Here is a 40,776-nt window from a genome sequence, read left to right as displayed (position 1 = left end):
TGGCCGCAAAAGCGGCCCGTAGCCCCTCGATCAAGCCTTCAATCGGCTTGGTTCATGGGGAAAGGGGCCTTAACGCTCCATTCTTCCGCACCCTGTTAGAGCCGAGCGCGTTTCTGGTTAAACGCGCTCGGCTCTAAGTCGTTGTTGAGCGAGCGGATTCACGCTCCAAAACGACTCCGCTTTTCCGCGACCCGCTCTAGCGGGTCCAATCTTCCAACCGAAGGCCGGGGATATCGCTGAAATCCGCAAGGTTGTTGGTGACCAGAATTGAGCCGGTGCTGATGGCATGGGCGGCGATCATCCGGTCATAGTCCCGGCCCTTGACCCAGCCGCAGATGGCGATGATCTGGCCGTACGCCTCCGCCGCCGCGGCATCGAACGGCAGGATCGGGATGTGGGGGAGAAGGATGTTCAAACGAGCCTGCCGCAGGCCGGTGTAAACCGGATCCTTGTAAAGACCACGCTGAAGTTCCGCCAAGCTCAACGCGGATAGCAGGACGGCACCACTGTGCTCGGCCAGCTTATCCAGCACCGCCTCCGTCCCGTCCCTGGCGTGGATGGCGATGTTGGTGTCGATCAGGAAGGCCACGGCCCCACTCCCGCTTTGGCTACTCCCGCTCCGGCATATCCGGGGCCTCCCGTGCCTCCACCGTGGGCGGCTTGGGCATGGCGCGCACTGCCGCCACCGCGTCCTTCAGGTTCCGACGGGCAGGAAAGATGGTGATGACATCGCCCACCCGGGTGATATGCAGGTCGATGCCCGTGTCGGAATAGGCCAGTTCCGCCGGGATGCGGACCGCCTGGCTATTGCCGGACTTGAAGATGCGGGTGATGGCCATGGGACATTTCTCCGCTGAGGAAAGCTGGGCCGGGAAGCTGGGCTTGAAGAGGGATCCTGACTCGGGGGCTGCTGCCTGTCAATCCGCGTATATACATGCCCCCGGGCGGAAAAAGGACGGGGTTGCATGGCTGTGATTCGGTTACCGTCTCTCCGATCCCATCTCGCCTGGATGATCCCATGGCCGCGTACAGCTATCGTGATGATCCGTCGGTGCCGGCGTTTCCGGATGACAAGCCCATCATTGTTTTCGATGGCCATTGCGTCCTCTGCTCCGGTTTCGCCCAGTTCGTGATGCGCCACGACCCGGCTGGCCGCTTCCGCTTGATGGCGGCGCAGACGCCCCTGGGGGCGGCTCTCTATCGGCATTACGGGCTCGACCCCGTGGACTACCAGACCAACCTGGTGCTGGAGGAGGGCGTGGCGCGCGTGAAGTCCGACAGTTCCATCCGCGTGTTCGAGTGCCTGGGCTTTCCCTGGTCGCTGCTGACCCTCGGCCGCCTGCTGCCCCGGTCCTTGCGCGACGCGCTCTACAGCCTTGTCGCGCGCAACCGCTTGCGCTGGTTCGGCACGCGGCAGGTCTGTTACCTTCCCACCCCGGAACAGCGGGACCGGTTCATCCTGTGAGGGGGCCGGGCCGGGGGGATGGGGCATGCGCGTCCTGGTCATCGGGGCCTATGGCCTGATCGGCACCTACGTCGTGGCGCGGCTGCTGGCCGAGGGGCACGCCGTCACCGGCACCGGGCGCGATATCACCGGCCCAGCGCGACAAACGCCTCAGGTGCGCTGGGTCCGCGTCGATGTGGCCACGGCGACGGTGGAGGGCTGGCTGCCCTTGTTGGCGGACGTCCAGGCGGTGGTGAATTGCGCCGGCGCGCTACAGGATGGGCCGCGTGACGATCTGGCGGCGGTGCATCGTGACGGGGTCGCCCGCCTGGTGGCGGCATGCGTACGGCAGGGCGTACGGCGCCTGGTCCATATCTCCGCCGCCGGTGTCGCCGCCCATCGCGCCCTGGGCGTCCAGGGTGACCGCTTCAACGATACCAAGCTGGCGACCGAGGATCTGCTGCGCGCCAGCAATCTCGACTGGATCATCCTGCGCCCCGGCCTGGTGCTGGCCCCCGCCGCCTATGGCGGCAGCGCCCTGTTGCGCGGCTTGGCCGCCTTGCCCGTCGTGACGCCCGTCGTCCATGCCGACGCCACGGTGCAGGTGGTAGCCGCGACGGATGTGACGCGGGCGGTGGCGCTGGCGGTGCAGCCCGACACCCCGGCGCGACGCGCCATCGACCTGGTGCATCCCCAGGCCGTCACCATGGCCGATCTGGTGGGCACCCTGCGGCGCTGGCTCGGCCTGCCGGCGGCACGCTTGGGACGCCTGCCCCCTGGTGTGGCGCGGCTGGCGGCCAGAGGCGCCGACGCCCTGGCCTGGGCCGGCTGGCGCAGCCCCCTGCGCACCGCCACCCTGGACCAGCTCCGCGCCGGCATCGCCGGCGACGGCCACGCCATGGAGCGGGAATTGGCGATCAGGCCCCTGTCGTTGGCCGACGTGCTGACAGCTTATCCGGCCGGCGTGCAGGAGCGCTGGTTTGCCAAAAGCTATTTCCTGAAGCCAGCGATGCTGGCAATGCTGGCAATCTTCTGGATTGCGTCCGGCCTTATCGGCCTCTGCCGCGTGCCGGAGGCCACCGCTGTCCTCTCTGTGGCGGGTATGCCCCAGACGCCGGCCACCCTGGCGGTGCTGCTGGGATCGGCCGTCGACATCGCCTTGGGCGTGGGCGTCGTCTTTCGGCGGCGGGCCAAGGCCGCCCTTTTGGGCATGGTCGCGGTGTCGGGCGCGTACATGGCGGGCGGTACGCTGTGGCGGCCGGACTTGTGGCTGGACCCCATGGGCCCCTTCCTCAAGACCCTGCCGGCGGCGATGCTGGCGCTGGCGGCCCTGGCCCTGCTGGATGAGCGCTGATGGACCTCTATGACTTGGTGAAGGTCGCCCACATCATCGGCGCCACCGTGCTGTTCGGCACCGGGGCCGGCATCGCCTTCTTCATGCTGATGGCCCATCGCACGCGCGACGCGGCCCTGATCGCCCACACCGCCCAGATCGTGGTGGTGGCCGATACCCTCTTCACGGCATCCGCCGTGGTGGCGCAGCCGCTGACCGGCGGCACGCTGGCCCACCTGGCCGGATATCCCCTGTTCAGCGGTTGGATCGGGCTCAGCCTCATCCTGTACGCCGTCACCGGCGCCTTCTGGCTACCGGTGGTGTGGATGCAGATCCGCATGCGGGACCTGGCGCGGGTGGCGGTGCGCACGGGCCAGGCGCTGCCGCCCGCCTATTTCCGCCTGTTCCGGGTCTGGTTCGCCTTCGGCTTCCCCGCCTTCGCCGCGGTGCTGGGCATTCTCTGGCTGATGGTCACCAAGCCCACCCTTTAATCCTGCCCCCGAAGGACCGTCCCCATGATCGCCCAACTGATCCGCCTGGAAGTCGCCCCCGACCTGCGGGAGCAGGCGCTGGCCCTGCAGCAGGTCAACGTCGAACAGACGCGGCTGGAGCCCGGCTGCCGCCGCTTCGACTTCGCGGCGGCCAAGGATGAGCCCGGCGTCTACTATGTGTGGGAGGTGTTCGAGGACCAGGCGGCCCTGGACGCCCACTACGCCGGCGCCTACTTCCAGGCCTGGCGTACCTGGATGCTGGCCCAGCCTGAAGGCAAGGTCGTGCGCACCCGTTTCCCCATCGACCCGCTCTGGCTATAAGCCGCCCGACTTCACTCCCCCGCCCAGCCGCAGCGCTTCAGCGCCGCGCGCAAGTGGGCGGGCACGGGGGCTTCGGCGCCCACGGGATCGCGGCTGGGATAGAGCGGCAGGACGATGCCGCGGGAATGCAGGTGCAGGGCGCCGGGGGGGCCGCCATAGGCCGGGTCGCCCAGCAGGGGGCAGCCGACATGGGCCATGTGGACGCGGATCTGGTGGGTGCGGCCGGTGCGGGGATACAGCTCGACCCAGGTGAGGGGGCCGTCCGGCGTCTCCGCCCGCCCGCGCACCTTGTAGTCGGTGACGCTGGCCTGGCTGTCGGGCGTGCCGTCGGGCACCACCTCCATCTTCCAGCCATTCTTGTTGGTGCGCTTGAACAGGCTGGCCTCGATATGGCCCTCCTCCGCCGGCGGTGATCCCGCCACCACCGCCCAATAGGTCTTGGACACCCGTCCCTCCTGGAACAGCTTGCCCAGCTTGCGCAGCGCCTTGGGGTGGCGGCCCAGCACCAGGCAGCCGCTGGTGTCGCGGTCCAGGCGGTGGGCCAGGGTGGGGGCTCGGGGCAAGCCGAAGCGCAGGGCGTCGAAATGGCGTTCCAGGTTGTCGCCGCCGCCGGGGCCGGCATGCACGGGCAGGCCGGCCGGCTTGTCGATGATCAACATCAGCGCGTCGCGGTACAGCACCCGCGCCTGGATTTCCTCTGGCTTCATGACAATGGGGTCCCTGGAGCGGAACGCGATCAGGTGGTGCCGCGCTCGACCCAGGCCTTACCCTGTCAGGTCCCGCTAATCAAGGTCAGGGGTCGCGCGATGGTGCTGCCGCCACCTGCTGCGTCATGGCGCGGCCTGCCCCCAGCGAGGGCACCGTGGCCCCCAACAGGCTGGGCCCCAAGACCGGGGTCAGGCCCAGGGCGGGCACCAGGGCCGGAGCGGGCGCCGGCTGGCGGTTAAGCCCATGGTGCAGGGCGATGTCCAGCACCCAGGTGAGATAGGTGTCGATCATACCGCTGACATGGAAGGCGGGGCAGCCGGTGAACAGCCGGTCGTGGCCGGTGCTGACCGGGGCGATGCCGTCCAGCCGCAGGTCCAGGCGGCGGTCCGCCCCCTCCCCCACCAGGCGAAAGGGCGAGCCCTCCTGGGTGGTCGGGTTCACGGCCGAGTCGCCATGGGGATGTAGGTGGGCGGCCTCCAGAAAGGCCACGATCATGCCCAGGCTGCCGGAGGCCAGGGTGGCGATCTCCTTGCGCGACCGCCACAGCATGGCCCGCCACTCCGCCGGCGGCAGGTCCACGCCCAGGTAGTAGGCGGCCTCCACCAGGCTCCAGCACACATGCAGGGCGGTGTTGCTGCCGGTCTTGGCGATGCTCAGCACCGAATGGTCGGCGCGGCGATACAGGGCGGAGGCGGAGAAGAAGCGGCCCGCGGCCCGCGCCATGCGGCCGAAGGGACAGGCGATGGGCGCCTGCGGGGCCCCGCGCGCCTCAAGGTCCGCCATCCACAGGTCCAGTTCCTTGTTCAGGCCCAGGCAGCCAGCGGTGCGCAGCAGGCCGAAACGGTGGTGGGCGCTCATCCACTCGGGCAACGCCGCGAAGGGGCCGGCGCCCGTGTCCTTCATGCGTTCCATGGCGCGGACCAGGCGGTGGCGGAAATCGCGGAATAGGAACACCAGGTGCAGGTTGCCCTTCAGCCGGTCGACGTTGTCGCTGGTCAGCGCCAGATCGGCATGGGCGCGGGCGAGATAGGCGTCCAGCGCGTGCGCGTCGCCCGTCAGGTCCATCATCTCCAGCACCGGCGTCACGGCCAGGCGCTGGATACCGGCGGCGGCGTGCGCCTCTTGATAGGCCCGGGCGAAGGAGCCGCTGGGCGCCTCCGTCTCCAGGCCGGCGGACTCGGTCGAACTCAGGCCGGAAACAACGCCACCATCCATGATGCAGGCACCCCGCAGATGAAACCGGGGATGCCCAAGCACAGGACGGGCCATGCAATGATCTAAGCGGAATCAATGCATTACTGCATAAGCGGCGGCGTTGAAGGACAGGGTGGCGCGGGAAAATCCTGCCGGGTTCCTGCAAAAAGCCGGCAGGAATTGCCGAAAGCGTGACAGCATCGCTGTCAATGCCATCACGCATTTTGCAATACCCAAACTACGGTTCAGGGCGGGGTGGTTCCCGCCGCGGGTTCCAGGGTCAGGCGCCAGCGGGTGGCGCCGGGCAGCAGCGGGGTGGCGCGGCCCTGAACCCAGTCCTCATGCCCCTTGTTGTAATAGGGCGACAGCGGGTGGCCGCTTTGCCCCGTGGGCATGTGGAACAGGCCGGTGTCCTCATGCCCCGGCGACACCACCAGCCGTTCAGAGGCGCCGAAGTTGGGCGCCGTCACGCGCGGCTGGAACAGATCGCCGGCCACCGGCTCCGACGGCGGGTCGAGATAGGGCGCCAGCACCGGGGCCACGGCCGACAGGGGGTGATGGATGGCCAGGCGGTTGCGGTCGCCCCAGGTGAAACGCGCGATGTCGCCGCCGTTCTGGGCCAGACGCTCACGCACATCCTTCAGGGCGGCGTCGATCAGTGCGTCCCAGCTCTTGTATCCGGGCGGTACCAGGCCGGGCGACTTGGCCGTCAGCAGGCGGCGGGCCGGCCCCTCGGCCTGATGGCTGACCAGGTCGCTGGCGTGGTCCCCGGCGGGTCCCGCCAGCGGGGCGGTGTACGCCTGGTACAGCCTGTCAACCACGGCGGTGCGGAAGCTGCGCACCAGGCGATACCCGACGGAGGGGATGGCGGCCCGGCCGCCCCAGCTTTCCACCGGCGCCACCAGGTTGGCCAGCGCCTGATCGCTGGCCCGTTCACCCAGGGCCTGCAGCATCAGCCGCTGCCAGAAATCCAGCATGGGCGCCCGGTCGTCCAGCTGAATGTCCAGCATATCCTTTTCGGCGAAATGGTCGCGGGCGGCCAAGTCGTCGCGAATCTGTCCGGCCCTGCCGCCCAGGGCATAGCCGCCGAAGCCCAGCTTGGCCAACGCGTCGCCGCCCACCACGCGGGTGTTGGCCGTCCACAGCCGGCCGTTGGCGGGGTTGGAGATCACCGGCACCTCCGCCGGCGACAGATAGCCGTTCCAGCCCGCCTTGCCATCGGCCCAGCTGACGGGCAGCGTGCCGTCATGGCCGAAGCGGCGCGGCACCAGGCCGACGATGGTCCAGGCCAGGTTGCCCTTGGTATCGACCACCATCATGTTCTCATTCGGGATGGGCAGCCGGTGGGCGATGGCCACCGCCTCATCCACCGAGCCCGCCCGTTCCAGGGCGGCGCCGGCGGACATCACCTCCGCCCCCACGTCGTGCGCCACCCAGCGATAGGCCAGCTTGCGCCCCTGGGCGTCGGTGCCGACCACCGGGCCCCAGTCGCTGTCCTCCACTGTGATGCTGGGGCAGGTCGGGGCGGGGCACAGCACCTCCCGGTGCTTTTCCAGGGTCTTGGGCCCATCCGGCGTCTTGTAGCGGTCGGCGTCGCCGTCCACCGGTTCCAGGACGACGACGTCGCCGGTGTCGACATAGGCGTCGGTGTACCCCCAGGCGATGCGCTTGTTGCTGCCCACCACCAGCAGCGGATTGCCCGGCAGGGTGACGCCGATCAGATCCAGGGTGGGGGCGTCGGCCCCGGCGGGCTTCACCACCAGGCGGGCGCGGTACCAGGTGTTGGGTGCCCGCAGGCTCAGGTGCATGTCATTGGCCACCATGGCGGCCCCGGTGCCGGTCAGCGCGCCGCTGACCGCCCAGTTGTTGCTGCCGGGGATCATCGCCTCCCCCTCGCCCTGCTCGGGGGCCGCCGCCCCCACCTTCACGGCGGGGGTGTAGCTTTCGGGCATGGGCGGCTCGGGCAGCGTGCTGCCGTCCAGGGGGGCGTCCAGCTCCGTGCTCTGGGGATAAAGGAAATTGGCCATGGCAGGGCCCATCTGGTCGATGGCCAGCGCCAGACGGCGCTCCTCCCATCCGTCAGAGGACTGCAGGTCGAAATACATGGCGTCCACGACCAGCAGCGTGTCCTCCAGGCTCCACGGCTTGGGCTGCTGGCGCAGCAGCGTGTATTCGAAGGGCGCGCGCTTCAGCCCGTTCAGCCCGGCGTTCACGCCGGCGGTGTAGGCGGTCAGCATCGCCCGCTCCTCCGGGCCGGCCCGCTCGACGGCGGCGTGGGCCCGGGCGCGGAAGCGGTGCAGGCGATGGGGGGTGTCCACCTTGGCCACCGCCGGCCCCACCAGTTCAGACAGCTCACCGGCGGCGCTGCGCCGCATCAGGTCCATCTGGAAATACCGCTCCTGGGCATGCAGGAAACCCAGGGCGTACATCAGGCTGGTGCGGTCGGGGCCCGTCAGGGTGGGAACGCCGTTCTCGTCCCGCTCCACCGTCACCGGGGCGGACAGGCCGGGGATGGCGGCCGTGCCCTCCAGCTGGGGCAGGCTGGCGTTCAGGCTCCAGGCCGACCAGGTGCCCAGGCCGGCGATACCCACCACCGCCACGCCGGCGATCCCGCCCAACCATGCCAGAACCCGGCGCCCGCTGCGGCGGTCGGTCTTCGCTTCCATTCCTGTCCCCATGCGTCAGGCTTGTTTTGGGCCGAGGCTCCTTCGAGCGGAGGTCCCGTGGGCCCGGCCGCCTTGGCGGCGGCGCATTCTCATCCATTGTGTCTGTTGAAGGCAACAAATCCCAAGTATGCCAACGCTGTGCCCCGCGAGCGGGGATTGTTGGTGATTGGGCTTGGTTCCGTCGCCGCGCCATGGGTATGGTCGTACGCCATCAATAACGGTTGGCCATCAATAACGGTTGGCCATCAATAACGGTTGGGAGAGGCCGGCCATGGCCTGGACACGTGACGCGATGCTGGCGCTGGACGCCCGGGACCCGGTGGCGGCGTCCCGCGACGCCTTCGACCTGCCCCCCGGCGTCATCTACCTGGACGGCAATTCCCTGGGTGCCCTGCCCCGCGCCACCCGCGCCCGCCTGGCCCAGGTGGTGGACCGGGAATGGGGCGTGGACCTCATCCGCAGTTGGAACAGCGCCGACTGGATCACCCTGCCCACCCGGGTGGGCGACCTGATCGCCCCGCTGATCGGGGCGGACGCGGGCGAGGTCATCGCCGCCGACTCCACCTCCGCCAACCTGTTCAAGCTGGCGGCGGGGGCCGTGACGATGCAGCGCCGCCAGAACGCGGGCCAGGGCCGCCGCGTCATCCTGTCGGAACCGGGTAATTTCCCCACCGACCTTTATGTCATGCAGGGCCTGGCCGACCTGCTGGGCGATGTCGAGCTGCGCACCGTGCCGGCGGAGGGGTTGGCCGACGCGCTGACCCCGGACGTGGCCCTGCTGCTGCTGACCCATGTGCATTACAAGACGGGGCGGGTGCACGACATGGCCGCCCTGACGGCCAAGGCCCACGCCGTGGGGGCGCTGGCCCTGTGGGACCTGTCGCACAGCGCCGGGGCGCTGGCAGTGGACCTCAACGGCTGCGGGGCCGACCTGGCCGTGGGCTGCGGATACAAATACCTGAACGGCGGCCCTGGCGCCCCGGCCTTCCTGTTCGTCGCCCGCCGGCACCAGGACGCCCTGCACCCGCCCCTGTCCGGCTGGATGGGCCATGCGGCACCCTTCGCCTTCGGTGATGACTACCAGCCGGCGCCCGGCATCCTGCGCCACCTCTGCGGCACGCCCCCGGTCATCGGCCTGTCGGCGCTGGAGGAAGGGGTGAAGGTCATGGCCGGCGCCGACCGCGACGCCCTGTTCGCCAAGTCCCGCCGCCTGGGCGATCTGTTCCTGGAGCTGGTGGACCAGCGCCTGGGGGCGCATGGCTTCCAGGTTCTCTGCCCCCGCGACAGTGCCCGGCGGGGCAGCCAGGTCAGCCTGGGGCACGACCAGGGCTACGCCATCGTCCAGGCGCTGATCGAGCGCGGCGTCATTGGCGACTTCCGCGCGCCCGAGGTCCTGCGCTTCGGCTTCGCGCCCCTTTACATCCGCTACGTGGATATCTGGGACGCCGTGGATCATCTCGCGGACATCATGGAGACCGGCCTGTGGCGGGAGGCGCGGTTCCATGAGCGGGCGGCGGTGACGTGACCAAGCCCTAAAGCGAGGTCCGCACGCTGAACAGCTCCGGGAAGAACTTCAGGTCCAGCGCCTTCACCAGATAGCTGACCCCGCCGGTGCCGCCGGTGCCGGGCTTGAAGCCGATGATGCGTTCCACCGTCTTCATGTGGCTGAAGCGCCACTGCTGGAAGCGGTATTCCAAATCCACCAGCTTTTCCGCCAGGTCGTACAGCTCCCAATGCTCGTGGGGGTCGCGGTAGACGGCCAGCCAGGCGGCCTCCACCGCCGGATGCGCCTGGTGCGGCTGGGTCCAGTCGCGCTCCAGCAGGCCGGCGGGGATGGCGAAGCCCCGGCGGTGCAGCAGGCGCAGGGTTTCGTCATACAGGCTGGGCTGGGCGTAGGCGGCCATCAGCTCGGCATAGATGGCGGGGTCGCCCTGGTGCACGGTGATCATGCCGGCGTTCTTGTTGCCCAGCAGGAATTCCAGCTGCCGGTACTGGAAGGACTGGAAGCCACTGCTCTGCCCCAGATGCGGGCGGATCAGGCTGTAGTCCGCCGGCGTCATGGTGGCCAGAACGTCCCAGGACTGGATCAGTTGCGCCTGGATGCGGCTGACGCGCGCGATCATCTTCAGCGCCGGGCCCAGATCGTCCGCCTGGATTTGGCGCAGGGCCGCGCGCAGCTCATGCAGGCTCAGCTTCATCCACAGTTCCGACGCCTGGTGGATGACGATGAACAGCAGCTCGTCATGCTGGTCCGAGCGGGGATGCTGGGCGGACAGCAGTTGGTCCAGGCCCAGATAGGCGCCATAGCTGAGGTCGGGCCGCTGGTGGATGCCCTCGCCCGACAGGTCGACGGCACCGGTGTTCTTTTCCTGCGTCATGGCGGCGTCTTCTTAGGTCTTCTTAGAGGGGCTCGCCGCGCACCAGGCGCGGCAGTTCGCCCACGACGCCCATGGCATGGCGCATGAACAGCTTTTTCAGCGGCAGCAGGGGCGGGGCGTTCACCGCCGCCAGGCCCAGGCCGCGCGCCAGCTTCAGCGGGGCGATGTCGTTGGAGAACAGGCGGGTCAGGCCGTCGGTCACGCCCAGCAGGCTGACGTTGTCGAACCGGCGCCAGCGCTGGTAGCGCTCCAGCGTCGCGGTGCCGCCCACGTCCAGGCCCAGGCGCCAGGCGTCGACGATGACCTCCGCCAGGGCCGCCAGGTCGCGCAGGCCCATGTTCAGCCCCTGCCCGGCGATGGGGTGCATGGCGTGGATGGTCTCGCTGATCAGCGCCAGCCGGCGGTCGACATAGCGCTCGGCGTGCTGCCACGATAGAGGGAAGCTGTAGCGGCCGCCAATGGGGCGCACGGCGCCCAGCCAATCGCCGATGCGGGCCTGAAGCTCGGCGGTGAAGGCCGCGTCGTCCAGGCCCATGTAATGGGGCACGGCCGCACTCTTGTCCGACCAGACGATGGAGGTGCGGTTGCCGGTCAGCGGCAGCATGGCGAAGGGCCCGCTGGGCAGGAACAGCTCCACCGCCACGCCGCGGTGGGGGAACTCATGTTCCACCGTCACCACGATGGCCGTCTGGTCATAGCTGCCGCCCACCAGGCCGATGCCGGCGTCCTTGCGGCACAGGCTGCCCCGGCCATCGGCGCCCACCACTAGGCGGGCGCGGACGCGGCGGCCGTCGGCCAGGGTGATGGTTGCCATGGCCGGGCCCCGGTCCAGCGACGCGACCTCCACCGGGGCCAGATGGGTGACGGACGGCAACTCCGCCAGGCGGGCGAACTGGGCGCGGCGCAGCACCACGTTCTCGACGATGTAGCCGAAGGGCTGGTCGCCCACCTCGCGGTGGTCATAATGCAGGAAGGTCGGCCGGTTCTGGTCGGTGACACGGATTTCCAGGATGGGGCCGGCGTCGCCGTTCAGGTGGCCCCAGACCCCCGCCCCCTCCAGGATCTTCATGCTGCCATGGGAAATGGCGGTGGTGCGCCCGTCGAAGGTCGCCTCCAGCTGATGGGCGGGGCTGTCGCGGTCGATGCAGATGGTGCGCACCCCGGCCGTGCCCAGGGCTGCCGCCAGCGACAGGCCGGCCAGGCCGCCGCCCACGATGGCGACGTCCGCGACCATATCGGTTTCGGCGGTGGGGAGGGGGGGTTCGGTGGACATCGGCGGCGCCTTGGCAACGGGGCAAAGGGGGATGGGGCTCAGCCCCTATAGATCGCGGTGGCGCGGTCACTTGTCCAGTACCGTGCATATGATCGTTCCCCGGGCCTGATGCGCCTAAAATTTATGCAATTGCCTGCGCTTTGCCGGCCCGCCTCCGGGCGCGGCATAATTTATCGGCATCCGCTGCGCGCAAACGGGGCGGTTCCGCCCCCGCATCGCGCCTGCGCAGCCCATGCCGGGCCCCTTTCTCCGCCCGCTCTTTCGGATAAGCGACGACAATTCTGTGAACGCGGCACGCTTCTTGAAGACCGGACGGCCCAACAGGCCCCGCCAACCGGCGCGCCCCGGCGGTGGGTGGCGCCCCGGCGCATGGGGCTTCCCCCAAAAGGGACCCTTCGGGGTTCCGGGCCTTTGAGGACTGCCGATGAAGCTCGTGGTGGCGGTGTTGAAGCCGTTCAAGCTGGATGAAGTGCGTGAGGCCTTGGCGGTCATGGGACATTTGGGCGTGACGGTCAGCGAGGTGCGGGGCTGTGGCCGCCAGCAAGGCCGTACGGAGATTTATCGCGGGGCGGAATACGCCATGAACTTCCTGCCCAAGGTGAAGATCGAGGTGGCGGTGCCCGACGACCAGATGGAAAGCGTGGTCGAAACCATACAGACGACGGCCAACACCGGCCGCATCGGTGACGGCAAGATCTTCGTCATGACCATCGCGGAGGCGGTGCGCATCCGCACGGGGGAACGGGGACAGCCGGCGCTCTGACCTTATGGCATAGGCGGAGGTGAGCTTTTCATCGGGTTTCTAAGCATTTAGGGGCAAATCCACGGATTCTAAGGCGGTTTTGCGGGTCAGGGCAGGGCGGCCCGGACGCCGTGGGCCTTGTGGGGGCCACCGCCGACCGCTAATATCGGGGCCGTCTTTCCCGATATGCCGGATATGATTTTTCCCATGCAGCTGACGGCCGATACCCGGGTTCCCGTCATGACGAGTCCCATCGTGGGCCCGTCCTTGAACGGCCGTTTGAGCGGACTTTCGGATTATCCGTTCACCCGCCTGGCGGCGCTGCTGGCCGACGTGACGCCGCGCAGCAATATCGCCCCCCTGATGCTGTCCATCGGGGAACCGCAGCATGAGCCGCCGGCCCTGTTGGCCCAGGCGCTGGCCAGCGCGCCCCTGGCGGATTGGGGCAAGTATCCGCCCACCATCGGCACCGCCCCCTTCCGCGCCGCCATCCATGGCTGGCTCTGCCGCCGCTATGGCCTGCCCGCCGGCTTCGTGGACGTGGACAAGGGCATCCTGCCCGCCACCGGCACGCGGGAGGCCCTGTTCCAGGTGGCGCTGCTTGCCACGCCGCAGCTCAAGGATGGCCGCCAGCCGGCCGTGCTGATCCCCAATCCCTTCTACGCCGTGTACGAGGGGGCCGCCGCCCTGGCGGGGGCGGAACCGGTGTTCATGCCGGCCACCCGGCAGACCGGTTTCCTGCCCGACCTGGACGCGCTGGCGCCCGACCTGCTGGCCCGCACCGCCCTCATGTACCTGTGCACGCCCTCCAACCCGCAAGGGGCGGTGGCGGACCTGGCGTACCTGAAAAAGGCCATCACCCTGGCCCGCGCCTACGGCTTCGTCCTGGCGCTGGACGAATGCTACGCCGAAATCTGGGACAAGGCCCCGCCGCCGGGCGGGTTCGAGGCCGCGCTGGCCTTGGAGCACGAGGGGGCGGGGCAGGGGCACGCGGGCCAGGGAACTGCCAACCTCCTGGTCTTCAACTCCCTGTCCAAGCGGTCCAGCGCCGCCGGCTTGCGCTCCGGCTTCATCGCGGGCGATCCGGCGCTGATCCAGGCTTTCACACGCCTGCGCAGCTATGCCCTGGCCGGCAACGCCCTGCCCGCCCAGGCCGCCGCCGCCGCGCTGTGGAACGACGACGCCCATGTGGAGGAGAACCGGCGCCTCTACCGGCAGAAGATCGACGCGGCGGAAGCGGCGCTGGCTGGCCGCTATGGCTTTTACCGCCCGGCCGGCGGCTTCTTCCTGTGGCTGGACGTGGGCGACGGTGAAGCCGCCACCCGCAGGCTGTGGGGGGAGGCGGGATTGCGCGTCCTGCCCGGCGCCTATTTCACCCGGTCGGAACCGGACGGCAGCAACGCCGGCCACTCCTATATCCGCGTGGCCCTGGTGCATGACACCGAAACCGTGGCCCGCGCCTGTGAGACCATTGCCCGCGTGCTGGGATGACCCGCACCGGGCACACCCGGTTTTCGGCCTGACATAAAGTTGCCTGATACCGTGTTTACTCCCTGGAACCGGCCCACCGCCCTCACCGGCCCCCCAACCGGCCAAGGCACCGATTCCGATATTTACCCACGCCCGTAAGTTTTCAGGAACGAGCGACGGCCCATGACGACCCGCCTTGCCTCTCCCCCCGGTTCCCGGGGCAACCGCGACCCCCTGTCCCCCGGTCCCGCGCCCACGGGCCCGGGCAAGCGCCGCCGCGGCAGCCTGCTGCCCGAGGGCGCGTCGCAGTTCCTGATGCGCCGCGCGACCGAGATGGGCGGCCTGTGCGTCGTGCTGCTGGCGTTGGCGCTGGCCGCCATCCTGTTCAGCTACGACCCCAACGACCCGTCCTGGAACACGGCCGGGCCGCACACCGCCGTGCACAACCTGGCCGGCGCCTTCGGATCCTACACCGCCGACGTGCTGGTGCAGTGCTTCGGCCTGGCGGCCTACCTGCTGGCGGTCATCGTCGCCGGCTGGGGCGTGCGCATCCTGCGCCACGACCCGCCCAGCTTCTGGGCCGGCCGCATCGCCGCCGGGCTGTTCGCCATCACCTTGGCCGGTGTTTCCCTGGGCGGCATCTCCGCGCCTTTCGGCGGCGGCGCCGGCGGCAACGCCGGCCGCGTCATCGTCACCCTGATCGACCATTTCATCCTCAGCCATGTGGGGTGGAGCAGTCCGGTGCTGCTGGGCCTGGTCATGGCGCTGGCCACCGTCGCGCTGATCGTCGTGGCCTTGGGCGTGCCCTTCTACCAGGCCTTCGCCGCGGTGGGCGCCGCCTACGGCTTCCTGCGCCGGTTGGGCCAATGGCGGCCCGCCGTCGGCCCCAAGCCCGCCTCCGTCCGCCGCGCGCCGGAGCCGGCCCGATCGGCTTCCCGGCCGGCCCCCGGACCGGCGTACGAGCCGGAGGATGAGGCGTATGAGGACTATGCGGAGGAAACGGCCACGCCCGCCAGCGGTCTCGCCGGCCGTCTGCGCGCCGCCGCCGGCTCCGCCCTTGGCGGTAGCATTGGGGGCTTGAGCGGCCTGGCCGATGGCCTCAAGGGCGGTCTGGCCGGCACGTTGAAGGGCTTGGCGACACCGAAACGGGCGGCCCCCCCTTCGCGGCGTGAGCCGGGCTTCGGCGACGGCCTGCGGCGCGAACCCAGCCTGTCCATCCCGACGCTCGATCGTCCCGGCCCCGGCATGGACCGCCCCGCCGGCGATCGTGAGCCGCCCCGCGACGGCGAACTGGATGTGGATGGCGAGGCGGCACCCCGCCGCCCCCTGGCCACCGTGGTGCCGCCCAAGGCCAAGCCGGTGGAAATCGCGCGCAAGGCGCCGGCGCCGGTGCAGCCCAGCCTGGACCTGGAACCCGATGGGCCCAGCGAATACGAGCTGCCGCCGGTCGACCTGCTGCAACTGCCCGACCTGTCGGTGCGCAGCCCCGGCGTGAATGAGGACGGCCTGCGCCAGAACGCCCAGCTGCTGGAAGGCGTGCTGGACGATTTCGGCGTGAAGGGGGAGATCGGCAAGGTCCACCCCGGCCCTGTCGTCACCCTCTATGAACTGGAACCGGCGCCGGGCACCAAGTCGTCCCGCGTCATCGGCCTGGCCGACGACATCGCCCGGTCCATGAGCGCCGTATCCGTCCGCGTGGCCGTCGTTCCCGGCCGCAATGTCATCGGCGTGGAGCTGCCCAACGCCAAGCGGGAAACCGTCTACCTGCGCGAATTGCTGGAGGCGGAAACCTACGACCGCAGCCAGCACAAGCTGGCCCTGGTGCTGGGCAAGGACATCGGCGGCCAGCCGGTCATCGCCGATCTGGCCCGCATGCCCCACCTGCTGGTGGCCGGCACCACCGGCTCGGGCAAGTCGGTGGCCATCAACACCATGATCCTGTCGCTGCTCTACCGGCTGCCGCCGGAAAAGTGCCGCTTCATCATGGTCGATCCCAAGATGCTGGAACTGTCCATCTATGAGGGCATTCCCCACCTGCTGGCGCCGGTGGTGACCGACCCCAAGAAGGCGGTGGTGGCCCTGAAGTGGACGGTGCGGGAGATGGAGGACCGCTACCGCGCCATGTCCAAGCTGGGCGTGCGCAACATCGACGGCTACAACATGCGCCTGCGCGAGGCGCGCCAGAACGGCGAGACGCTGACCCGCCGCATCCAGACGGGCTTCGACCCCGACACCGGCAAGCCGGTGTTCGAGGACCAGCCCATCGACCTGACGGAACTGCCCTACATCGTCGTCATCGTCGACGAGATGGCGGACCTGATGCTGGTGGCCGGCAAGGACATCGAGGCCGCCATCCAGCGCCTGGCCCAGATGGCCCGCGCCGCCGGCATCCACATCATCATGGCGACGCAGCGCCCCTCGGTGGACGTCATCACCGGCACCATCAAGGCCAACTTCCCCACCCGCATCAGCTTCCAGGTCACCTCCAAGATCGACAGCCGCACCATCCTGGGCGAACAGGGCGCCGAACAGCTGCTGGGCCAGGGCGACATGCTCTACATGGCCGGCGGCGGCCGCATCACCCGCGTCCACGGTCCCTTCGTCCGCGACCAGGAGGTGGAGGACGTGGTGAAGTTCCTGAAGGCCCAGGGTGAGCCCAACTACGTCGACGCGGTGACGGAGGAAGACGACGCCAGCCCCTTCGATGAGGATGGCGGATCGGGCGGTGGTGCCGGGGGCGGCAACGCCAGCTCCGGCGACGACCTTTACGACCAAGCCGTGGCGGTGGTCTGCCGCGAGGGCAAGGCCAGCACCAGCTTCATCCAGCGCCACCTGCGCATCGGCTACAACAGCGCCGCCCGCCTGATCGAGCGCATGGAGCAGGAGGGCGTGGTCAGCCGCGCCAACCATGTCGGCAAGCGCGAGGTCCTGGCGCGGAACATTGACGACCATGAGCGCGTGAATTAGAGCGAAGCGCGATAAGCGGGCGTACGTCAGACGTACGCCCCCTCCCCTTTCGCGGTCGATTTTCCAACAGATTGTATCGCCACCCAAATTCCGCCTTAAAGCGCGGTCTATCCTGAAGGCATCATGATCCGCCGCACCGCCCTCGCCGCCCTGCCCCTCGCCTTTCTGGTCGCGCTCGCCCCCGTGGCGTGGTCCGGTACGGCCGCCGCCAAGCCGTCCACACAGTTCACCGACCAGGACAAGGCCAAGCTGACGCAGGTGGAAACCTACCTGAACGGCATCCAGACGCTGAAATCACAGTTTCAGCAGATCAACCCGGACGGCAGCCTGGTGCGTGGCACCTTTCAGCTGAAGCGTCCGGGCAAGATGCGGATCGACTACGACCCGCCCAACAAGAACTTCATCGTGGCCGACGGCCACTTTGTCTATTTCTGGGATGCGGAGGCGAAGGAACAGTCCAACGCGCCCATCGGCAGCACCATGGCCGACTTCATCCTGCGGCCCGACCTGCACCTGTCCGGCGACGTCACGGTCACGTCCATGGACGACAGCGCCGGGGTGCTGGAGGTGACGCTGGTCCAAACCAAGGACCCCGGCCTGGGCCGCCTGACCTTGATGTTCCAGGAACAACCCTTCACCCTGAAGCGGTGGCGGGTGCTGGACGCTCAAGGCGCGACCACAGAGGTGGCGCTGCTGGATCCCCAGGCGGGTGTCAGCCTGGACGACAGCCAGTTCTATTTCCGGGATCCCAGCCGCCGCAAGGAACGCGACTGACGCCGCAGCGGCCGGCCCATCGGCCCAGGCCAAAACGTCCCCAGGCCAAAACGTCAAGGAGGGTTCAGCGATGACCAGCCTTCCCCGCACCCCGATGCCCATCGTCGGCGTTTCCGCCGACTACCGCACCCTGGGGCGCCATCCCTTCCACGTCGTGGGCGACAAGTATGTGCGCGCCGTGTCGGACGGCGCCAACGCCCTGGCGGTGCTGCTGCCGGCCCTGGGCGACCGGTATGACGCGGCGGAAGTGGTGTCCCGCCTGGACGGCCTGCTGTTCACCGGCAGTCCCAGCAACGTGCATCCTGATCGTTATGACGGGCCCCTGTCCGAACCCGGCACGCTGCATGACCTGAACCGCGACGCCACCACCCTGCCCCTGTACCGCGCGGCGTTGGCGGCCGACCTGCCGCTGTTCGCCATCTGCCGGGGTCTGCAGGAACTGAACGTGGCGCTGGGCGGCACCCTGCACCAGAAGGTGCAGGACGTGCCGGGCCTCATGGACCACCGCGATGACGAGACCCAGCCGCTGGAGGTCCAGTACGGCGCCGCCCACGCCGTCGACCTGACCGCCGGCGGCCTGATGGCCCGCATCACGGGGCGGGAGCGCCTGACCGTCAACAGCCTGCACCAGCAGGGCATAGACCGCCTGGCTCCCGGCCTGACGGTGGAGGCGGTGGCGCCCGACGGCCTGATCGAGGCCGTGCGGGTGGAGAAGGCCACCTTCGCCCTGGGCGTGCAGTGGCACCCCGAATGGCGCTTCTGGGAAGACCCGGCCGCCGTCGCGCTGTTCAAGGCCTTCGGCGACGCGGTGCGGGCGCGCGCGGCCACGCGCGCGCCTTGACGCCGTCCGCCCGGCAAATCAGGCCAGCGCCGCCTCGATGGCGGTGACCAGGGCCGGGTCCTGCGGTTCCACGTCCGGGGCGAAGCGGGCGATGACTTGGCCGTCGCGGCTGACCAGGAACTTCTCGAAGTTCCAGGCCACGTCGCTGTCGTTCTTGGGCGCCAGGCCATGCTGCGCAAGCTTGGCCAGCAACTGCCCGCCCTCTTTCGGCTGGGCCTTGGGCTGCGCGGCGATCAGGGCCTGGTACAGCGGGTGCCGCTCCTCCCCATTCGCATGGACCTTGGAAAACACTGGGAAACGGACGCCGTAGTTGCGCTCGCAGAAGGTCTGGATTTCCTCGGCGCTGCCCGGCTCCTGCCCCGCGAAGTCGTTGCAGGGGAAGGCCAGGACCTGGAAGCCCTTGTCCTCGAACCGGTCATACAGCGCGCTGAGGCCGGTATATTGCGGCGTCAGTCCGCACTTGGACGCCACATTGACCACCAGCAGCGCCTGACCCTGATATTCCGCCAGGCTGGCGGGCGTGCCGTTCAGGCGGGTCAGCGGGATGTCATAGAGGCTCATGGCGCCAGGCTCCGGTGCTGGAAAAGGGACGGGCAGGGTAAAATCAAAATATATTGCGCACAATATGATTTGGGGTCGCAGTCCCGGATGGGATTTGACCTTGGCCGCCTGGTGGCCGTATGCAGCGAACACCCCCATCATCGAACCTGCCGGAAAGCCTCATGCGCATCGTCACCTGGAACATCAACTCGGTGCGGCTGCGCCTGGACATGGTCTTGCGCCTGGTTGACGACTATGGCCCCGATGTCTTGTGCCTGCAGGAAACCAAGGTGGTGGATGACGCCTTTCCGCTGAAGGAACTGGCGGCGCGGGGCTATGTCCATGCCCATGTCCGGGGGATGAAAAGCTATAACGGCGTCGCCATCCTCTCGCGCCTGCCGCTGTCGGCCACGGGTGGCACGCTGTGGTGTGAGCGGCAGGATTGCCGCCATGTGCAGGCGGAGCTGCCGGGCGGCATCGAACTGCACAATTTCTACATTCCGGCTGGCGGCGACATCCCCGATCCCGACCTGAACGACAAGTTCCGGCACAAGCTGCGTTTCCTGGATGAACTGGCCGCCTGGGGCGAGGCGCTGGAAGACCGGCAGAAGCCCCGCATCCTGGTGGGCGACCTCAACATCGCCCCGCTGGAAAACGACGTCTGGTCCCATCGCCAACTGTTGAACGTCATCTCCCACACCCCCATCGAGGTTGAGAAGATGGACGCGATGATGCGGGCGGGGGAGTGGGTGGACGCCGTGCGCCATTTCCTGCCGGCCACGGAGAAGCTCTACACCTGGTGGTCCTACCGCTCTGCCGACTGGGGCTTGTCCGACCGGGGCCGGCGCCTGGACCACATCTGGGTCACGCCGCCGCTGGTGCCGCACCTGCTGGGCTACACCGTCATGCGCGAGGCGCGCGGCTGGGGGCCCAAGCCTTCCGACCATGTGCCGGTGATGATTGACCTGGCCGTCTGAGGCGGCGGCGCGAGGCCGTCATATAGGCCGCGACGGCGGCCGCCGGAGCTTTCCGGGGAACGTAGTGGACTGGAAAGCGAGGATAAGCCAAGCGGCCGGATGGCCGCGCCCGGCGCCTGAGGGAGAACTAAACCGTCACGTCCAGCAGTTGGCCGCGCCAGGGATGGCCGCTGCTGCGGGCGCGGACGGCGTTGGCGCCGGTGTCGGTCGCCTGGCCGGTATCGGTGCCGCTGCGGTTGTCCTTGCTGCCTTCCGACCGGCCCGTGGGCTGGGCCGCCGCGGTCGTCTGCGTCGCCACCGGCTTGGCCGTGCTTTGCGCGCCCGCAACCGCCGCCACGAACGACGGGTTCTGCGTCGGCGTCTGCTGCTGCGGCGTCAGTACCGGTGTCGGTACGGCCTGGGCGATGGTGGGCGGGACAAACATGCGAATGACTCAACGCTTCCCTTGACGTCGAGTCAAGACACGCCGACGGCGTAAGTAAGCGGACAGTCATGCATGTGGATGCGAAGGGGCGACCATTTGCCGCCCCGGGAAAGCACCTACAATTTTATTGAATTTGTCGACTGGGGCTCTTCTTCCGCCACCTTTGGCCGTCCGTCCCTTTTCAGTCGATCCTCTCAGCCGAACGTGTAGTGCACCTCGACGATGCCGGGATCGTCCGGGTATTCGGTCTGCTTGAAGCCCAGGTCGCGGCACATCTGCAGCATGGTGACGTTCTCGCGCAGCACCTCGCCGAACACCTCGCGGATGCCACGGGTGCGGGCATAGTCCAGGATGCGGGTCATCAGCAGATAGCCCAGGCCCTTGCCCTTCATGTCGCTGCGCACCAGCACGGCGTATTCCGCCTTGTCATTGTCCGGGTCGGCGGTGATGCGCACGGTGCCGAAGATGGCCTCGTCCCCCGGGCGCAGGTTCGATCCCTCCGCCGGCGGCGGGGCGGGGTCGGCGGCGATGGCCACCAGCGCCATCTCGCGGTCGTAGTCGATCTGCGTCAGGCGGGCGGCCATGGTGCGCGACAGGCGGCGCATGGGCGCGAAAAAGCGCAGGCGGATGTCCTCGATGGCGGTGCGGGCGATCATGTCATGGATCAGCGGCTCATCCTCCGGGCGGATGGGCCGGATCAGGAACTCACGCCCGTCATGGATTTTGACGTGCTGCTCCAGGCGCTTGGGATAGGCCCGGATGGCCAGGCGCACCGCCCCCGGTTCGGGCGGCGTCGCCACGCGGATGCGGGCGTCCAGCGCCATGACGCCATCGGCGCCGGCATACAGCGGGTTGATGTCCAGTTCCTGGATTTCCGGGAAGTCGATCACCAGTTGCGAGACCTTGTTCAAGGTCAGGGCGATGGCCGTCAGGTCCGCCGGCGGGCGGTGGCGATAACCCTGCAGCAGGCGATGGACGCGGGTGCGGGCCATCAGGTCGCGCGCCAGGTTCATGTTCAGCGGCGGCAGGGCCAGCGCCTTGTCCCGCACCACCTCCACCTCCGTCCCGCCCTGGCCGAACAGCAGCACCGGGCCGAACAGCGGGTCGTCGGTCATGCCCACGATCAGTTCCACGGCACCCGGCATATGGGCCATCTGCTGCACGGTGAACCCGTCGATGCGGGCGTCGGGGGCGGCGGCGTGGATGCGCGCCAGCATCGCCTCCGCCTCCAGGCGCACCTCGTCCGGCGCCAGGTTCAGGGCCACGCCGCCCAGGTCCGACTTGTGGGTGATGTCCGGCGACACGATCTTGACGGCCAGCCGGCTGTTGCGGCCGGGCACGGCCAGCTTCCTGGCCGCCGCTTCCGCCTCCTCCGGCGTGGTGGCGGTCACCGTCTCCACCACCGGGATGCCGTAGGCACGCAGCACTTGCTTGGCCTCGTATTCCGACAGCCAGGTCCGCCCTTCCGCCAGGGCCTGCTCAATGGGTATCCGCGCCGCCACGCCGTCATAGACGAACTGGTCGGGCACGGTGGACGGCACCTCCATCAACTCATCCTGGTTCCGGCGATAGCGCACCAGGTGCATGAAGGCGCGCACCGCCTCGTCCGGGGTCTGGTAGCTGGGGATGCGGTTGGCGGCGAACAGGCGCCGCGCCTCGACGGCCGCCCCCTCCCCCAGCCAGTTGGCCAGCACAGGGAAGCGCTTGCCGCGCAACGTCTCGATCACGGCGCGCGCCGCCTCGCCGCTGTCGGCCACGGCGGTGGGGCAGTTCATCACCAGGACGGCGTCGCAGCCCTTCTCCTCCAGCAGGATCGACAGGGCGTCGGCATAGCGCTTGCCGGTGGCGTCGCCCAGGATGTCTATGGGGTCGCCGTGGCTCCAGGTCGGGGGCAGCAGGCTGTCCAGCCGGGCGATGGCCTCCGGCGACAGCTGGGCCAGGCGGCCGCCCTGCTCGATCAGGCTGTCGGTGGCGATCACACCCATGCCGCCGCCGTTGGTCAGGATGGCCAGGCGGTCGCCCTTGATCTGCACCCCGGTGGCCAGCGTCTCCACCGCGTCGAACAGCTCGCCCAGCTCCCCCACCCGCAGCATGCCGGCGCGGCGGAAGGCGGCGTCATAGATGGCGTCCGCGGCCGCCAGCGACCCGGTGTGCGAGCTGGCGGCGCGCGCCGCCTCATCCGAGCGGCCGGCCTTGATGACGATGACGGGCTTGGCCCGCGCGGCGGCGCGGGCGGCCGACATGAACTTGCGGGCGTGGGCGATGGCCTCGACATGCAGCAGGATGGCGCGGGTGTGCCCGTCCTGGGCCATGAAGTCCAGCAGGTCGCCGAAATCCACGTCGGCCATCCCGCCCAGCGACACCAGGTGGGAAAAGCCGATGCCGCGGGGTGTCGCCCAATCGACGATGGAGGTGACGACGGCCGCACTCTGCGCCAGCAGGGCGATGTCGCCCTTCAGCGGCGGAACATGGACCAGGCTGGCGTTCAGGCCGTTCCCCGGGGCCATGACCCCCAGGCAGTTGGGGCCCAGCACGCGCAGCAGGTGGGGCTTGGCGGCATCCAGAACCTGCTGTTGCAGCGCCTTGCCCACGTCGCCCAATTCGGCGAAGCCGGCGGTGATGATCACCGCCGCCTTGGTGCCGCGCTCGCCCAGCTGGCGGATCAGGTCGGGCACGGTGGCGGGCGGTGTGCAGATGACCGCCAGGTCCGGCACCACGGGTAGCGAGGCCACGTCCGGGTAGGTCAGCACCCCCTCGATGGAGCGCTCCTGCGCGTTCACGGGCATGATGGGCCCGTCGAAGCCGCCACCGAACAGGTTGCGGGCGACGACCGCGCCCACCGTCTGGGGGCGTCGGCTGGCGCCGATGATGGCGATGGACGACGGCTTGAACAGGTGGTGCAGGTTGCGGATGGTCATGCGGCCTTCCCTCTGTCCTCTGCCGTCATTGGGCGTGGGGCCCGACCATAGCAGCCTCGCGCGGCAGGGCCATGACATGTCTCAAGATTTCAGGAAGCCTAGCCCCATTGGCCGCCCCGACCAAGGGCGCCGGGCTCAGGACCATGAAAAAGGGGCGGCACCCTGCGGCACCGCCCCTTCTATTCTTGGCGCAGAGCCAGCCTTACTTCTGGGCGTTGTAGCGCTCCATGGCATCGCTGATCATCTTGGCGGCCTCGTCGGCGTCGCCCCAACGGACGATGCGCACCCACTTGCCCTTCTCCAGGTCCTTGTAGTGCTCGAAGAAGTGGGCGATCTGCTCCACCAGGATCTCCGGCAGGTCCTTGTAGCTGCTGACGTTGGTGTAGAAGCTGTGCAGCTTGTCCACCGGCACGGCCAGGATCTTCTCATCCATGCCGGCCTCGTCCTCCATCAGCAGCACGCCGATGGGGCGCGAGCGCAGCACCACGCCCGGGACCACGGGGGTGTTGCTGACCACCAGCACGTCGGCCGGATCGCCGTCGCCCGACAGGGTGTGCGGCACGAAGCCGTAGTTGGCCGGGTAGTACATGGCCGTGTGCAGGAAGCGGTCGACGTAGATGGCGCCCGAGTCCTTGTCCACCTCGTACTTCACCGGCTGACCGCCCTGCGGGATCTCGATGACGACGTTGATGTCCCACGGGGCGTTCTTGCCGACCGGGATCTTGCTCATGTCCATGGAAGTTGCCTTTGCGTCACGACAAACGGTTGAACCGTGATGATGGGATCGGCCCCCGGGGAGGGGGCCGGCGCGGCGCAGTCTATGCGAGTGCACCTGCGAAAAAAAGCTGGGACAAGGTATAGCGGGCGCAACCGCCATACCCGTTCCCGGCGGGACGGTCAGACGCCCGCCACCAGTTGGGCCAGGTCGGCCTGCGAGCGTGCGCCGTAATGGCTGATGATCTCGGCGGCGCACAGGGCGCCCATGCGGCCACAGGCCGCCATGTCCCGCCCCCGGGTGTAGCCGTAGAGGAAGCCCGAGGCGAACAGGTCGCCGGCACCGGTGGTGTCCACCACCTTGGCCACTGGGGCGGCCGGCACCGTGACGATCTCCTCCGGCGTGACGATGACGGCGCCCTTCTCGCTGCGGGTCAGGGCGGCCACGGCCACCTGGCCGCGCACCGCCTGCACCGCCTGGTCGAAGTCGGTGCCATACAGGGCGGTGATCTCCGCCTCGTTGGCGAACAGCACGTCGACATGGCCGGCCACCAGGTCGCGGAAGCTGTCCAGGTGGCGGTTCACGCAGAAGGCGTCCGACAGGGACAGCGACACCTCGCGGCCGGCGCCGTGGGCCGCCGCCGCCGCCTTCAGGAACGCCTCCTTCGCCGCCGGCGGATCCCAGAGATAGCCTTCCATGTAGGTGACCTGGGCCGAGGCGATCAGCGCCGGGTCGATGTCCTCCGGGGTCAGGCGGACGGCGGCGCCCAGGTACGTGTTCATGGTGCGCGCGGCGTCCGGCGTCACCAGGATCAGGCAACGGCCGGTGGCCGTGCCGTCCGTCAGGTCGGTGGTGACGAAGCGCGAGCCCACGGCCTCGATGTCATGGCGGTAGACGCGGCCCAGCTGGTCATTGGCCACCTTGCCGATGAAGGCGCCCTTGCCGCCCAGCATGGCGATGCCGGCCATGGTGTTGCCGGCGGAGCCGCCCGACATTTCCATGCCCGGCCCCATCTTGGCGTACAGCGCCTCGGCCTCGGCCGTGTCGATCAGGCGCATGCTGTTCTTGTCCAGGCTGTTTTCGCCCAGGAACGCATCCGTCGTCTGCGTGATCACGTCGACGATCGCGTTGCCGATCCCCACCACATTCAATTCAGCCGTCACTTAAAATCCTCCGGATCGGCAAGAAACTTGGCGCGCAGTATAGAGATGGGGCGGCTTGCGGCAAGCGCGGGGGCATATTACCTAGGATGTTGATGATCCGCGCCCTCTTCCGCACCCTGGCCCAAGCCCTCGATCCCGCCCTGCTGCGGGTGATGATCCGTTCCTTCGTCCTGACGCTGCTGTCGTTCGTGGCGCTGGGCGTGGTGGTTTCTTTCGGGTTGGACCGCCTGCACCCCACCGGCAATCCCTGGCTGGACCCGCTGGTCACCGTGGCGGGCGCCCTGGGTGTCGTGGCGCTGGCCTGGTACTTCTTCCTGGTTGTGGTGGCGGCCGTCGCCGGCATGCTGGTGGAGCCGGTGGCCCGGGCCGTAGAGCGCCGGTGGTACCCCCAATTGCCGCCCCCCCGCGACGCCAGCCTGTGGGAGGAGACGGCCATCGCGCTACGCTTCACCGCCCTGCTCATCATCGTCAACGTGGCCGTGCTGCCGCTGTGGCTTTTGCCGCCGGTGGGTGCCGTCGCCTATCCGCTGGCCAACGGCTTCCTCCTGGGCCGGCAGTATTTCGACCAGGTGGCGGTGCGCCGCATGCCACCGGATCAGGCCCGCCTACTCCGTCTGCGCTATAAGGGGCGGATTTTTTTCGCGGGCCTCATTATTGCCTTTATTTCCTTGCTGCCTGTTGTGAATCTGTTCGCGCCGGTTCTGGCGACGGCCTTCATGCTCCACCTCTTCGGCGGCTTTCCGCCGGCGGGCGGAACGCGGGGTCCGCAGCCGGGCGCATCCCGGGCGAACTCATAAAAAACGACCTTGAACGACCGGCCTGCCTCTGATCGGGGCAAGGTTGGCCGCGCGACACGTAGATTTGGGGACAACGCCGATGTTCCGACGTAACCGACCGAACCTGGGCCCCGTTGGCGGCGACCCGGCCAAGCCGGCCGACCTTCGCACGCCCGTTCCGGTGGCTGAGCCCACGCCCCCGGCCCCCCCGGCCGCGGAACCCGTTACCGAACCGGAGCCCTCGACCTTGGCCGCGGCCAACCGGGGGCCCTTAGACAAGGGGATCAACATGCAGTTCAAGACGCCGACGCCCGGCCCCGCCCCGACGCCGGGCCAGCCTTCGCTTGGCCTGGGCGGCGGCGCCACGCCGGTGCCGCCGACGCCCGCGACCCCGGTGCCGGCGGGTGCCGCCACCGGTGGTTTTCGTAGTGACATTCCGCGCCGCGTCGTGGAAATTCCGGGCACGCCGCCCCGGCGTGTCGCGCCCACCGGTACTGAAGGAAACGCACCCTTGCCTACCAATGACATGCGCAAACTGATCGTCGGCCGTGAAATCTCCCTGTCGGGTGAAATCGCCGCCTGCGACATCCTGGTGGTGGAAGGCACGGTTGAGGCCAAGTTGCGCGAGGGCCGGGCCATCGAGGTGACGGACAGCGGCCTGTTCAAGGGCTCCGTCGAGATCGATGAGGCCGATATCGGCGGTCGTTTCGAAGGCGATATTTCTGTGCGCGGCACCCTGCGCGTCCGCTCCACCGGCCGTATCCAGGGCAACATCCGCTACGGCGTGCTGGAGGTGGAGCAGGGCGGCCTGCTCGTCGGCACCATCGAGACGCTGACAGGCGAGTCCCGCGCCCGCCCGGTGAAGGAGGTGGAGGCCGTCGTCGCCCCGGGCGCCGACGCCTGATCTCCTCGCCCTTGTGGTGATTGATGATGGGCCGGCCCAGGTATGGGCTGGCCCATTTCACTTCCGGAACGGTCTCGGCCGGCACCGTTTCAGGCCGTCAGGACGGTCTTGGCCTCATAGGCGCAGAGGTCGATGACGCCGCACACCGCGCAGTCCGGCTTGCGCGCCTTGCAGACATAGCGCCCGTGCAGGATCAGCCAATGGTGGGCGTGCAGGCGATAGGCCTTGGGCACCACCTTCACCAGCTTTTCCTCCACCGCCTCCACCGTTTTGCCCGGCGCCAAGCCGGTGCGGTTGGACACGCGGAAGATATGGGTGTCGACGGCGATGGTCGGCTCCCCGAAGGCCACGTTCAGCACCACGTTGGCCGTCTTGCGACCCACGCCCGGCAGTTCCTCCAGCTCCTCGCGTTTGCGCGGCACCTGGCCGCCATGTTTCTCCAGCAGGATTTCCGACAGGCGGATGACGTTGGCGGCCTTGGTCTTGTAGAGGCCGATGGTCTTCACATGGTCGCGCACCGTCGCCTCCCCCAGCGCCACCATGGCCGCCGGGTTGTCGGCGATCTGGAACAGCGCCTTGGTCGCCTTGTTCACGCCGACATCCGTCGCCTGGGCCGACAGCACCACCGCCACCAGCAGGGTGTAGGGGTTGACGTACTCCAGTTCCGTTTTGGGCTCCGGATCCCGCTCGGCCAGCCGGCGGAAGAATTCTTCGATGGTCGCGCGTTTCATGTTCGGGGCCTCAAACGCCGGCGGGGCATCCGCCCCTTGGCTTATCCTCAGTTTCCAGTCCGCTGACGCTCCCCGGAAACTTCCGGCGGCCGCCGTCCCGGCCCGGGGGTAAAAAAGGAGATGCGCTGGTTTGCCCGATGCGGCGGGCCGGCAAATCTAGGGGTGGAGCGGGGGGCGGATCAAGCGGTGTCCCCAGGATGCCATTCCCATCCGGGCGTGCCGTGGAAGGCGTCGGCCAGGAAGTCGACCAGGGCGCGGACCTTGGCGCTGACATGGCGGCGGCTGGGATAGACGGCCAGGATGTCGATATCGGGGATGCGGTGGTTGGGCAGCACCGGCACCAGGCGGCCGGCGCGCAAATCCTCGCCGATCAGGAAGGTGGGCTGCCAGATGATGCCCTGCCCGGCCAGGGCGGCCGCGCGGGCGGTGTCGCCGTTGTTGGTCACCAGGCGGATGGGGATGCGCACCGTCACCGGCTCGCCCTGCGGGTCCAGCAGCACCCAATCCTCCGGCACGCCGGTGTAGCTGTAGGCGATGCGGGCATGGTTGGCCAGGCACTCCGGCGTTTCGGGAACGCCCTGGCGCGCCAGATAGTCGGGCGACGCGCACAGCACGTTGCGTGAGGTCGCCAGCTTGCGGGCGGCATAGGTGGGCGACCCGCCGCGTGAGATGCGGATGCCCAGGTCGAACCCCTCCTCCACCATGTCCACCACCCGGTCGGTCAGGGCGATGTCCAGCAGCACGTCGGGATATAACGCCATGAAGCGGGGCCATAGCGACGCCAGGTGCCGCACGCCGAAGCTCAGCGGCGCGTTCACCCGCAGCCGTCCCCTGGGCTTCAGCGTCGTGGCGGATGCCAGCGCCTCCGCCTCCGCCACCTCCTCCAGGATGGTCTGGGCGCGCTCGTACAACGCCTCCCCAGCCTCGGTCAGCGACAGCCGGCGCGAGGTGCGGTTCAGCAGCCGGCTGCCCAGGTAGCCCTCCAATTCGTTGACATAGCGGGTGACATTGGCGGGGGAGGTGTTCAGCGCGTCCGCCGCTTTGGCGAAGCCGCCCCTGGCCACCACCGTGGCGAACACCTCGAACGCGCGCAGCCTGTCCATGGGGGCCATCGGCTCATTATTCAGGAAAAGTGAATTATAAAGTCATTTTCACCCCATCGATGCAAGGGACGCTGAAGGGTAATTCTTGGTTTGTCAGCGGCGCGGTGGTCGCGCCGACCCCAGCATCGGAGAGTGAAAAATGGCTCGTTTGCAGAACAAGGTCGCCCTCATCACCGGCGCCAGCTCAGGCATCGGTCGCGCCACCGCCAAGCTGTTCGCCGCGGAAGGCGCCAAGGTGGTCGTCGGCGCCCGCCGCCAGGCGGAACTGGACAGCCTGGTGGCGGAGATCACCGGCGGCGGCGGCCAGGCCGTGGCGCTGGCCGGCGACGTCCAGCATGAGGATTATAACCAGGCCCTGGTGGCGCTGGCGGTGGAGCGCTTCGGCCGTCTGGACATCGCCTTCAACAACGCCGGCACCCTGGGCGAGGCCGGCCCCAGCACGGAGGTGAGCGAGGCCGGCTGGGCCAACACCCTGGCCATCAATCTCACCGGTCCCTTCCTGGGCGCCAAGCACCAGATCGGCCAGATGGTGAAGAACGGCGGCGGTTCCGTCATCTTCACCTCCACCTTCGTCGGGTACACCTTTTCCTTCCCCGGTTTGGCCGCCTATTCCGCCAGCAAGTCCGGCCTGATCGGCCTGACCCAGGCGCTGGCCGCCGAGTTCGGCCCCCAGGGCGTGCGGGTCAACGCCGTGCTGCCGGGTGCCGTGGAGACCGAGATGTACCACGCCGCCAACGACACGGCCGAAAAGCGCGACTGGCTGAACAACGCCCACGCCCTGCGCCGTGCCGGCCAGCCGGCGGAACTGGCCCGCGCCGTCCTTTACCTGGCGTCGGACGACTCGTCCTTCGTCACCGGCACGGCCCAGCTGGTGGACGGCGGCATTTCGATTACGCGAAGCTAAGGGCACGCGAATCTGAGAGCACGCGAACCTGAGGACCCCAGCGCCGGGGGCATGGCCCGCGCTTGAGCCCTGACAGGGGGCGGCCTTTACCGGGTAGGTGGGCCGCCCTACTGTTTTGTCCATGATCCATGACGAAACCACCCTGAGGCAGACCTGGCTCAGCGTCATCCTGCGGCCCCACCGCAGCCTGTCGCCGACGGGGTTCCGCATCCTCATGGGCGCTGTGGCGGCGGTCAGTTTCGGCGTGGGCCTGGTCTTCCTCCTGCGCGGCGCCTGGCCCGTCATCGGTTTCTGCGGCGTGGACGTGCTGGTCATCTACCTGGCCTTCCGCGCCAGCTACCGCTCCGCCCGGCTGTATGAGCGGGTGGAGCTGACCGACCAGGCCCTGACGGTGGAACGGGTGGAGCCCCGCCGCCCCAGCCGCAGCTGGTCCTTCGTTCCCTACTGGCTGCGCGTGCACATGGACGACCCGGCCCGGCATGACAGCCAGGTGGTGCTGACCAGCCACGGCAAGCGCCTGGTGGTGGGCAGCTTCCTGCCCATGGAGGAACGGGTGCGGGTGGCCAGCACGCTCAGTGACGCGCTCGCCCGGCATAGGAAGGGCGGCTTTTAAGCGCCCTCCGCCAGCAACCCTTCCAGCCAGCGCAGGGCGGGGGAGCGTTCGCCCAGGCGCTCGCGTTCGGTGCGGGCGATGGCGGCGAACAGGCGGCGCTTCAGGCCGGCCCCGTCCACCCCTGGCGGGTGGCCCGCCGCGTCCAGCACCAGATCCACCAGCCGGTCGGCGGCATGCAGCCGGCCCATCAGATAGTCGCTTTCCCGGTGGGCGCGGCTGAAGAAGGCGCCGAAATGGTTGATCTCCCGCCCCTTCAGGGGGATGGCGCCACCCATCGCCTGGCAGAACCGGGCGTCGTCCGGGCTGATGCGGTCCACCCGCACCTCCTCCAGATCGTCCAGTTCGCGCCAGCCGCTGATGGAAAAGGTCAGCACGTCCCAGAAGGCGAAGCCGACATAGGCCACGAACAGGTCCCGCCGCGCCGCCAGGCCCAGCATATTCAGGCCCATCAGCGCGAAAATCTCGTCCACCTGCTGGTTGATGGCGTTCAGGTCGATGCGCCGGGCCAGGTCCCACATGACACGGTCCACCGCCGCCAGGTCGGGCGGACGGCCCATGGCCAGCGGCTCGACGAAGGGCACGGCCAGGGCCTCGCGCTCGTCGGCGCTGAGGAAGGCGCCGGACTCATAGACGCGCAGACGCTCCAGGCAGTCATAGAGGTTGGCCTTGATGTCATCCAGGTCGCGGGCGGTGACGTCGGTGAACCCGTCCTCGTCCAGCCGGGCGTACAGCTCGTTCAGGGCGCGGATGACGAAGCGCAGGCGCCGGCCGCGGAAGCCCACATCGAAGGCCAGCAGGAAGCGAACCCAGGGCGGGGCGTCCGCCTCGGCCGTGTCGCCGGTCCCCCCTTCCTTCGCCCGCTCCAGACCCCAGGTCGTCACCTGGTCGGGCGTGATGCCGGTGGTCTGCGCCCAGGCGTGCAGGGCGTCCGTCGCCTGGCGTGCCGCCGCCGTGCCCGGCTGATAGCCGCAGCCCACCGCCACCAGCCGCCCCAGGGCGTCCAGGACGGAGGTCAGCTTCAGCCGCACATAGGCTTCATAGGCGAAGCCCGCCTCCTTGGCGGCGCGGCCGTTGGCGATCTCCCGCCAATCGTGGATCTGGGCGTAGGTCAGTTCCGCCGGCGTCTCGCCCCCCACCACCTCATGCACCAGCTGGGTGATGCCGGGCCGCGCCGCCTCGATGACGGAGCGCAACTGCCGCATGCGGGCGTTGTTGCGGTCGATGGACACCAGCTCGTCGCGCACCGGCTCATTGCGCGGAATGTCGGACAGCGCCCCCTTCAGCGTGCGGAAGAAGCCTGGCGTTTCCGCCCGGGCCACCCGTTTCAGGTGGGCCGGGTCGGGGTCGATGTAGATCAGCCGGCGGTCGACCTCACGGTAGGCCGGGCGGCCGGAAATGGCGCGCAGGGCTTCGGCGAAGGGCTTGTTGTTCAGCACGCTGCCGTCGATGAAGCTGATGCGCCCCGGGTCCACGCCGGCGGCGGTGTAGCGGCGGAAGTTGCGCTTGAGGAAACGGTCCCGGTCCGGCCAGTCCTGGCCCCGCCGCGCCAGCAGCCCGTCCAGCGCCCGCAGATGGGCGGGCGGGAAGGCGCCAGGGAAGGAGGAGGTGGCGCGCGCGGCGAACACCAGGCCGGGGATGGCGCCCTCGCCGAAATCCGTGTCCACCCGGCCGCCGGGCCAGCGGCGGTAATGGAACTTCAGGACGTGGCGATGCTCCCGCTCCTCCACCGCCGGCGGATCATGGGCGGGGATGCGCTGCAGGAAGCCGTGGAAGTCGGTGACGGTGACGAACAGGGACAGCGACTGCCCCGCCGGCAGCAGCGAGGCGTAGGGGCTGACCGGCTGGCCCATGGCGGAGGCCGCGTCCAGCAGCATCTCCATCAGGCGCATGCCGTCGAAGGGCGGCTTGAACCAGCGGGAGCGCACGAACATCGACAGCTTCCAGCGCATCTCGTCGTCCGGCGCCAGGCGCATCAGCCGTCCCAGGCCATAGGCCAGGAAGGGTTTCAGGAACCATTTGCTCCATTTCGTCGCCCGGCCGTCCTCCACCATCAGCTTGGTGACGTCCGCTTCCTCCAGCCACAGCGCGGTCAGGGCGTCCAGGTCCAGGTCGTGGGCCAGGGCGCGGGCCAGCAGCACGCCGTTGATGCCGCCGGCGGACGATCCGGCGATGACGTCGATGACGATGCGCAGGTCGATGTGGGCGCCCACCTCCTGCAACAGGGCGACGTAGACCTCCTCCGTGTCCGGGGTCTGGTTGGCGCCCAGGGCGCTGCCGCTGCTGTAGCCGATGCGGCGGGCCAGATCGTCCTGCAGCGCCTGGTAACTGCCCTGGGCGCGCAGCCGAGGATCATGGGTGCCGTGGAACACCCGCGACGCGCGGGCCAGCTTCAGCAGCTCCTTGGTGACGCCATGCATGTAGACGGCCAGCGACACCCCGCCGTAGCAGACGAGGGCCATGCGCAGTTCTTTTTCCTTCACGGCATGGCATCCGAGGCGTGGTTACTCCCGCCCCGACTGTCGCGCCGCAATCCGGGGCGGTCAATTAAGTCTTTGAGACTTTAAGTTTTTGAGGGTGGGGGACGACGATTGCGCGCCAGTGTCATGACCAGCACGCCGCCGCCGATCAGCAGGGTGGCGGCTGTCTCCGCCAGGCTGGGCGCCTCCCTCAGCATCAGGGCGCCCAGGCCCAGCGTGACCACGGGGATCAGGGCCGGAAGGGCGGCGGCCCCGGTGGCGCCCAGCAGGACCACGGCCCGGTTGAAGGCCGCCAAGCCCACCAGGGTGGTGAAGCAGCCCTGGTAGATGGCCTGCAGCGCGATATCGGGCAAGGCCGCCTCGCCGATGCCCTTGGGCAATGCCAGCAGATAGAGCGGCAGGTACAGCAGCGCCGACCCGGTGGCGACGATGGCGGTGGCGTGCAGCGGGCCCACGCCGCTGCGCCTGAGGACGATGACGTAGACGGCCCACATCAGCGCCCCGCCCAGGAACAGGGCGTGGCCCAGGGCCGCCCCCTCACCCGACCCGCTGAACAGGCTGGGCCCGCCGATCAGGGCGCTGCCGCCCAGGATCAGTCCCACGCCGGCCCAACCGATGACCGGCAGGCGTTCGCGCAGGAACAGGGCGCCCAGCACGGCGGTCATGGCCGCCATGGGGCCGGGGGTCAGGGCCGCCGCGTGCGAGGCCGGGGCGTAGCGGGCGCCGGCCGCCAGCATCAGGGCATAGGGCGCCCCCGACCCGGCCACCAGCAGGCCCAGGCCGCCCAGGCCCAGCCGGTCGAAGGCCAGGCCGCGGCGGCGCAGGATGGGGACCATCAGGGCGCCGGCGGTGGCGAAGCGCAGGGCCACCAGATCGAAGGCGTTCAGGCCGGCCTTCACGCCCATGCGGGTGATGACGAAGGACCCCGCCCACACCGCCACCGCCAGCAATCCCCACAACGCCCCCCGCAGACCGGGGTGGGCCCAGCGGCTGGGTGGGGCGGGAAGTTCGGCGGCGGTATCGGTCATGGCGGGGTCAGAGACCCAGCACGTCGCGCATGCTGTAGAGGCCGGGCCCCTTGGCGCCGGCCCAGAGGGCGGCGCGCACCGCACCCCGGGCGAAGATGGCGCGGCTGCCGGCCTTGTGGGTCAGCTCGATGCGCTCCCCCTCAGCCGCGAAGATGACGGTGTGGTCGCCTACCACGTCGCCGCCGCGCAGGGTGGCGAAGCCGATGTGCCCGGCCTCCCGCGCGCCGGTGTGGCCGTCGCGCACCCGGTCGGACACGGCGTCCAGGTCCACGCCCCGGCCGGCGGCGGCGGCGCGGCCCAGGCCCAGCGCGGTGCCCGACGGCGCATCCACCTTGTGGCGGTGGTGCATCTCCACGATCTCGATGTCCCAGACGTCGGGGCCCAGCGTGCGGGCCACGTCCTGCACCAGGGCCAGCAGCAGGTTCACGCCCAGGCTCATGTTGGGCGCCTGCACCACGGCCGCCTGCCCCGACGCCGTGTCGATGGCGGCCTGCTGCTCGGGGCTGAGGCCGGTGGTGCCCACCACCAGGGCGGTGCCGTGTCGCGCGGCCAGGCCCGCATGGACGGCGGTGCCGGCGGGGGTGGTGAAGTCGATGACCGCGTCGCTGGCGGCGAACAGGGACTCCACGTCGCTGGTGGAAACCAGGCCGGCGGGCTCCAGCCCGGCCAGCGTGCCCAGGTCCCGGCCCAAATCGGGGTTGCCGGGACGCATGGTGCCGCCCGACAGGGTGGCGCCGGGGGTGTCCAGCACCTCCCGCATCAGCATGCGGCCCATCCGGCCGCCGCAGCCCACGATCCCGATCCGCATGACCCTATCCCCACCGGTGAAGCTCTCGTGGGGGCGGTCTTATCACAGCTTACCCGCCGAGACAGCCGGCCAGGGCATGGGCGTTGGCGCGCATCAGCGTGGCGTAGAGGTCGGGGCCGGGGGCCAGCAGCGCGCCTTCGGGGTCCAGAACGCCGCGCTTGGCCTTGGTTCCGTCCACCAGGGTGGCGATCAGCGCCGTGTCGAACTGCGGTTCGGCGAAGACGCAGGTGGCGCCGGACGATTGGATGCGGGCGCGCAGCTGGCTCAGGCGCGCGGCGCCGGGTCGCACCTCCGGGTTCAGGGTGATGGCGCCCACCCCGTCCAGGCGATAGCGCGCCTCCAGGTAATGGAAGGCGTCATGGAAAACGACGAAGGGCTTGCCGCTGACGGGGGCCAGGATGGCGCCGACCTCCTGGTCCAGCGCGTCCAGGTCTCGCAGCAGCTTGGCCAAGTTGTCGCGGTAGCGGGCGGCGTCGGCGGGGTCCTGCTGGATCAGCGCGTCGGCCATGGCGCGGGCCATGGCCTTGGCGTTGGCCGGGTCCAGCCAGGCGTGGCCGTCGATCTGGGTGTCGGCAGCACCCCCCGCCGCGGCCGCCACCACGTGGCCATGGTCGTCGCCGTCCGCCCAGGCACCGGCGGACCGCAGGGCCAGGGGGCGCAGGCCCGGCGCCTCGATCAGGGTGACGATGTGCGCGCCACGCGCCAGGTTGGCCAGCGGCTTCACCAGGAACGGCTCCAGCGTCGGGCCCATCCAGAACACGATGTCGGCCCGGGACAAGGCGGCGGCGTCCGACGGCTTCAGGCTGAAGCTGTGCGGGCTGGCGGTACCGTCCACCAGCAATTTGGGCGTGTCGCCCCCGGGGCCGACCCCCTGCATCAGGGCCGCCGCCAGGGAATGCACCGGCTTGACGCTGGCGACCACCTGGGGGGCATGAGAAGCCGCCCCCTGCTGGGTTTGGGCCTGCGACGGGGTGGCGACCGCCAGCCATAGCAGGGCGACCAGGGGCAGGATGCGGGCAGAAACCATGGGAATCCCAACCGGTGTAAGGGCGCCGGGGCGGTTGTGACCGGCTAGTGATGTTATACTATAACATTTGTCAAGTCGGTTCGGATGCCGTAAAGCCGGGGGGCACACATACCTGCGCCGCAGGCTCGCCCCCCATAGGTCCCTCACATGTTGCCAGCCGAACCGCTTATCAAGACCGCCGGGCTGACCGTGCAGTTCGGCCGCCGCACGGTGCTGCAGTCGGTGGACCTCAGCGTCGCGGCGGGCGAGGTCGTGACCCTGGTGGGTCCCAATGGCGCGGGCAAGTCCACCCTGCTGCGCGCCGTGCTGGGTCTGCAGCGGCCCAGCGGCGGCACGGTATGGCGCAAGCCCGGCCTGCGCATCGGCTATATGCCGCAGCGCCTGGCCGTGGATGCCACCCTGCCCCTGACCGTGCGCCGGCTGCTTTCCCTTTGGGGGCCGGTGACAGAAGCGGCCGTGGTGGAAACCCTGGGCGAGGTGGGGGCCGCCGGCCTGGCCGGCAGTGCCGTCCAATCCCTGTCGGGCGGTGAACTGCAACGGGTGATGCTGGCGCGCGCCCTGCTGCGCCGCCCGGATCTGCTGGTTCTGGATGAGCCGGCGCAGGCGGTGGACGTCGCGGGCCAGGTCACGCTGTACGCCCTGATCAACGCCATCCGCCGCCGTCACGGCTGCGGCGTGCTGATGGTCAGCCATGACCTCAACCACGCCCTGTCCGGCACCGATCGCCTGGTTTGCCTGAACGGCCATGTCTGCTGCGCCGGCCGGCCCGAGGATGTCCGCCGCCATCCCGATTTCCAGGCCCTGTTCGGCATCACGGCCGACGCCTGGGACCCGCTGGCCGTTCCGGCCTGGCTGTCCTCGGCGGGGCCGCACAGCCATGGCGCCGCCCCGCCGGGGTGCCAGCACAGCCACGACCAGACGCCCCCGGGCCCCGGCGCCACCAAGGACCGCCCCACCCATGGATGATTTCCTGTTGCGCGCGCTGGCCGGCGGTGTGGGCGTCGCCCTGGTGGCGGGCCCCCTGGGCTGCTTCGTTGTCTGGCGCCGCATGGCCTATTTCGGCGACACCCTGTCCCATGCCGCCCTGCTGGGCATCGCGCTGGGGTTCGTGGCCGGCATCAACCTGATGTTGGCGGTGGCCCTGGTCGGGCTGGCGCTGGCGGGTGTCCTGGTACTGATGCAGCGCCAGCGCAAGCTGGCTACCGACACGCTGCTGGGCCTGCTCAGCCACACCACTCTCAGCCTGGGCCTGATCGCCGTCGCCCTGTTGCAGACGGTGCGGGTGGACCTCATGTCCTATCTGTTCGGCGATATCCTGGCCGTCAGCGGCGGGGACCTGGCCTGGATCTGGGGCGGCGGGGCCGTGGTGTTGGCCCTGCTGGCCTGGCTGTGGCGGCCCCTGCTGGCCATGACGGTGAGCGAGGATCTGGCGCGGGTGGAGGGGGTGCCCGTCCTGGCCACCCAGCTGGGCTTCATGATGCTGATGGCCGCCACCATCGCGCTGGCCATGAAGGTGGTGGGCGTGCTGCTGATCACGGCGCTGCTGATCATCCCCGCCGCCTGCGCCCGCCGATTCGCCCGCACGCCGGAAGTCATGGCCGCCCTGGCTGCGATGATCGGCGCGCTCTCGGTCTGCGGGGGCCTGGGCGCGTCCTTTCGGGCGGATTTGCCGGCGGGGCCGGCGGTGGTGGTTGCTGCGGCCGCGTTATTCGTGCTGTCCCAGCTTTTTCCCCGGCGCACGCTTCGCTGACCCGGGCCGCCGGGCGACCGCAGGTGGAGTCGCATTCGCACCTGCACGCCATTTTAACCAATTTTTAAGGATAATTTCGCTACCGCCGCCGCGTCATCTCGGTCACAATCTGATTAACAGCACGTGAACCGGCGCCCACTTGATGTGGGGCAGACATGACGATGGAGCATGGTTTGGATCGGTTCTCCCTCGCCGGCATGAAGGCCGGCAACGCGCCGGCGCCCGCTGGCTCATTGGGTCCGGGTGTCATCCCGGCAGAGCTGCGCCGTGACACGGACCGCTCGGCCGCCGCCCGCGTGGCGCGTTTGGCCTGGTTCGAACTGGCCGCCGCCGCCACCCGACGATCCCTGGCCCAGGACCTGGCGGACGTTCCGGATTCGGCCGGGGACGCCACGATCATTCGCTGATCCGCTTTTTGCCCCGGCCCGCGCCGCCGCCCCTGTCCGTCAGGAACCGGGGTTCGGCGCCGGGGTCGCGGGCGCCGCGAAGCTGGTCGGGGCGGGGTCCACGACGGTGACGCCGGTTCGCGTGACCTCCAGCACCGACAGGCCCCGCTCCACCTGGCCGGTCGGCAGCAGGCGGAACACGCCGTCGATGCCGGCGAAACCGTTGGGGTCCGTCAGGTTTTCCCGCACATAGGCCTTGTGGGCCTTGGCCAGCACCGCGGCCAGCGCGGTCGCGTCATAGGCCAGGGTGGCCAGCCGCGGCGGGCGTTGCCCGTACACGTCGTTGAAGCGCTTCTCAAAGCCCTGCCGCACGTCCGGTGCCGCGCTGGCGTACCAGCCCCCGACCAGCGACGGCTCGCGCCCGATGCCCGGCTCGTCCCATTGGCCCGTGCCCAGGAAGCGGACGGGGCCGGGATCGATGTTGAAGAACGGCAGCAGGGGCGCCACCTCCTTCAGCCGCTGCCCGCCCTCGGCGATCAGGATGGCCTGGAAGGGCAGGTCGTCCACGGCGGGCGCGGCCTTTCCATCCTTGCTGGCGGCCGCGTCGCGCGCCGCCGCCATCTGGGCGTGGCGCTGTTCGAAATTGGACAGGCGCTTGATGGTTTCGCTGACGTCCTTTTGCGTCGGCTGGTACCGCGCGGCGGTGGTCACGTCGGCGCCGGCCTTGGACGCCGCGTCGCGCATGGCTTGCTCCACCATGTCGCCATTGCCGCCCACCGGGGCCAGCAGGGCCAGGCGCGTCAGGCCATGGCTGGCGGCGTAGGTGACCACGCGGGCCACCTGGTCCTGTGGCTGGAAGCCCAGCACCCAGGTGCCGCCGGCGGGGGCGTGGGTGTCCGCCACCGTGGCGTCGTTGGAAAAGCTCAACACCGGCACCGTGCCAACCACCGGCGTCACCGCCTTGGCGTCCACCCCGTAGACGGGTCCGATCAGCAGGGTGGCCCCGGCGGCCAGCGCCTCTTGCGCCGCGGCCACCGACCCCTCCGGCGTGCTGCGGGTGTCGCGGATCAGCAGCTGGAAATGCGGGTCGGCGGTGTCGAACAGCGCCATCTGCGCCGCCTGCTGCATGGCTTCGCCCAGGCTGGCCGCCTTGCCCGTCAGGGGCAGCAGCAGCGCCACGCGCACCGTTTCATCCGCCGGCACCGTAAGCGCGGGGGTGGGGGCGGGCGGCGGCGTCTCGGGCGCGGCCTCAACGGTCTTGGGTGTCGGCGACTGGGGGGCGGCCTGCCGCGGCGCTTGCGCCTGCGGCGGCGGGGCCGTTACCGTGGGCTGGCTGGCGCAGGCGGCCAACAGGGTCAGCGCCAACAGCCCGGCAGCGGTTTTGCCTACCCTGGCTTTGCCAGACATACCGGCATACATCATCGCGAACCCACCCTTTGGACCACCTGTCGATCCCATGAAACCGCAGCATCCGCCAGTCGACGATGTCGACGCCGGCGACGCCCTTGAAGACGATACTGAAGACGCGCAGGACGACACCCCGGAGGGGGACGCCGCGCTGGACGGGGCAGAGCCTAGCGGCAGCGCCCCGTTCCGTAAACCGCCGCCTGGGCTGCACGTCGTCGCCACCCCTATCGGCAACGCCGGCGACATCACCCTGCGCGCGCTGGAAACGCTGAAGGGCGTGGACGCCATCGCCTGCGAGGACACCCGCGTGACGGCCAAGCTGATGGCCCGCTACCAGGTGCGCAAGCCCCTGCTGCCCTATCACGAGCACAACGCCGCCCGCATGCGGCCGCAGCTGCTGGCCCGCATGGCGGCGGGCGAGGCCATCGCCCTGGTGTCCGACGCCGGCACGCCGCTGATCTCCGACCCCGGCTACAAGCTGGTGCGCGAGGCGCGCGACCAGGGCTTGCACGTCACCCATCTGCCGGGCGCCAGCGCCACCCTGACGGCCCTGGTCCTGGCCGGCCTGCCGTCCGATCGCTTCTTGTTCGCCGGCTTTCTGCCCAACAAGACCGGCGCCCGCCGCGCGGCGCTGGAGGAATTGGCGCCGGTGCGCGCCACGCTGGTGCTGTTCGAGTCGGCCCAGCGTCTGGCCGACCTGCTGGCCGACGCCGCCCAGGTGCTGGGCGGGCGTGAGGTGGCGGTGGCGCGGGAACTGACCAAGCTGTTCGAGGAGGTGCGGCGCGGCACCTTGGCCGACCTCGCGACCCATTATGCCGAGGCCGGTCCGCCCAAGGGCGAGGTCGTGGTGGTCATCGGCCCGCCCGTCGCGTCGGGGGAGGAGGCCGTGGACATCGACGCGCTGCTGCGCGCGGCCCTGCGCACCCTCAGCGTCCGCGACGCCGCCGCCACGGTGGCGGAGGCCAGCGGCGCCCCGCGCAAGCAGGTCTACCAACGGGCGCTTGCGATTTCGAAAGATGACGCGGACTGAGCAGCTGGCGAGAAAGACGCTGAAGGGCCGCTCCGGCGAGCGCCTGGGCCGCTGGGCGGAGGCCTGGTGCCGCCTGGCGTTGCGGTTGAAGGGCTATCGCGTGCTGGCCAGCCGCTGCCGCACCCCAGCGGGGGAGATCGACATCGTGGCCCAGCGCGGTGACCTGCTGGCCATCGTCGAGGTCAAGGCGCGCGCCAGCGAAGAGCTGGGCCACCTGGCCGTCAGCGTGGCGCAATGGCGCCGGCTGGAGCGGGCCGCCGGCCTCTACGTCGCCGCCCGGCCCCACCTGGCGCGCCACGCCATCCGCTTCGATCTGATGATCGTGCGGCCCCGGCGCTGGCCGCTGCACAGGCCGGATGCCTGGCGGGCATCCTGATGGGCGAACCCCGTAGGCATCTCATGAGATACCGTCAGGTTGATCAAGATTTTTTGTCAGCCAGCGAGCTTTGGCACGAAGGGCTTTCGGGCCTTAGCGACGGCGTAAACGGCGACG

At 69.4% G+C, this 40,776-nt stretch carries 39 protein-coding genes; 20 read left to right on the top strand and 19 right to left on the bottom strand.

What is annotated here, in order from left to right:
- Positions 1-196: 196 nt before the first annotated feature.
- On the bottom strand, positions 197-589 hold the full coding sequence (locus FBZ90_RS26840) for a type II toxin-antitoxin system VapC family toxin (RefSeq protein ID WP_186456069.1): 393 nt from the start codon (positions 587-589) through the stop codon (positions 197-199).
- 19 nt (positions 590-608) lie between these two features.
- The gene (locus FBZ90_RS26835) at positions 609-839 is read right to left on the bottom strand and encodes an antitoxin (protein WP_145736636.1); all 231 of its coding nucleotides are present in this window, start codon (positions 837-839) and stop codon (positions 609-611) included.
- A 179-nt stretch (positions 840-1,018) separates the two neighbouring features.
- On the opposite strand from FBZ90_RS26835, the gene FBZ90_RS26830 reads away from it, so the two are divergent.
- From FBZ90_RS26830 to FBZ90_RS26815, 4 genes are read left to right on the top strand one after another with little or no spacing between them, the layout of a single operon-like run.
- Entirely contained in the window at positions 1,019-1,465 is a 447-nt protein-coding gene (locus FBZ90_RS26830; protein ID WP_145736634.1) for a thiol-disulfide oxidoreductase DCC family protein, read from the top strand.
- 25 nt (positions 1,466-1,490) lie between these two features.
- Positions 1,491-2,798, top strand: a complete 1,308-nt coding sequence (locus FBZ90_RS26825) for an SDR family oxidoreductase (protein WP_145736633.1) — start codon at positions 1,491-1,493, stop codon at positions 2,796-2,798.
- On the top strand, positions 2,798-3,268 hold the full coding sequence (locus FBZ90_RS26820; RefSeq protein ID WP_145736632.1) for a DUF2269 family protein: 471 nt from the start codon (positions 2,798-2,800) through the stop codon (positions 3,266-3,268). Before FBZ90_RS26825 ends, FBZ90_RS26820 begins: the two co-directional genes overlap by 1 nt.
- Before the next feature lie 24 nt (positions 3,269-3,292).
- Positions 3,293-3,589, top strand: coding sequence for a putative quinol monooxygenase (locus FBZ90_RS26815; RefSeq protein ID WP_145736630.1), 297 nt, complete (start codon positions 3,293-3,295; stop codon positions 3,587-3,589).
- 11 nt (positions 3,590-3,600) lie between these two features.
- Here FBZ90_RS26815 and FBZ90_RS26810 read toward each other — a convergent pair whose 3' ends face one another.
- The 3 genes from FBZ90_RS26810 to FBZ90_RS26800 form a co-directional block, all read right to left on the bottom strand.
- Positions 3,601-4,296, bottom strand: a complete 696-nt coding sequence (locus FBZ90_RS26810; RefSeq protein WP_145736628.1) for an RluA family pseudouridine synthase — start codon at positions 4,294-4,296, stop codon at positions 3,601-3,603.
- A gap of 85 nt (positions 4,297-4,381) precedes the next feature.
- On the bottom strand, positions 4,382-5,512 hold the full coding sequence (locus FBZ90_RS26805; RefSeq protein WP_145736626.1) for a hypothetical protein: 1,131 nt from the start codon (positions 5,510-5,512) through the stop codon (positions 4,382-4,384).
- Positions 5,513-5,736: 224 nt separating this feature from the next.
- A complete protein-coding gene (locus FBZ90_RS26800) occupies positions 5,737-8,157 on the bottom strand; it encodes a penicillin acylase family protein (RefSeq protein ID WP_186456068.1) in 2,421 nt (806 codons plus the stop codon).
- Positions 8,158-8,428: 271 nt separating this feature from the next.
- Here FBZ90_RS26800 and kynU point away from each other — a divergent pair, with 271 nt between their 5' ends.
- Entirely contained in the window at positions 8,429-9,682 is a 1,254-nt protein-coding gene (kynU, locus tag FBZ90_RS26795; RefSeq protein ID WP_145736622.1) for a kynureninase, read from the top strand.
- A gap of 7 nt (positions 9,683-9,689) precedes the next feature.
- Here the strand turns inward: kynU and kynA are convergent, their stop codons facing one another.
- Together kynA and FBZ90_RS26785 are read right to left on the bottom strand one after the other, a co-directional pair.
- Positions 9,690-10,535, bottom strand: a complete 846-nt coding sequence (gene kynA / locus FBZ90_RS26790; protein ID WP_145736620.1) for a tryptophan 2,3-dioxygenase — start codon at positions 10,533-10,535, stop codon at positions 9,690-9,692.
- A 22-nt stretch (positions 10,536-10,557) separates the two neighbouring features.
- Complete coding sequence (locus FBZ90_RS26785) at positions 10,558-11,808, bottom strand: UbiH/UbiF/VisC/COQ6 family ubiquinone biosynthesis hydroxylase (protein ID WP_145736618.1); 1,251 nt, start codon at positions 11,806-11,808, stop codon at positions 10,558-10,560.
- 424 nt (positions 11,809-12,232) lie between these two features.
- Between FBZ90_RS26785 and FBZ90_RS26780 the strand changes: the two genes are divergently transcribed.
- The 5 genes from FBZ90_RS26780 (at position 12,233) to FBZ90_RS26760 (ending at position 18,602) form a co-directional block, all read left to right on the top strand.
- Positions 12,233-12,571 (top strand): P-II family nitrogen regulator, encoded by a 339-nt coding sequence (locus FBZ90_RS26780; RefSeq protein WP_145736616.1) that lies wholly within the window; start codon positions 12,233-12,235, stop codon positions 12,569-12,571.
- Between the two features lie 219 nt (positions 12,572-12,790).
- On the top strand, positions 12,791-14,041 hold the full coding sequence (locus FBZ90_RS26775) for an aminotransferase class I/II-fold pyridoxal phosphate-dependent enzyme (RefSeq protein ID WP_186456067.1): 1,251 nt from the start codon (positions 12,791-12,793) through the stop codon (positions 14,039-14,041).
- Between the two features lie 162 nt (positions 14,042-14,203).
- Complete coding sequence (locus tag FBZ90_RS26770) at positions 14,204-16,987, top strand: DNA translocase FtsK (protein ID WP_211102357.1); 2,784 nt, start codon at positions 14,204-14,206, stop codon at positions 16,985-16,987.
- Positions 16,988-17,110: 123 nt separating this feature from the next.
- Positions 17,111-17,761, top strand: coding sequence for a LolA family protein (locus FBZ90_RS26765; RefSeq protein ID WP_145736612.1), 651 nt, complete (start codon positions 17,111-17,113; stop codon positions 17,759-17,761).
- Positions 17,762-17,831: 70 nt separating this feature from the next.
- A complete protein-coding gene (locus tag FBZ90_RS26760; protein ID WP_145736610.1) occupies positions 17,832-18,602 on the top strand; it encodes a gamma-glutamyl-gamma-aminobutyrate hydrolase family protein in 771 nt (256 codons plus the stop codon).
- An 18-nt stretch (positions 18,603-18,620) separates the two neighbouring features.
- Here FBZ90_RS26760 and FBZ90_RS26755 read toward each other — a convergent pair whose 3' ends face one another.
- Entirely contained in the window at positions 18,621-19,163 is a 543-nt protein-coding gene (locus tag FBZ90_RS26755) for a glutathione peroxidase (protein ID WP_145736608.1), read from the bottom strand.
- Between the two features lie 161 nt (positions 19,164-19,324).
- On the opposite strand from FBZ90_RS26755, the gene xth reads away from it, so the two are divergent.
- Positions 19,325-20,119 (top strand): exodeoxyribonuclease III, encoded by a 795-nt coding sequence (gene xth / locus FBZ90_RS26750; protein WP_145736606.1) that lies wholly within the window; start codon positions 19,325-19,327, stop codon positions 20,117-20,119.
- A gap of 127 nt (positions 20,120-20,246) precedes the next feature.
- Here the strand turns inward: xth and FBZ90_RS26745 are convergent, their stop codons facing one another.
- The 4 genes from FBZ90_RS26745 to FBZ90_RS26730 form a co-directional block, all read right to left on the bottom strand.
- Positions 20,247-20,543, bottom strand: coding sequence for a hypothetical protein (locus FBZ90_RS26745; protein WP_145736604.1), 297 nt, complete (start codon positions 20,541-20,543; stop codon positions 20,247-20,249).
- A 194-nt stretch (positions 20,544-20,737) separates the two neighbouring features.
- Entirely contained in the window at positions 20,738-23,461 is a 2,724-nt protein-coding gene (locus FBZ90_RS26740) for a bifunctional acetate--CoA ligase family protein/GNAT family N-acetyltransferase (protein ID WP_145736602.1), read from the bottom strand.
- A 202-nt stretch (positions 23,462-23,663) separates the two neighbouring features.
- Positions 23,664-24,197, bottom strand: coding sequence for an inorganic diphosphatase (gene ppa / locus FBZ90_RS26735; protein ID WP_004271346.1), 534 nt, complete (start codon positions 24,195-24,197; stop codon positions 23,664-23,666).
- Between the two features lie 161 nt (positions 24,198-24,358).
- A complete protein-coding gene (locus FBZ90_RS26730; protein WP_145736600.1) occupies positions 24,359-25,339 on the bottom strand; it encodes an adenosine kinase in 981 nt (326 codons plus the stop codon).
- 92 nt (positions 25,340-25,431) lie between these two features.
- Here FBZ90_RS26730 and FBZ90_RS26725 point away from each other — a divergent pair, with 92 nt between their 5' ends.
- Together FBZ90_RS26725 and FBZ90_RS26720 are read left to right on the top strand one after the other, a co-directional pair.
- Positions 25,432-26,136 carry an EI24 domain-containing protein gene (locus tag FBZ90_RS26725; RefSeq protein WP_186456066.1) on the top strand — a complete coding sequence of 235 codons (705 nt, stop codon included), beginning with the start codon at positions 25,432-25,434 and terminating at the stop codon, positions 26,134-26,136.
- Between the two features lie 268 nt (positions 26,137-26,404).
- Positions 26,405-27,019 (top strand): bactofilin family protein, encoded by a 615-nt coding sequence (locus tag FBZ90_RS26720; protein ID WP_145736596.1) that lies wholly within the window; start codon positions 26,405-26,407, stop codon positions 27,017-27,019.
- Between the two features lie 89 nt (positions 27,020-27,108).
- On the opposite strand, the gene nth is transcribed toward FBZ90_RS26720, so the two are convergent.
- Complete coding sequence (gene nth / locus FBZ90_RS26715; RefSeq protein ID WP_145736594.1) at positions 27,109-27,750, bottom strand: endonuclease III; 642 nt, start codon at positions 27,748-27,750, stop codon at positions 27,109-27,111.
- A gap of 179 nt (positions 27,751-27,929) precedes the next feature.
- On the bottom strand, positions 27,930-28,853 hold the full coding sequence (locus tag FBZ90_RS26710) for a LysR family transcriptional regulator (protein ID WP_145736592.1): 924 nt from the start codon (positions 28,851-28,853) through the stop codon (positions 27,930-27,932).
- Positions 28,854-28,992: 139 nt separating this feature from the next.
- Between FBZ90_RS26710 and FBZ90_RS26705 the strand changes: the two genes are divergently transcribed.
- Both FBZ90_RS26705 and FBZ90_RS26700 read left to right on the top strand, forming a co-directional pair.
- The gene (locus FBZ90_RS26705; protein WP_145736590.1) at positions 28,993-29,757 is read left to right on the top strand and encodes an SDR family oxidoreductase; all 765 of its coding nucleotides are present in this window, start codon (positions 28,993-28,995) and stop codon (positions 29,755-29,757) included.
- Positions 29,758-29,878: 121 nt separating this feature from the next.
- Positions 29,879-30,370: a DUF2244 domain-containing protein gene (locus FBZ90_RS26700; RefSeq protein WP_145736588.1), complete on the top strand. Its 492-nt coding sequence runs from the start codon at positions 29,879-29,881 to the stop codon at positions 30,368-30,370.
- Here FBZ90_RS26700 and FBZ90_RS26695 read toward each other — a convergent pair.
- The 4 genes from FBZ90_RS26695 to FBZ90_RS26680 all read right to left on the bottom strand — a co-directional run bounded on the left by FBZ90_RS26695 (position 30,367) and on the right by FBZ90_RS26680 (position 35,710).
- A complete protein-coding gene (locus FBZ90_RS26695; RefSeq protein ID WP_145736586.1) occupies positions 30,367-32,829 on the bottom strand; it encodes a patatin-like protein in 2,463 nt (820 codons plus the stop codon). The two genes, FBZ90_RS26700 and FBZ90_RS26695, sit on opposite strands and share 4 nt — an antisense overlap.
- A gap of 101 nt (positions 32,830-32,930) precedes the next feature.
- Positions 32,931-33,875 (bottom strand): DMT family transporter, encoded by a 945-nt coding sequence (locus tag FBZ90_RS26690; protein ID WP_145736584.1) that lies wholly within the window; start codon positions 33,873-33,875, stop codon positions 32,931-32,933.
- Positions 33,876-33,882: 7 nt separating this feature from the next.
- The gene (dapB, locus tag FBZ90_RS26685) at positions 33,883-34,683 is read right to left on the bottom strand and encodes a 4-hydroxy-tetrahydrodipicolinate reductase (protein WP_145736582.1); all 801 of its coding nucleotides are present in this window, start codon (positions 34,681-34,683) and stop codon (positions 33,883-33,885) included.
- Between the two features lie 49 nt (positions 34,684-34,732).
- Positions 34,733-35,710 (bottom strand): zinc ABC transporter substrate-binding protein, encoded by a 978-nt coding sequence (locus tag FBZ90_RS26680; RefSeq protein WP_145736580.1) that lies wholly within the window; start codon positions 35,708-35,710, stop codon positions 34,733-34,735.
- Positions 35,711-35,857: 147 nt separating this feature from the next.
- Here FBZ90_RS26680 and FBZ90_RS26675 point away from each other — a divergent pair, with 147 nt between their 5' ends.
- The 3 genes from FBZ90_RS26675 to FBZ90_RS26665 all read left to right on the top strand — a co-directional run bounded on the left by FBZ90_RS26675 (position 35,858) and on the right by FBZ90_RS26665 (position 37,867).
- A complete protein-coding gene (locus FBZ90_RS26675; protein ID WP_145736578.1) occupies positions 35,858-36,676 on the top strand; it encodes an ATP-binding cassette domain-containing protein in 819 nt (272 codons plus the stop codon).
- Positions 36,669-37,460, top strand: a complete 792-nt coding sequence (gene znuB, locus FBZ90_RS26670) for a zinc ABC transporter permease subunit ZnuB (protein ID WP_145736576.1) — start codon at positions 36,669-36,671, stop codon at positions 37,458-37,460. Before FBZ90_RS26675 ends, znuB begins: the two co-directional genes overlap by 8 nt.
- Positions 37,461-37,615: 155 nt before the next feature.
- On the top strand, positions 37,616-37,867 hold the full coding sequence (locus tag FBZ90_RS26665) for a hypothetical protein (protein ID WP_145736574.1): 252 nt from the start codon (positions 37,616-37,618) through the stop codon (positions 37,865-37,867).
- Positions 37,868-37,906: 39 nt separating this feature from the next.
- On the opposite strand, the gene FBZ90_RS26660 is transcribed toward FBZ90_RS26665, so the two are convergent.
- Positions 37,907-39,253 carry a penicillin-binding protein activator gene (locus FBZ90_RS26660; RefSeq protein WP_145736572.1) on the bottom strand — a complete coding sequence of 449 codons (1,347 nt, stop codon included), beginning with the start codon at positions 39,251-39,253 and terminating at the stop codon, positions 37,907-37,909.
- Between the two features lie 49 nt (positions 39,254-39,302).
- Between FBZ90_RS26660 and rsmI the strand changes: the two genes are divergently transcribed.
- The gene (gene rsmI / locus FBZ90_RS26655) at positions 39,303-40,283 is read left to right on the top strand and encodes a 16S rRNA (cytidine(1402)-2'-O)-methyltransferase (protein ID WP_145736571.1); all 981 of its coding nucleotides are present in this window, start codon (positions 39,303-39,305) and stop codon (positions 40,281-40,283) included.
- The gene (locus FBZ90_RS26650; protein ID WP_145736569.1) at positions 40,270-40,659 is read left to right on the top strand and encodes a YraN family protein; all 390 of its coding nucleotides are present in this window, start codon (positions 40,270-40,272) and stop codon (positions 40,657-40,659) included. The genes rsmI and FBZ90_RS26650 overlap by 14 nt, the downstream gene beginning before the upstream one ends.
- Positions 40,660-40,776 lie beyond the last annotated feature (117 nt).

Origin of the sequence: Nitrospirillum pindoramense (assembly GCF_007827955.1) — a bacterium.
GTDB lineage: Bacteria > Pseudomonadota > Alphaproteobacteria > Azospirillales > Azospirillaceae > Nitrospirillum > Nitrospirillum amazonense_B.
The sequence above is the reverse complement of the archived record's forward strand: the minus strand, read 5'-3'. Positions and strand labels throughout refer to the sequence as shown.

Excerpts from the sequence above, each read along its gene's own strand:
- FBZ90_RS26675 (WP_145736578.1), top strand. The coding sequence starts at position 35,858 with ATGTTGCCAGCCGAACCGCTTATCAAGACCGCCGGGCTGACCGTGCAG.
- FBZ90_RS26660 (WP_145736572.1), bottom strand. The coding sequence starts at position 39,253 with ATGTCTGGCAAAGCCAGGGTAGGCAAAACCGCTGCCGGGCTGTTGGCG.
- rsmI (WP_145736571.1), top strand. The coding sequence starts at position 39,303 with ATGAAACCGCAGCATCCGCCAGTCGACGATGTCGACGCCGGCGACGCC.
- FBZ90_RS26825 (WP_145736633.1), top strand. The coding sequence starts at position 1,491 with ATGCGCGTCCTGGTCATCGGGGCCTATGGCCTGATCGGCACCTACGTC.
- FBZ90_RS26805 (WP_145736626.1), bottom strand. The coding sequence starts at position 5,512 with ATGGATGGTGGCGTTGTTTCCGGCCTGAGTTCGACCGAGTCCGCCGGC.
- FBZ90_RS26690 (WP_145736584.1), bottom strand. The coding sequence starts at position 33,875 with ATGACCGATACCGCCGCCGAACTTCCCGCCCCACCCAGCCGCTGGGCC.
- FBZ90_RS26820 (WP_145736632.1), top strand. The coding sequence starts at position 2,798 with ATGGACCTCTATGACTTGGTGAAGGTCGCCCACATCATCGGCGCCACC.
- FBZ90_RS26760 (WP_145736610.1), top strand. The coding sequence starts at position 17,832 with ATGACCAGCCTTCCCCGCACCCCGATGCCCATCGTCGGCGTTTCCGCC.
- FBZ90_RS26705 (WP_145736590.1), top strand. The coding sequence starts at position 28,993 with ATGGCTCGTTTGCAGAACAAGGTCGCCCTCATCACCGGCGCCAGCTCA.
- nth (WP_145736594.1), bottom strand. The coding sequence starts at position 27,750 with ATGAAACGCGCGACCATCGAAGAATTCTTCCGCCGGCTGGCCGAGCGG.
- FBZ90_RS26680 (WP_145736580.1), bottom strand. The coding sequence starts at position 35,710 with ATGGTTTCTGCCCGCATCCTGCCCCTGGTCGCCCTGCTATGGCTGGCG.
- dapB (WP_145736582.1), bottom strand. The coding sequence starts at position 34,683 with ATGCGGATCGGGATCGTGGGCTGCGGCGGCCGGATGGGCCGCATGCTG.
- kynU (WP_145736622.1), top strand. The coding sequence starts at position 8,429 with ATGGCCTGGACACGTGACGCGATGCTGGCGCTGGACGCCCGGGACCCG.
- FBZ90_RS26710 (WP_145736592.1), bottom strand. The coding sequence starts at position 28,853 with ATGGACAGGCTGCGCGCGTTCGAGGTGTTCGCCACGGTGGTGGCCAGG.
- FBZ90_RS26695 (WP_145736586.1), bottom strand. The coding sequence starts at position 32,829 with ATGGCCCTCGTCTGCTACGGCGGGGTGTCGCTGGCCGTCTACATGCAT.
- FBZ90_RS26810 (WP_145736628.1), bottom strand. The coding sequence starts at position 4,296 with ATGAAGCCAGAGGAAATCCAGGCGCGGGTGCTGTACCGCGACGCGCTG.
- FBZ90_RS26755 (WP_145736608.1), bottom strand. The coding sequence starts at position 19,163 with ATGAGCCTCTATGACATCCCGCTGACCCGCCTGAACGGCACGCCCGCC.
- xth (WP_145736606.1), top strand. The coding sequence starts at position 19,325 with ATGCGCATCGTCACCTGGAACATCAACTCGGTGCGGCTGCGCCTGGAC.
- FBZ90_RS26650 (WP_145736569.1), top strand. The coding sequence starts at position 40,270 with ATGACGCGGACTGAGCAGCTGGCGAGAAAGACGCTGAAGGGCCGCTCC.
- ppa (WP_004271346.1), bottom strand. The coding sequence starts at position 24,197 with ATGGACATGAGCAAGATCCCGGTCGGCAAGAACGCCCCGTGGGACATC.
- FBZ90_RS26765 (WP_145736612.1), top strand. The coding sequence starts at position 17,111 with ATGATCCGCCGCACCGCCCTCGCCGCCCTGCCCCTCGCCTTTCTGGTC.
- FBZ90_RS26740 (WP_145736602.1), bottom strand. The coding sequence starts at position 23,461 with ATGACCATCCGCAACCTGCACCACCTGTTCAAGCCGTCGTCCATCGCC.
- FBZ90_RS26770 (WP_211102357.1), top strand. The coding sequence starts at position 14,204 with ATGACGACCCGCCTTGCCTCTCCCCCCGGTTCCCGGGGCAACCGCGAC.
- FBZ90_RS26785 (WP_145736618.1), bottom strand. The coding sequence starts at position 11,808 with ATGTCCACCGAACCCCCCCTCCCCACCGCCGAAACCGATATGGTCGCG.
- FBZ90_RS26665 (WP_145736574.1), top strand. The coding sequence starts at position 37,616 with ATGACGATGGAGCATGGTTTGGATCGGTTCTCCCTCGCCGGCATGAAG.
- FBZ90_RS26720 (WP_145736596.1), top strand. The coding sequence starts at position 26,405 with ATGCAGTTCAAGACGCCGACGCCCGGCCCCGCCCCGACGCCGGGCCAG.
- FBZ90_RS26800 (WP_186456068.1), bottom strand. The coding sequence starts at position 8,157 with ATGGAAGCGAAGACCGACCGCCGCAGCGGGCGCCGGGTTCTGGCATGG.
- FBZ90_RS26725 (WP_186456066.1), top strand. The coding sequence starts at position 25,432 with ATGATCCGCGCCCTCTTCCGCACCCTGGCCCAAGCCCTCGATCCCGCC.
- znuB (WP_145736576.1), top strand. The coding sequence starts at position 36,669 with ATGGATGATTTCCTGTTGCGCGCGCTGGCCGGCGGTGTGGGCGTCGCC.
- FBZ90_RS26700 (WP_145736588.1), top strand. The coding sequence starts at position 29,879 with ATGATCCATGACGAAACCACCCTGAGGCAGACCTGGCTCAGCGTCATC.
- FBZ90_RS26775 (WP_186456067.1), top strand. The coding sequence starts at position 12,791 with ATGACGAGTCCCATCGTGGGCCCGTCCTTGAACGGCCGTTTGAGCGGA.
- FBZ90_RS26780 (WP_145736616.1), top strand. The coding sequence starts at position 12,233 with ATGAAGCTCGTGGTGGCGGTGTTGAAGCCGTTCAAGCTGGATGAAGTG.
- FBZ90_RS26745 (WP_145736604.1), bottom strand. The coding sequence starts at position 20,543 with ATGTTTGTCCCGCCCACCATCGCCCAGGCCGTACCGACACCGGTACTG.
- FBZ90_RS26830 (WP_145736634.1), top strand. The coding sequence starts at position 1,019 with ATGGCCGCGTACAGCTATCGTGATGATCCGTCGGTGCCGGCGTTTCCG.
- kynA (WP_145736620.1), bottom strand. The coding sequence starts at position 10,535 with ATGACGCAGGAAAAGAACACCGGTGCCGTCGACCTGTCGGGCGAGGGC.
- FBZ90_RS26835 (WP_145736636.1), bottom strand. The coding sequence starts at position 839 with ATGGCCATCACCCGCATCTTCAAGTCCGGCAATAGCCAGGCGGTCCGC.
- FBZ90_RS26815 (WP_145736630.1), top strand. The coding sequence starts at position 3,293 with ATGATCGCCCAACTGATCCGCCTGGAAGTCGCCCCCGACCTGCGGGAG.